The following is a 54,365-nucleotide window of genomic DNA, read 5'->3' as shown; positions in this document are numbered from 1 at the left end:
ACTTTGCATCGAGGTCGGCACAGGCCTGTGCCGACCTCAATGCAAAGTGCCGACTTTGCGGCGCAAACTGCCGACGCCGCGCCGTCAGCGGTAGTTCGTGAACTGCAGCGCGAAGTCCAGGTCCGAGCCCTTGAGCAGGCCCATGACCTCCTGGAGCTGGTCGCGCGACTTGCTGGTCACCCGCACCTCGTCGCCCGTGATCTGGGTCTTGACGCCCTTGGGGCCCTCCTCGCGGATGATCTTGGTGACCTTCTTGGCGGACTCCCCCGCCAGGCCCTCCTTGAGGGTCGCCGCGAGGCGGTACTCCTTGCCGGACGGCTTCGGCTCGCGCTCGCCCACGTCGATCGACTTGAGCGAGATGCCGCGCTTGACCAGCTTGGTCTCGAAGACGTCGAGGGCCGCGAGCACGCGCTCCGACGAGTTGGCGACGAGGACGATGCTCTCGCCGCTCCAGGTGATCGAGGCGCCGACATTCTTGAAGTCGTACCGCTGCGAGATCTCCTTGGCGGCCTGGTTCAGCGCGTTGTCGACCTCCTGGCGGTCGACCTTGCTGACGATGTCGAACGACGAGTCGGCCATGTGTGGTGCTCCTTCTGCGTAACAACCCGGGCGCCCCTGCACGCCCGGTCGGAATCTGCTCACCGTATCCGCACCCGCCGACCGCGACGAACGCTTTGCGCGGGTGAGGTGCGGACGTTCGCGCGGACGGCGGGCGGGTGGTCTCAGAGCATCCCGGGCGGGGTGCCCCAGTCCGGGCCGGACGTCGGGCCGCCCGGGTTGTAGCCGGCGTCGGGGCCGCCCGCCATGGCCTCGAGGCGGCGGATGCGGTCCGGCATCGGCGGGTGCGTGGCGAACAGGCGGCCGATGCCGGCGCCGCGGAACGGGTTGGCGATCATCAGGTGCGACACGTTGGTCAGGTCCCGGTCCTGCGGCAGCGGGGCGCGCTGCGTGCCCTGCTCCAGCTTGCGCAGCGCCGACGCGAGCGCCAGCGGGTCGCCCGTCAGGCGGGCGCCGTCCTCGTCGGCGTCGTACTCACGGGTGCGGGAGATCGCCATCTGGATGAGCATGGCCGCGATCGGGGCGAGGAGCGCCATGGCGAGCGCCGCGAGCGGGTTGCCGCCCTCCCGGCGGTCGCCGCCGCCGAAGAAGAGCAGGAACTGCGCCAGGGCCGTGATGACGCCGGCGAGCGCGGAGGCCACCGACGACGTCAGGATGTCGCGGTTGTAGACGTGCATCAGCTCGTGGCCCAGCACGCCCCGCAGCTCGCGCTCGTTCAGGAGCTCCAGGATGCCCTCCGTGCAGCACACCGCGGCGTTCTGCGGGTTGCGGCCGGTGGCGAACGCGTTGGGCGCCTTGGTCGGCGAGATGTAGAGCCGCGGCATCGGCTGGCGCGCCGCCGTCGAGAGCTCGCGCACGATCCGGTGCATCTCCGGCGCCTGCAGCTCCGTCACCGGGTACGCGTGCATCGCGCGGATCGCGAGCTTGTCGGAGTTCCAGTATCCGTAGGCCGTGGTCACCAGCCCGATGAGCACGAAGATCCACAGAAAGCTCGACCTGGCCCCGAAGAGCGCCCAGAGCCCGAGGATCACGGCCCACATGCCACCGAACAGCGCGGCGGTCTTCAGCCCGTTGTAGTGCCTGTGCATCGCACTCCTTTCCTCCCACCCGAACGCGCCAGCCCGGCCCCGGGTTCCCCGGCGGGTCGGCGCCCCACGTGCAACTGTGCCCGGAAGACCTGAGTCTTCCGGGCACGGTTGCTGGACGTCTGCGGTGAGCAGCCTACGAGCGACGGCTGATGGTGACCATCTCGTCGCGCGGGACGACCTTGATCCGCTCGCGGCCGACGGCCTCGCCGAGCGCCCGCTCGTGAGCGTCCAGGAGCTCCCAGCCGGACCACTCGATGTAGTCGACGCCCTTGCCGGCGAGGAACTCGGTGACGGCCTCCGTGGTGCCCTGCGGGGCGGTGCGCCCGCCCGTCAGGTCGCCGGGCGCCTCGCCGTCGGCCACACCGGTGACGTCCTCGACGAGGTGCCGGATGGTCTCCGACGCGTCGGACTTGGTGTGGCCGATGAGGCCCACCGGGCCGCGCTTGATCCAGCCGGTGGCGTACACGCCCGGGACCTGGTTGCCGTCGATGTCGACGACGCGGCCCTCGCGGTTGGTGATGACGCCCTTGACGTCGTCGTACGGGATCTCCGGCAGCGAGGAGCCGAAGTAGCCGACGGCGCGGTAGACGGCCTGCACGGGCCAGTCGACGAACTCGCCGGTGCCCTTGGCGGTGCCGTCGCCCTGCAGGGCGGTGCGCTCGGTGCGGAACCCGACGACCTTGCCGTCCTCGCCGAGCACCTCGGCCGGGGCGTGCAGGAAGTGCAGGTGCAGGCGGCGCGACGCCGTGTTCTGCGCGGGGTCCTTGAGCGTCCAGTCCACCAGGGTCTTGACGACCTGCTTGGTCTGGTTGGACGAGTTGATCGCCGCCTCGGAGCCCTCGTCGAAGTCGAAGTCCTCCGGGTACACGACGATGTCGACGTCGGGCACGTGGCCCAGCTCGCGCAGCTCCAGCGGCGAGAACTTGACCTGCGCCGGGCCGCGGCGCGCGAACACGTGCACGTCGGTGACCGGGGAGGTCTTCAGGATCTCGTGCACGTTGGCCGGGATCTCGGTGGGCAGCAGGTCGTCCGCGTGCTTGGCGAGGATGCGGGCCACGTCGAGCGCGACGTTGCCGGCGCCGATCACGGCCACCTGCTCCGCCTCCAGCGGCCAGGTGCGCGGCACGTCGGGGTGACCGTCGTACCAGGACACGAAGTCCGCGGCGCCGTAGGAGCCGTCGAGGTCGATGCCCGGGACGTCCAGCTCGGCGTCCTTGATGGACCCGGTGGAGAAGATCACCGCGTCGTAGAACTGGCGCAGGTCCTCGAGCTTCAGGTCCACGCCGTAGTCCACGTTGGCGAGCAGGCGGATGTCCCCGCGGCTCAGCACCCTGTGGAGCGCGACGATGATCTGCTTGATGCGCGGGTGGTCCGGCGCCACGCCGTACCGCACCAGGCCGAACGGCGCCGGGAGGCGCTCGAACAGGTCGATGCTGACGTCGAGGGCGGACTTGGACAGGATGTCGCTCGCGTAGATGCCGGCGGGGCCGGCGCCGACGACGGCGACGCGCAAGGGTCGGGTGGTGCTCACGAAAGGGGCGCCTTCCGGTCGAGGACAAGGGAAGCGAAGGCCGCTTCCGAGTCTACCGACCGGGTAAGGCGCCCCTCACCCCCGGTTCAGGGGGTGGACGTGGGGTTCCTGTGAGAATCCTCGCGTTCCGGGCTCAACGGCCCTGTTCGCGCTCCCGCTGGACCTTGGCGGCACGACGGCGGAGGCTGGCGCGCTCGGCCGCGTTGTCCAGCGCGCCGTATCCCGCGAAGCCCAGCGCCAGCAGGCCCAGCAGGCCCGCGATCACCGCGACGGTGATGAGATCGAACGACTTGGCGAAGACGACCACGCCGAAGAGCCCGAGGCCGATCCAGAGGCTCCACCTGATGATGGTGCGATCGTCGCTCACGAGGCCCGCTCCAGCGCCGCCACCAGCCGGGGCACCTGCGTGGCGGCGTCGGCGGGCCGGCCGCTGATCTGCACCAGCGGCAGCACCTGCTGCGAGAGCCCGGCCACGGGCCGGCCCAGGTCCACCAGGGCGGACTCCAGGGCGCCCACCAGCCGGTCGGGCTGCCGCCAGGTGCCGAACCACCACACGAGCCGGTCACTACGCTCGGGGTCCTCCGCCCGGAACGTCCCGGCGGCGTCGACGTAGCTCCGCTGCGCGACAGGCCCCAGCGCGGCCACGAAGGCCACCCCGTTCCAGGCCCACACCGCGGTACGGCCGGTGATCAGGAGCGTGCGGCCGGGGAGCATGTCGGCGAGCTTGAAGCCCGGACGCACCGCGGTGATGGAGTCGACCTCGAACCGGTCGAACGGCACCACCCTGGGCTTCAGGAACGGCGCGAACGAGCCGATGAGCAGCCCACGGTCGAGCACGACCACCTTCTCCGACCCCATGTACCCGAGGATGATCCAGCCGATCACCGCCCAGGCCGGGATCAGCACGACCGCACCGACGATGCCGCCGGTACCGAGGGAGATGATCACCGTGAAGAGCACGGCGACCCCGACGGCGACCCACCACGCGGTGGGCGACGGCGGGTTGGCCTCGACATGGCGGATGCCGCCGAGCTCGGGGAGCTCGGCGGCGATCCTGCGGGCCTTGCGGGGGACGCGGTCCCCGGTGACCGAAGTCATTCCCGCAGCGCTCATGCGGCGAGCAGCTTCGCGGGGAGACCGCGGACGACGCCCGCGCCCACCTCGGTGAGCACCAGGTGGTCGTCCACGCCGTCCCGCAGGTCGCCCTGCACCGTGAACACACCGCGCGGGCCCGAGTAGACGGTCACGTTCCGGAGCGTCTCGACGCCGGCCTTGGCGACCGCCACCACGGTGACGGTCAGCGCCTCGGCGAGCTCGGGGAGGTTCGGCGCGGCGGCCTCGAACTCCGGCACGGTGTACGTGCGCGGCTTGCCGGCCATGATCGCGGCCGAGGTGGGGTCGAGGTACTGCTCCAGCCGCTCGCCGAGGAAGGCCTCGGGGTACACCGAGTAGGTGTGGTGGCCACTGGTGGCGACCTCCTCCTCCAGGATCCCGTAACCCTCGTGCACGTAGCAGAACACCCAGTGCCGGCCGAGGGTCGTCACGCGCTCCGCGGAGATGATCGCCTGGGCGGTCCGGCGCAGCACCAGCGTGCCGGTGAGCTCGGGGATCGCGTCGATCCCGACCTCCTGGCCCTCACCGCGGCTGGCGGGCACCACGTAGCCCTGGCCGAGGAGCGCACGGAGCGCCACCCTGCCGACGAGCTCCTTGTCGACGTCGCCCTGCGCGTCGAGCCACGGGAGCGGCGTGGGCTGGACGGCCTGGACGCCGTCGAGCACCATGACCTGCTCGTCGGTCAGGTTCACGATCCCGACCGGCTTCCCTTCCTCGGCACGCCCGAGCACGGCGATGGCCGCCTCGTAGTCCGCCTTGGTGAAGTTCATCGTCTGCTCGCTCAACTGAACAGCCCTCCTACGAAGTCGCCGGCGGCCGAGAGGCCGTCGCCGACCGCGTCGCCTACGTCGGATACGACATCCCCTGCCGCGTCTGCAATGTTACCGACGGCATCACCCGCCGCGTTCCAGCCGGCGCTGATCCCGCCGCCCACCCAGTCCGCAGCTCCGGTGACGGCGCCCGAGATCGAGTCCCAGTTGTCGTACACCAGGTTGCCCAGGGCCCAGGCACCCGCGACCACGCCGGCGCCGACGGCGATGCCGACGCCCACGGGGCCGAGCATCGCCGCGCCACCGAGGGCGATCGCGATACCGCCCGCGCCACCGACGACCGACAGGCCACCCATGACCCGGTCGACGCCGCCCCGGACGCCGTCGTACTGGGTGTTGAACATCTGGTTGAGACCGCCGACGACGCCGAACACGCCACCGGCGGTGCCCGCCACGCGCGCGATGGTGCCGGCGGAGCTCGCCAGGCCGACCATGTTGCTCATCTTGCCGATGAGCCCGAAGTCCTCGGCGAGGCCGAGACTGGCCGCCGTGCGCCCGACGAGACCACCCGCGCCACGGTAGACGTCCGCCGTCGCGTCGGCGATCTTCGCCGCGTCCCCGAGGCGGGTCGCCGACACCAGACTCGTCAGCGCGGATCCCGTCTTGATCGCCTTCCAGGCGGCCAGCCCGAACCCGACACCCTTGGCCCCGAGCATCCCGGCCAGGCCGAGACCGTCCCAGTTGAAGCCGCTGTCGCTCGCCCCGGCGACGTCGGTGCCACCGGTGCCACCGCCGATGCCGGAGTAGTCGCTCGACGTCTGCTCCTGCGCGTCGGCGTTGGACCGCACCTTGCCGGCCACCTCGCCCAGCGCGGCCGCCGTCTCCCGGAGCCGCACCAGATGGCTGCCGCTCCACTCCTGTCGGAAGCCCTCGGCGTCCGGCCCGCTCCAGCCGCTGTCCTGCGGGACTGCCGACTCCACGGTGGTGACGATGGTCTCGAGCCGGTCGCTACCTTCGTCAAACTTGTCCGCAAGCAAACGCAGCGCCTCGATATCGGCGCCGACCATTCCCCCGCTCACTTGGTTCTCCTCACGTCCCGCCGGTGACGGCGTCGGGCCTCGCCTGGGTACAACCGAGAATTCTTTTGTCCTTACGACTCAAGGGGTGCGGGCCGTAGTCGGTCCCGCACCCCTTGGTACCGGCCCCTTGTCGGGGCCAGGCCTCTGGAAGAGGCTCGAGCTCGATCAGTACGCGCTCGAGGTCTCGTCCTGCATCTGAGCGTTGTTGTCGGCCGTCGTGCCGTACTGCTCGAGCGCCGCGGCGATCTCGTTGAGCTTGGCGGCGTGGGTACCGTCCCACTCCTCCTGGAACTGGACGGCGTCCTGACCGTTCCACTGGGTCTGGCCCATCTGGCTCGTGATCGTGGTCACGACCTGACGCACGCCCTCGGCCTGCGTACGGAGCGTGTTGGCGAGGCTCCGGACTGCCTCGACATCAAGACCGAAAACGTTGCCACCCTCTGCGACCATGTCAAGCTCCTTTGTCTGTGGCTGCCCCCTCGGACAACCTCCGTTTCTGCGACGTCACGAACTATTCCATGGCCCGTGACGTCGTGGAATGGGGAGGACTCCCCATGCCCCGTCACCCTGGGAGGGCGACGTGGATCTTGGTTGCGCGGCCCGCCGTGACGAGGAACCCGCGCCCCGGCGGGAAGTCCTTGCGGCGGATGCGGCCGAGCGGGGTGTTCATGAGCGTCTCGCCGTCCGAGTCCCCCGGGGTCAGGAGGAGGCCGTTACGGCCGGACTTGAACGGGCCGGCGAGCGTGAACGCCTTGCTCCACGTGGACGACTCCGACTCACCGATGACGAGCTGGTCCTTGCGGGACGCGAGCTTGACGAAGGCCTCCATCGGCTTCTCCGCGGGCGTGCCCGTGAGCTCGGTGTAGTTCTCGATCATCACGGTGAGGGTACCGGGGGCCAGCCGATCGCTCTCGAGGGCCGCGGTGAGGTCCTTGAGGGTCTCGACGATCTCCTCGGGGCTGGGCGCCGACATGTCCCACAGGTCCATGACGGACAGGCTCGACCGCCGCGACGACAGGTAGACGAGGCGCCCGCTGCCGGCCCGGCGCAGGGCCGTCGCCAGCGTCACGAACGCCGTCGTGCGACCCGAGCCGGGCGGGCCCGCCAGCATGAGCGGGCCACGCATCGGCAGGCCGATCGGGGCGATGTCCAGGTCTCGAAGACCGATCGTGGCCAGCTCCGCCGAGCGCTGGGGCAGCTGCTCCAGCGTGAACGACTCGGGCAGCCGCTCGACGCCGGGCGCCTGGGGCACCCCGCCGACCGAGCGCATGGTCTGCTCCAGGCGTGCGAGCTCGCGCGACTGCACGGCACCGTTGGAGTCGCCGCCGAGCACGGCGATCTGCGCCTCCTGGCCGTGCATGATGGCGCGGCCCGGCGCGGACGCCGGGGTCAGGACGTCCTTGGCCACGTTCAGCATCACGTAGTCGTCCTCCTTCGCCATGCGGTGCACGATCCGCTTCTGCACCGTGGAGGCCAGCGACGGCGGCACGGAGACGGCGCGGTCGCCGCTCATGACGAGGTGGATGCCGACGGGGCGGCCGTCGGTCGCGAGCTGCGTGAACGTACCGAAGATCGAGAAGCCGCGGGCCGTGATGTTCTCGTAGGCGTCGCGGAACGCGCCGATGCCGTCGACGAGCACGATGATGCGCGGCTCGTCGGGCTTGTTCGCCAGGCGGCGGTACTCCTCGATGGTCGAGGCGCGCACGGCGGCGTAGCGGTCGGCCCGCTGGTCCAGCGTGTCGCGCAGGCGGCGCAGGAGACGACCAACGCGCTCCTCGTCGTCGCCCGCGATGATCGCGCCGACGTGCGGCAGGTTCTCCAGCATCGACAGACCGCCGGAGCCGCAGTCGATGCCGTAGACCTGCACGGGGCCGCCGCGGTGCGTCAGGCCCGCGGAGACCGCGATGGTGCGCATCGTGGTGCTCTTGCCGGTGCCACCGGTGCCGTAGATGGCGAGGTTGCCGTCGCTGTCCGGCTCGTAGTGCACGGTCGGCTGGGCCTGGGCCGGCGGGTTGTCCAGCACGCCGAGCACGAGCTGGGAGTCGGTGCGCCGGTTGGGCAGCAGCGCCAGGTCGTACGTGGGCGCCAGCTCCGGCAGCCACGGCTTGCGGGGCGTCGGGACGCCCGCGTCGTTCGCCGCACGACGGATCGTGCTGACCACGCGCGCGATGTCGTTGGGGCCGGGGTCGCGGTCCTCGATCACCTCGGGCGCGGGGAGCTCCCAGCGGCGGCCGGTGCCGAAGTCCATCTCCTCGATGTCCAGCGACGACCGCTCGGGCTCGTCCGTGGTCCAGCCACCGGCGTAGCCGGTCTGGAACGTGGTGAGCCGGCCGGGGCCGGTCTTCGCGGCGCCACGGCCCGGGATCGACGGCGAGAAGTGCGCCGCCATCTCGTCCCCGAGCACGTCCTTGGAGTCGTGCTCGTCGGCCATGCGCAGCGCGATGCGCAGGTTCGTGTTGGCCCGCAGGTTGTCCTTGATGACACCGGCGGGGCGCTGCGTCGCCAGGATCAGGTGCAGGCCGAGCGAGCGGCCACGCTGGGCGACGTCGACGACGCCGTCCACGAACTCCGGGACCTCGCCGACCAGGGCCGCGAACTCGTCGACGACGATGATCAGGCTCGGCGGCGCCTCGGGGTCGCCCGTGCGCTCCAGGGACGCCAGGTCCTTGGCCTTCTTCCGGTTCAGCAGGTGCTCGCGGTAGTGCAGCTCCGCGCGCAGCGAGGACAGCGCGCGCCGCACGAGGTGCGGCGACAGGTCCGTCACCAGGCCGACGGTGTGCGGCAGGTTGACGCAGTCGGCGAACGCGGCGCCACCCTTGTAGTCCACGAACAGGAACGTCACGCGGTCGGGGCTGTGCGCCGCCGCCATGCCGAGCACCCAGGACTGCAGGAACTCCGACTTACCGGCACCGGTGGTACCGCCCACGAGGGCGTGCGGGCCCTGGGTGCGCAGGTCCAGGTGGAACGGCTCCACGCCGTCGTGCCCGACGAGCGCGCGCAGGTTGGTCGGGGTCTTGCGCCGGACCGGCGGCGAGCCGTCGCGCGGGGTGAGGGACAGGTTCTCCCGCCACCGCTCGATCACGCCGCCCGAGTCCTTGCCGAGCTCGGTGCCGGCCAGCGACAGGTACGAGACCGCCCGCGGCAGGTCCGACTCGTCGTCGGTGGGCGCGCCGATGTCGACCACCGGCGACAGGATGCGAGCCACCTCGCGGGCGGTGCCGAGGTCGGCGACGTCGCAGCGCACCGGGTAGGCGAGCTGGCCGTAGTGCACCTCGCCCGTCATGGCGCCGTTGTCGCTGGAGTTCGGGTCCAGCAGCACGAACGTGCGGCAGGCCGCGGGGAGCTGCTCGACCGTGGGCGCGATCCAGACCACGTGGACGCCGGCTGCGGCGCCGTGCTCGATCAGGCGGACGAGCCGGGCCCGCTCTACCGGGGCGTCGTCCTCGACGAGGACGACGACGGACGGCAGCACGGGCGTGGGCGGCGGGTCCGTGCGGGCTTTCTCGGCGTCGAGCTCGCCCACGAGGGCCGCGTTGCCGTCGAGGCTGACGCCCCGGGCCTCGACGAGCTCCTCGAGCCGGGTCAGCAGGGAGAGGCCGGACGCCGGGTCGTCGGCCAGGTGGTCCGACGCGCCGAGCGGGCTGTGCGGCGAGCCCGTGTGGGGCAGCCACTCGAGCCACTCCCAGTCGGCCCGCGAGCGCGCGGAGGTGAGCGCGGTGACGACGAGCTCGGCCGGCGAGTGGAGCGCGACGAGCTGCAGCAGCACGGAGCGGCCCACGGGCTCGACCACGCCGCTCGGCCCGGCGATGCCGACGTTGCCGCCGTGCCGGAACCCGGCACCCATGGGCACGTCGTGGATGGTGAGGCACTGCTCCTGCAGGTCCAGCACCCGCTGCCAGTGCTCGGGGATCGCGTCGTTCTCGCGCGGCTCGTCGAACAGGGTGCGGGCGGGGCCCGAGCCGAGCCCGAACCGCACCGAGAGGAAGCCGCGGTGCTCGGGGCGGTGGGTCCACATGAGCCCGCCGAGCCGGCGCACGGCGTCGAGGGACTCCACGAGGGAGGGCAGCTCCGCGAGCCGGACGGCCCGCTCGACGGCGTGCGTGCGGTCGATGCGCTCCGACGTCGCGACGACGGCCTGCTCGAACTGCTCGGACGCCTCCCGGAACTGCCTCTTGCCGAAGATCTTCCGGTCCATCCACATCCCGAACATCATCACCGGGCTCATGAACATGAAGATCAGCGAGATCGGGTTGCGGGTGACCGAGTACATGACGGCGCCCATCGCCATCGGCGCGAGCATCATCAGCCACGGCAGGCGCTGCGGCTGCGGGGGCTTGGGCGGCTTGGGCGCCTTGATCTTGATCTCGCCGAACCGGGTGACCACGCGCGGCGACCGGTTGAACTCGACGACCGGGCTGGTCGGCGCGATGTTCGTCGACCGGTGCAGCGCCACCACCGAGAGCGTGGTCTCGCCGAGGGTCACGGTGTCGGACGACGTCAGCACGGCGCGCGTCATCCGCTTGCCGCCCATGACCAGGCCGTTGGCCGAGGCGAGGTCGTGCAGCTCGATGGACTCGCCCACGACCACGCGGGCGTGCCGCTTGGAGACCTGGCCGTCCTGGAGGCGGATGTCCATGCCCCGGTCGCGGCCGATGTAGGACGTGCCGACCGGCAGCGGGAAGTCGCGCCCGGCGTCGGGCCCGTCGAGGACGCGCAGCTGCGCGACGGCGGTGCCGCGGTCCTGCCCCGGGTTCACGAACTGGTCGGAGACCCGGACGATCGATACCACGGACCCGGAGCGCAGCCCCGCCTGGACCAGGTCGCTGGTGGGGGTCAGCACGCGGCCGCTGGTGAAGCTCGTCGACCCGTCACCGACGACCTGCAGGGACAGGTTCTCGGGCGCCGGGGCGCCGTTGCGGGTGGGGTCGCCCGAGAAGAGGGCCTCGGCCACGTCGCGCACCGTCGCGGTGGCGTCGGCGGTGACCGCGACGTTCACGCCGGACTCGTCGGGTCTGTTCAGCGTCAGCTTGATGCGCACGTCAGGCGTCGTCCTTCAGGTCGAGAAGTGGAAGGTCTGCGGGAGTCACCAGGCGGGAGGCGACCGCGTACTCGACGAGCCGGGCACGCCGGTTCGTGGCGAGCACCCCGGGGCCGCCGCGCAGTCCCTTGACGCCGATGCGGTCGAGCTTCTCGCAGACGTTGTCGAGCTTGCGGTTGAACCGGGTGGTGGCCCAGCCCAGCCGGCGAGCCGCGTCCGCGCTGGACGGGATCTCGCTCAGGCCGGTGCCCTCGCGGCGCAGCATGGGCTCGGCGAGCACCACGATGAGCTGCTTCTGGCTGGTGGTGAAGCTGATGGCGCCGATGGTGGTGGCGCCGGTGTCGGGGTCCTCGGAGCGGACCTCGTGGTACGGGGCGTCCGTGAGCTGGGCGGTCAGCTCGTAGGTGGTGGGGCCGGCCGTGAAGACGATCGAGGTGGTCGGGAAGACGATGGGCAGGCGGTGGCCGGGCGGGAGCCACGACTGCACCCCGCCGCCCGCGTCGCAGACCGTCGCGGAGATCAGGGAGCCCACGTTGGAGAGCCACCAGATCCCGTCCTCCTGCGTCAGGCGCAGGAAGCGACGGTGCAGGTAGGGGTTGTCGTCGATCGCGAGGTCGCCCTCGCGGCCCACGTCGAACCCGTCCGCTGCCTGCGCAGGATCGAACCACTCGCCACAGAACTCCAGCGCGAGATCGCCCACGTCGTCCTCTCCCCCTGTCCCTGTCCGCCGGCCGGCCGGCCGGAGTCCGTCAGTCGAGCTCGACGCACGCCTGCGTCACCTGCGCCGAAGGCTTGCCGGAACGCACGACGACTACCTCGAGACACGTCCGCTCACCCTGGAGCCGGGCCACGGTCACGGTGGTGCCGACGGCGGGCTCGTAGCGGCTCTGCTCGGTGGCCGACAGCACACGGTACCCGTACTCGTCGCCCTCCTCACTGGATTTCGGCGGCTCCCAGGTGAAGACGGCGTTCTTGCCCTCCGCCTTGCCCACCAGCTCACGGACCGGGGGCACGTACCCGACGCCGGGCGCGGGCGGCGGGTCGCCGGCGACCGTCGTGGTCTGCTCCGCCTCGGGCTCCCCGGCGCCGGGCTTCAGCGCGATCCAGCCCACGACGAGCACGGCCACCAGCACGACCGCGCCGGCGATCAGCGCCACGGTGCTCCACGGGGACGACTTCTCGGGCTCGGCCGCCAGCGGCTCCTCGGCGGGGGCCTCGGGCCCGCGCGTCCGGTGCACCGTCTCCTCGACGGCCGGGGCGTTCCACCCGACCGCGGCCACCGGCAGGTCGACGGCGGGCACGGTCGTCGACCGGCCCGTCGCGGTGCCACCCTGGGGCGCCCAGCCGGACGTGCCCTGGGTGGCGGGCGCGAAGCTGCCCGACGACGTCCCGGCGCCGCCGGTGGACGACGGCCCGGGGGCAGGTCGCTGCCCCGGGTCGATCGCCGTGACGTTCTTCAGCCGCGTGCCGTCGTCGTCCTCTTCCTCCTCCGCGACCGCACCGGTCTCGTCGAGGAGGTCGATGGGGGTCATGTCGCGCGCCAGGCCCACCTGGACCTGCTGCAGCGCGCGGGCGAACGCAAGGACCGACGGGTAGCGCGAGGAGGGGTGCTTGGCCATCGCGATGCGGAGCACCTGCTCCAGCGACGGCGGCACGTCGTTGCGCCCGATGGGCGGCAGCGGCGCCTGCTCGATCCGCGCGACCAGGTCGGCCGACGTGTTGGAGCCGCCCGGCACCTCGAACGGGGTGCGCCCGGCCAGCAGCGTGTAGCAGGTGGCGGCCAGGGCCCAGACGTCCGTCGTCTTGCCCGCCACGGGCGGGTCGCCGAACGACTCCGGCGGGGACCACGGGATGGACATGCCCTCCGCGGCGGAGGCCTGGTCGACCGTCGACGAGATGCCGAAGTCGGTGAGCGCCGGGTGCCCGAACTGCGTCACCAGGATGTTGGCGGGCTTGAGGTCGCGGTGCAGGATGCCGAGCCGGTGGGCGGTCTCGACCGCGCCGGCGATCTGGATCGTGGTCCGCAGCGCCTCGGCCAGCGAGAAGCGCTCCGACCGGTACCGCGCACCCAGGTTGGGGCGCGAGCAGTACTCCATGGCCAGGTACGGGCGGCCGTCGTCGGCGACGCTCGCCTCGTACATGGTCACGATCGAGGGGTGGTTGCCCAGGACCGCCATCAGGTCGGCCTCGGAGTCGAACGCCACCCGCTGGGCGTCGCTCGCGTGCTCCTTGAGCAGCACCTTGACGGCGACCAGCCGCTTGGGTCGCTGCTGCTCGTAGAGGAACACGTCCGAGAAGCCGCCGGAACCGATCAGCTTCTTGTACTCGAACCCGGCGATCTGGGGCGGCGCGGAAGGCGCACGCTTGCTGCTCACAACACTCCTTCTTCGATGGTGGAGGGGTACTCGTCCGTCGAGGCCCTCACCAGATGCCCTCGAAGGTCAGGGTCGCCCCGTCGCCCAGGTCCACGACGTCGCCCTCGACCACGATCACCTTCTCGTTCGGGTGCAGCCGCCGGGGCTGCTGCCCCGGGCGCAGGAGGGTGGTCCCGTTGGTGGTCGCGAGGTCCGCGACCAGCACGTGCCACTCCTCGAGGGTGATCTCGACGTGCGACCGCGAGATGTCCTGGTCCGGGCTGGCCACGGTGACCAGGCGCGGCGTGCGGTCCGCAGACGCGTTGTTGGTGCGCGGACGGCGGCCCACGACGACCGGGCGGTCCAGCTCGACGACCTGCGGGCCCCCGATGCCGGGCTGCACGCCGCCGGTGACGAGCATCTGCCCGAGCGACGGGCGCGGCACCTGCTCGGCGTCGCCGCCGAGCTCGGCGCCGCAGGTGCGGCAGCGGTCGTGCGTGGGCGGGTTGGGGTGCCCCTCGGGGCACAGCAGGCCCAGGATCTGCGGCCCGCCCGGCAGGATGCCCGCCGAGAACTTGGGCACGACGGCGCCCGCGGCCTTGCGGAGCGCGGCGATGTCGGACGACATCATGGTCTGGCCGTCGTGGTCGTCCAGGGGCACGTCGGCCGGGGAGTCCCCCACCGAGGCGGCCCGCTGCGCGGCGCCCGGGGTCACGCCCGGGGGCGGCTCCGCCGGGCTCAGCGTGCTCGGCGGGGTCCAGCCGCCCGGGATCCCGGAGATCAGTGAGTCCCCGGCCTGTTCCGGCTGCAGCGGCGGCTCCGGCACGGGCGGGGGCGACGGCACCGGCGGCGGGGCGGGCGCCTGCTCCGCGGCCGCCGCCTCCTCCTCCGCCTCGTCGTCGTCCTCGCCCTGCCGCACCGCGGCGTCCTCGACCCGGCGCATCACGGTGTCGCCGAAGAGGTGGCCGTAGTCGTCGTCGGCGCCGAACTGCGTGGCCTCGTCGACCTCGGTGCGCGGCTGCTCGGGGGCGCTCACGGTGCCCAGGCCGAGCAGCGGGGCGGGCTCGGGGGCGGCGTCGGGCTCCGGCTTCGCGTCCGGCCCGGGCCGGTCGCCCGGCCCCGCCTTCGCGTCGGGCTCGCCGCCGAGCAGGGGCACGTCGAGCGCGCCGGGCACGATGGTCTCGCTGGACGGCTGGCCACCGAACCCGAAGATCGGCACGCCGCGCACGGGCGCGGGGGCCGGCTCGGCCTTCGCCGCCGGGACCGCGACCGGGGACGCCGGAAGCTCGGGCGCCGCGGCGACCTCGACCAGCGTGCGCCGCAGGGCGCTCGCCCGGACCACCGCGGCCTGCACCGGGTACTCCTCGTCGGCGGGCGCCTCGTCGGTGGTGACGGCGAACGACGTCGGGCCGTCGACGACGCGCTCCGACCACGTGACGACGCCGGCACCGGTCACCTCGACCGGGCCGCCGGCGCCCTCGGCGCTCACCACGACCTTGACGCCGGTACCGCGGACGGCGACGTGCGCCGCCGTCGCCGGCTCGCCCCCGGAGAGCGAGACCACGGCGAACGGCGGCGTCTCCGCCAGGCCGCCGGCGGCCAGCACACCGAGGGTCGCGGCGACCCCGCCGTCCGGCCGGTCGAGCGCCGTCCAGAGCGCGTCGACGACGCCGGCGGGCGCGGGCCCGGGCAGCACGACCACCGTGTTGTTGCGGACCACCACCCGCGCGGAACCCTCGCTGTAGTGCACCGTCATGTCAGACCCCCTGGCTTCTTGCTTCGTGCTCTTCTCGCGGCAGGGTGTCCTCGTCCATCTCGGCCCCCGCCCGTGGCGCTGTCGACGAGCCTAAGGTCTCGTGGTCCACGCCGGTCACGTCGACCACGACCACCGTGATGTTGTCCCGGCCACCGGCCTGGATCGCGGCGTTGACCAGGTACCCGGCGGCTCGCTCCGGGTCCGGCTGCTCCAGCAGGATCGTCGTGATCTGCTCGTCGGTCAGCTCGCCCGTGAGTCCGTCGGAGCAGACCAGCACGCGGTCGTGCAGCGTGACCGGGATGTACCGGAAGTCGGCGCGGACGTCGTCCTGGGCGCCGAGGGCCCGCGTGATGACGTTCCGCCGCGGGTGGCTGCGGGCCTGTTCCATCGTGATGGTGCCCGCGTCCACGAGCTCCTGCACCTCGGAGTGGTCCACGCTCACCTGCGTCAGCACGCCGTTGGACAGGATGTAGGTACGCGAGTCGCCGACGTTCACGAACAGCCAGTACGGCACGTCCTCGCGCTCGTCGACCAGCACACCAGTCAGGGTGGTGCCGGGCGCGTTGCCCGAGTCCGTCTCGATGGCGCGGACCCGCTGCTGGGCGATCTCGAGGAACGCCTCCACCAGGGCCGGCTCGACCTTGTCGATGTCGGCGAGACCGCTGATCGCGGCCAGCGCCTCCGCGCTGGCCACCTCGCCCGCCTCGTGGCCGCCCATGCCGTCGGCCACGAAGAACACCCGGCCGGTGGCCAGGTATCCGTCCTCGTTGAGGGACCGACGACGACCCTGGTGCGAGGCCGCACCCCAGATCGTCGTCAGCCCCTGCTCCTGCTGGGTCATGCCCTGGACTCGTCGGCGTGCACGACCAGACGGCGGTCCCCGACGTGGATGGTCGAACCGACCGGCACCCGGACGCGCGCGCCCGGCTCCGCGACCTGCGGCGAGCGGCCCGGCGCCGAGACGACCGTGCCGTTCGTGGACCCACGGTCCGTCAGCCACAGCCCCGCCGAGTCCACACCGAGCTCGGCATGGTTCTTGGACACCGAGCGGGTCGGGTCGTCCACGCGCACGAGGATGTACCCCGTGCCCCCGGACGCCTGCGGGTTGCGGCCCACCAGCGCGGGACCGTCGATGACGCGGCGCTCGCCCGACTCGAGCTCGATCGCCACCGTCACGGTGGCGGCGGGCTCGAGGATCGGCGCCTGCATCCGCGTGGCGTCCGAGAACTCGTCGGACTGCGGCGGCAGGGTCGGCTGAGCCGGCTGGGCCGGCGTCGGCTGGACGGGCGCGGGTTGGACCGGGGCCGGCTGGGCCGGGGCCTGCTGCGCGGGCGCGCCAGGCTCCTGGCCCGCGGGCCAGGTCTTGGTCGGCCAGGCCGAGCCGGGCTGCTGGGCCGGCTGCTGCGCCGGCTGCTGAATCGGCTGGACCGGCTGCTGCTGCGCGGGCTGCTGGTACGGCTGCTGCTGATAGGGCTGCTGCTGAGCCGGCTGGGCCGGCGGCTGCTGCTGGACCGGCTGCGCGGGCGGCGCGCTGGGCGCGCTGCCCGGGATGCCGGTGATCAGGCTGTCGCCGCCCGCGGCCGGGGCGCCCTGGGCGGGTGCCTGCGGGAACGCCCACGGGTCGGGCGCCGCGACGGGCGGCTGCGCCGGGGCCTGCTGGCCCGCGGGAGACAGCGGCGGGAGCTGCGGCGAGCCGTACTGCCCCTGGGCGGGGGCGGCCGGCGCGGTGGGCCGCACCGCGGGCTTGCCCGGCGCCCGGGGGCCGGACGCCACCGGGGTGAGCCCGGTGCCCGGGACCTGCGGGGCGCGGATGTCGATGACGACGGACCGGGCCGCCTTGTCCTGCCAGCCCTGCACCTTGCCGCCCTTGTCCCAGAGCGGGCTGAGCAGCACCACGATCTGGCCGACGACGAACACCACGGAGCCCGCGGCGAGCACGAGCACGCGCAGCAGCTCGCGCACGAACCCGATGGGCCCGCGGTCCTCGGCCGACACCGTGCGCAGCCCCATCGCCGAGTTGCCGATGGTGCGGCCGGTCCGGGACTCCCAGATCCACATGGAGAGCTGGAACAGGAACGCGACGAGGCCGCCGAGGAGGTAGACCCGCATCACCTGGGCGGCGATCTCGGCCGCCTGCTCCTGCGACACCACCACGAGGCCCGACGGGATGTCGATCAGCGCGATGCCGATGGCCGCCACGATGCCCATGAGCACACCGGCGATCGCGCCGTCGATGAGCCAGGCCACGAACCGCTTGCCGACGCCCGCGTAGGGCGCCACCAGCGGCGGCGGCACGGACCCCGCCCTGGGGATCTGCGTCGCCGTGTACACCTCCACCTCGGTGGTGATCGGTGGCCGGCTCTCCACCAGCGGCACCGAGCCCGAGCCGTTCCGGGCCGCGGCGGCCGCGGCCGCCGCCTGTACCTGTCCCTGCGGCACCTGGGCCGGCTCCGCGACCGGCCGCCCCGTGCGCGGGAACTCCCGTCCGCACGCGGCGCAGAACGGCGCACCCGCTCGCTGGGTCGACCCGCAACCAGCGCAGACCACGTCCGTCATCAGCTCTCCTTCTTCCGCCGGGACCCGAGTCCCCCGAGTGCCGCGAGGACTCCGCGACCACCGCCCACACGCGCCCAGACGGACCGCAGCGACAACGCCGCGCGCACCCTCCGTCGCGTACTCAGGTTGGAGCGTAGCCCGCCCACCAGCTCGTCCACCTCGGCCCAGAAGGTATCGACGTCGGCCTGGGTCGGCTCACCGCGTCCGAAGACCGACGCGTCCGCCCGGTGGGCGAGCGTGAGGGTCGAGGGGACCTGGTGCGCACCGGCGATGACGCCGGCGCCCTCGCGCCGGGTCGCGCCCGGCGGGACGGTCGTGCCGAGGTCGGTGACGACGTCGACCACCTCGTGCCAGCCACCGCTGATCCGGTCGGCAGGCTGCTCCGCTGTGCGGCGGGCCGTACGACGCCGGGCCTTGTAGGCCAGGATCGCGATGATCGGGCCCGCGATGACGAGCAGCGGGATGCCGACCGCGAGCAGGATCAGACCGAGCAGGCCCCAGTCGAAGGGGTCGTTCTCGGCATCGTCCTTCTTGTCGTCCTCCACGCTGCCGGCCTTCGCCTTGTCCGGCTCCTCCGGCGGCTCCGGGTCCTGGAGCACGGGCGGCTTGGGCACCTGCTCGCTCTTGGGCTCGGGCTGGATCTGCGGCTTCTCGTCCGGGACGGCGTCGATCGGCACCCAGCCGTACTCCTTGTAGGGCACCTCGATCCAGGCGTGCACGTCCTCGCCGACCACCGTCCAGGGCTCACCCTCCTGGTAGTCGCTGTCCTTGTCGGGGTAGAAGCCCATGACCACGCGGGCCGGGATGCCGGCCTGCCGCGCCATGAGGGCGAGCGCGACGGCGAACTGCTCGTCGTCACCCACCATCTTCTCCTCCTCGACGAGCGTGTCGATCCGCTCCGCCGAGTGGCCCGGACGCGACGGCACCTCGCCGTCGAGCCCGCTGGACAGCACGCCCGAGGCCTGCAGGGCGTCACGGATGTAGAACAGCTTGGTCGCGGGGTCGGTCTCCTCGCCCGTGAACTGCGTCGCCTTGGCGGGCAGGCCCGCCGGCATCGCGGTCGGCTCGGTCTCCGGCAGGTCCGCGTCGCTGATCTCGGCCTTCTTGAGGACGTCCTCGTCCGGCGTCTCGGGCATCAGCACGTTCAGGCGGTACGTGTCGCCCTTCCGGAGGCCCGCGGTGGTGAGCGCGGTGAGCGTGTCCCGGTTGTAGTAGGTGCCGTCCGTCTGTGCCTCGGCGTTCGCGCCGGTCCACTCGATGCCGGTGAGCTTGCCGATCTCCGGGACCCAGACGCCGCTGTACCCCGAGACGGTGATGTCGATCGGCGTCGGCGTGACCTTGGAGCCCGTCGCGATCTCCTCGCCGACGCGCGTGTACACGCCGGTGTCGCCGCCGTCGCCGGCCGCGTCGTAGACGACGCCGTCGTAGCGGTCGAGGGTCGCGAGCCGCACGCGGCCGCCCTCGGGCAGGTTGCTCACCGTGAACAGCTCGTCCTCGCGGGCGTCCTTGGCGTAGTGCCGGAACGCGACCAGGGGGCTGGTGAACTGGTGGATGTCGAAGGGCGGGACGACCGTCTCGCGGAGCACCGTGCGGGGCTGCTGCGGCATGATGATCGGCGCCGTGAAGCCGGCGGCCAGCGCGGCGACGCCCAGGATCGTGGCGCCCGTGCGGACCCGGTGCCAGCGCAGGCGGCGCGTGGCCTCCCGGCTGGCCTCCGTGGAGATCGAGTGCGTACCGACGCGCGCCTCCATGACGCGCACCGCGCCCCACAGGAGCGCGGCGATGGCGATCACGAGGCCCTGGACGATCGGCATGGCGGCGTCGACCGTGCCGAGCAGGATCACGCCGACAAGGGCGACGATGATCGGCACCACGGCCCAGACGGCGTGCTTGGCGCGCCAGGCGATGGTGCCCGCGATCAGCGACACGATCAGCATGAGCAGGAACGGGACCACCCCGAGGTCGGGGAACGACCGCATGGGGGGCGTGGTGGTGATGAACTGCTTCCAGCCCTGCACGGAGCCGAGCAGCAGCTCGCGCACCGTGTCCAGGGTGGGCACGACGCCGGCGATGGTCGTGTGCGGCAGGGCCAGCGCGCCGCCGAACAGGACGTAGGCCACCACGGCGAGCGCGGTCACGACGACGGCCGGGAAGCGGCGCCAGGCGCCCACCCAGGCCACGGCGAGGCCGACGACGGCGCCGCCGACCGTGGGCAGCAGGTAGCCGAGCGAGCCCCAGACCGGGCCGAAGCCGACGGCGACGGCCCCGAGCATCACGACGAGCGCCGCGACGTCGACCAGGGCGAACCTGGTCAGGGCACGCGGCTGCTCGGCCTCCTTGCGGCGGGTGGTGCCCCGGCCGGTGCCGGTCCGGTACCCGGTGCCGGTGCCGTAGGGCGGCTGGTTGCCCTGCGCGGCCCCTCCCCTCGGGAGGTTGCCGCGGGTGTTCTCGTCACTCATGCGTCGCTCATCTTCTTCAGCGCAAGGGGCAGGTCGCCGAGGCGGCCCAGGGTGAGCACGCCCAGCTCCGCGATGGAGTGCCGGCCGAGGGAGGCCCCCGGCACGCACTGGATGGCCATGACCTGCACGCCGGCGGGCACGCGGGCCGAGGCCGCACGCAGCTCGGTGGGCGTGACCATGCTGCCGACGATGAACGCGATCACCGAGAAGTCGGCGGCGGCCATGCTGGCGGCGCGGGCGAGGTCGACCAGCTTGGACTTGCGGGACTCGAGCTCGATCCGCGACAGGTCGTCCATGAGGCGCGTGCGGTGGTCACCGTGCAGCGTCGCCTCGTTGACGAGCACCGTCACGCCGCGGTCCTCCTTGATGGCCTGCAGGCCCAGGGAGCCGCACACGCTCACGGCGAGCTCGAACTCCTCCTCGTTCGCGTAGTCCTCGGCGCGCGTGGACAGCAGCACCGCGAGGTGCGAACGCCGGGTCTCCTCGAACTGGCGCACCATGACCTGGCCGGTGCGCGCCGTCGTCTTCCAGTGGATGTGCCGGCGGTCGTCGCCCGGCACGTAGTCGCGCAGCGCGTGGAAGTTCACGTCGGCGTTGGTGATGTCGTTGGTGACGCGACCCTCGAGGTCCTTGAGGAACCCCGTCGAGGAGCCCGTGAGGTTCTTGACGCGCGGGTGCACGAAGACCTCCTGCTCTCCTGTCCACGTCATCTCGCGGCGCAGCAGGCCCAGCGGGTCTGCGCGCACGGACTTGACCGGGCCGACCGTGATGACGCTGCGGCGCCGGGTCGGGATCGTGAAGATCTCCTCGTGCGTGCCGCCGCCCTTGAGCCGGGGCACGGGGAACGCCGCCGTGCCGGTGCCGACGGGGAGCTCCATCACCGACGGCAGCAGCGGCCGGTTCGACGCGTTGCGCACGTCGAGGCGCCCGACGGCGCGGTCGCCGACGGTCACGCGCGCCTGGGCCAGGTCGAGCACGACGTCGTACTTGAACCGCCCGAGCACGAACACGATGGCGCACAGCAGCGTCACCGTGAGCACGATCGCGGCCACCAGCAGCTCGAGCCAGCCGAGCGTCAGCGCGGCGATCCAGGCACCGGCAGCCACCAGGGTCACCGCGATGCCGAACGTGCTGAACGTGCGGCGGACCGGCGCGAGCGTGCGACCGACCGCCCCCGCCCGCGTCCGGGCGCCGGCGGCGAGGGTCACCCAGCCGCGCCGGCCGCGCTGCGCCTGCGCGCGGCCCGCCGCGACGACGCCGGCGAGGCCGGTCGGCTTCTCCTGACGTTTCCCGTACCCGGTACCGGACGCCATGCCCGAGGTCGTCATGCCGAGGCCCGCTCCTGCGGCGCGGCGACGTCGGCCATGATCCGGGCCAGCACGACGTCGGGGCGGGCGCCCGCGAACTCGGCCTCCGGGTCCAGCACGAAGCGGTGGGCCCAGACCGGCTGGGCCAGCTCCTTGATGTCGTCGGGCAGCACGTAGTTGCGGCCGTGGGCGGCGGCCCACACCTTGGCGCAGCGCACCAGGGCCAGGGCGCCACGGACCGAGACGCCGACGCGCACCTCGTGCGCGTTGCGGGTCTCCTCGGCGAGGCGGGACACGTACTCCAGCACCGCGGTGTCGGTGTGCACGGTCGAGGCGAGGTCGGCCATCTCGGTGACGGCCTTTGTGGTGATGATGGGCTGCAGCGACTTGCTGCGGTCCTTGACCGCGGCGCCCGACAGGATCTCCACCGTCGAGGCGTGGTCCGGGTAGCCCACCGACGTCTTCATCAGGAAGCGGTCGAGCTGGGCCTCGGGCAGGCGGTAGGTACCGGCCTGCTCGATCGGGTTCTGGGTCGCGAGCACCATGAAGGGGCGGCCGGTCTCGTGGGCGACGCCGTCGACGGTGACCCGGCCCTCCTCCATGACCTCCAGGAGCGCGGACTGCGTCTTCGGCGAGGCACGGTTGATCTCGTCGGCCAGCACGATCGAGGCGAAGATCGGGCCCGGGTGGAAGTCGAACTTGCCGGTCTTCTGGTCGTAGATCGTCACGCCGGTGACGTCCGACGGGAGCAGGTCCGGCGTGAACTGGATGCGGTTGTGCGAGCCCTGGACCGACGCCGCGATGGAGCGCGCGAGCATGGTCTTGCCCGTGCCCGGGGCGTCCTCCAGCAGCAGGTGGCCCTCGGCGAGCATGCACGTGAGCGCCATGCGCACCACCGGCGCCTTGCCCAGGACCGCCTGGCCGACGTTGCCGACGAGCCGGTCGAAGGTCTGGGCGAACCAGGCCGCCTGCTCGGGGGTCATCGTGGTCATCTCGTGTATCCCTACTGCTCGTTACTGCTCGTTCGTCGGGTGAAATCTGTGTCGATCATGGCGTGCCCGGCCGCCGCGTGCGCGGCGGCCGGGCAGGGAAGGTTCTACCAGTTCGTGGCCTCGTAGCGGGTGCCGTCGATCATCACGGCGACCGCGGCTCCCGGGTGGCCGAAGAAGCAGTTCAGCTGAACCTGCCCGTTGGCCGGGATGTTGTAGGACCGCCGGTTGCTCGTCTCCCACGTGCGGCCGTGGGTGACGATGTCGTGCCAGCCGCTGACCTCGGGGGTGTCGCCGGCCCAGCAGGCCACCTGGTGGCTGCCCGCCGGGAAGTCCTGCGTGTTGATCTTGAAGTAGGCGCAGGACGAGTGGGAGCACTCGTTGTTGTTGATCGAGCTGCCGTGCGTCACCCACGCCCGCGGGTTCGGCCGGGCGTCCGACGTGCCGGTGGCGCAGGCGCTGTTGGTCTGGCCCTCGGAGTCGGTCACCGTGACACAGGCCTCCTTGGAGTCGCTGTACCCGGCCGACGCCGTCTGCGAACCGCTCTTGGCCGTGCTGGTGATCGCCCCGGTGACGCGCACCGTGGTGGACCGGCCGTTCTGCGCGGTGGCGTCCCAGGTGAAGGTGACCTTCTGGTCCCCACCGTTCGCGGAGATGGACGGCTTCGGCACCGGGCCGAAGGGGATCACCGCGTTTGACGCCGCCGACCAGTCGCCGCAGACGTACTGGTTGCAGGCGCGCACCTGGAACGTGTACGACGTCCCGTTGTTCAGGCCCTTGTACGTGTAGCTCGTGGCGTTGCCGGCGCTCTCGGGCCGCGTGCCGTTGCCCTGGACCTCGTACCGGTGCGCCGGACCGCGGAAGTCGGAGGCGGCGATCGCGTTCCAGCTCACGTTCGCCTGGCCGTTACCGGGGTTGCTCGCGCGCACGCCCGCCGGGACGGTCGGGATGCCGTACGCCGGCTCCGCGGCGGACTGCCCGCTGACCGGGGACTTGCCCGCCTTGTTCTCGGCCTGGACCGTGAACGTGTAGGAGGACTCGGGGTTCAGGTCCTGGACGGGCTGCGACGTGCCGGACGTCGTCAGCGTCTTGACCTTGTTCCCGTCCTGGTAGACGTCGAGGTAGTAGGTCTTCACGGCGTCACCGTTGTTGGCCGGGGCCGTCCACGCGACGTCGATCTGGCCGCCCCAGGCAGTGTTCGTCCGCTTCGCGGTCGGTGCGGCCGGCTGGGCCGGGGGCGCGGCCGGGGTCTCCGGCGCCGACGGCTCGGACCACTCCGACGGGTCCGGGGCCTTGTTCTTGGCCTGTACCCGCACGGTGTAGGCCGTGCCGTTCTCCAGCCCCTCCCACGTGGTGCTGGTGCCCTGGACGCAGGTCTTCTGGCTCACGCCCTGGGCCGGCGGGCTGATCTCCAGGTTCACGCACTCGATCGGGGACCGGTCCGTGTACGCCTTGTTCTTCCAGGACACCTTGAGGCTCTGGTCGCCGAACTCGAGGGTCGGCGGCGCGGGCTGGTCCGGCTTCTCGTCCGGACGGGCCTCACGGGAGGCCGGCGACGGGTCGGACTCGCCCACCTCGTTCGTCGCGGTGACCGTGAACGTGTACTTCACGTTGTTCTTGAGCCCGTCGAACGTGCAGGTGGTCGTACCGCACGCATGCTCCTGACCGTTCTGCGTCCGCAGGGTGTAGCCGGTGATGTCCGCGCCGTTGTTGTTCGGCTGGTCCCAGCTCAGCACCACGGTCCCGGACCGCACGTCCTCGACCCGCGGCGCGCGGGGCGGCTCCGGCCTGCCCAGCACCGTCAGCTTGGCGATGCCGTCGACCTCGCGGTCGGGGTCGCCCGTCGCGTCCTGCACGCGGTAGCGCACCGTCATGACGCCGGTGAAGTCGCCGGCGGGGGTCACCACGAGCTGGTTGCCGCTGTACTCGGCGGTGCCCTGGCCGGTCTCGACCGTCGGCACGCCGGACAGCGTCAGCTCCTTGTTCGGGAACGGGTTGGTGTCGTTCTCGAGCACGGGGACGGTCGTCGACTCACCCTGGTGGGCGTCGAGCACGACGTCCTGCGTGGTCTGCACGAGCGGCCGGGTCGAGGCCACGACCTTGACGGTCAGCACGGCGTCGACCGCGGGGTTCTTGCCGTCCGAGACCGACATCGCCAGCTCCTGCGCGGTGCCCTTCGAGACGGACGGGTCGACCTCGGCCGAGACCGTGTCGCCGGAGACCGACGGGGAGATGCCCTCCACGCCCTTGACCTCGAAGGTCAGCGGGTCCTTGTCCGGGTCCTTCACGTACCGCGAGAGGTCGACCGAGCTCTCCTCGCCGGCCGCGACCTCCAGCACCGGCCGCCCGGTGATCTTGGGCGGCATGTTCTTGGACGGCGTCACGTCGATCTGCAGCGTCAGCACCGCCGTCAGGCCCTCGGGGTCGTCCGGCCCGTCGCCGTCGGTCACCTCGAAGCTGACCGACGCCCCGCCGGCGTAGTCCTCGGCCGAGGTGTAGACGAGCGTGTCCTCGTCCTCGACGACCGCCTTGCCATCCAGGGCCTTGACCGTCTTCTCCTCGGTGATCCGCGGCTTGGTGCCCTCGCGCACCACCACGTAGTCCTCGAGGTCGATGGTCAGCGGCTCGCCGGAGGTGGCCTTGAGCGGCTCCAGGCCCGGCTTGATGTGCGGCCGCGCCTGGTCGCCCGGCACGCGCACGAACGCCTTGGCCTCCAGGCCGTCCATGTCGGTCACGGTGTAGGTGATCACCTGGGCGCTCTCGGTGAGCGCCACCTCGAGCATGCCCTCGTCGGTGATGCGCACGCCCTCGAGCTCGGGGTCGATGCTCAGCTCGAGGTCAGCGGCCACGCCGTCGGGGTCGATGTCGTTGGCCTTGACGTCGACGGTCACGGACGAGGCGCCCTTGACGTCGTCCGCCGTGACCACGTCGTCGTGGGCGATCGGCCGCAGCAGCGGCGCGTTCTTGTCCACGTTCACCGTGATGGCGCCGCTGGCCTTGGCCTTGAAGGTGTCCTGGATGCCGTAGTAGAAGGAGTAGGACCCCTCCTCGTCCGGCGCCGTGACCACCACGTCGTCCTTGACGACCTTGGGGTCCATGTCCTCGGTGCCCTCGAACGCGCTCTCGACCAGGCCGATCTCGTCGCCGTCGGGGTCGGTGTCGTTCTCCAGCGCGCGGACCGCGACCGTGCGGCCCGGCCGCACCGTCGTCTCGTCGTCCGCGGCCTGCGGCGGCTGGTTGGTGGCCGGCTTGGGCGTGATGCCCACGCGCACCAGGCCCTCGCCCACCGCGCCACGGGTGTCCGTGACCTGGTAGGTGAAGGTGTCCAGGCCGGTGCCGTCCTCGGCCGCCGTGTAGTCGACGAACCCGTCCACGATCGCGGCGGTGCCCTGCGTCGGGGCGCCGGAGATGGCGCTCAGCGTCACGTAGTCGCCGTCGGGGTCGGTCCCGTCCAGGTTCAGCGGGATCCGGGTGGTGCCGCCGGCGAGCACGCGGGCCGTGATGTCCGGCAGCTGCGGCGCGGCGTTCTCGGGGTCGTCCTTGACGATGATGGTGATCTGGGCCGAGTCCTTCTGCCCGTTGGAGTCCATCACCTCGTAGACCGCGTGGTACGTGCCCGCCTCCTGGCCGGCGCGGAACCGCACCGTGTCCTCGGAGACGAAGGCCTCGCCGGCCTCGGCCGGCGGCGACTCCTGCAGCTCGTCCGTGAGGGTCAGCTCCAGGCCGTCCGGGTGCGTGTCGTTCTTCAGCACCGGGATCGTCACGACGTCGCCCACGTGCACGGTCGCCTCGTCCGGGCCCGCCTCCGGCGGGCGCAGCTGGGCCGGCGCCGGGATCGGCACCACGCGCACCTGGCCCGTGGTGGTCCCCGACCCGTTGGCCACGGTGTAGGTGAGGGTCACGGGCCCGTCCAGGCGCTTGACCTCGGAGACCTTCAGGATCTGGTGGTTCAGCACCGCGACCTTCACCGGCGCGTCGTCCGGGACCTCGACGCCCTGCACCACGAGCACGCCGCCCGCGGGGTCGGTGTCGTTCGCCAGCACGTCCACGAGCGCCGAGCCGCCGGTCGGCAGCAGCACCTGGTCGGAGACCGCGATGGGCGGCCCGGCCTCCTCCGGCGGCTCGACGACGTCCACGCGCACGAGGCCCATGGTCGGCTCGGGACCGTCGGTGATCTGGTAGGTCACGTCGTACGAACCCTCGGAGTCGCCCACGACGCGGAAGGTGCCCGCACCGTAGTTCGGCGTGATCTCCAGGCCCGCCTTCTCGCCGACCGCCGTCAGGCGCAGCTTGTCGCCGTTGGGGTCGAAGTCGTTCTGCATCGGCCGCACGGTGGCGGGCTCGCCGGCCAGCACGGTCACGTGGTCCTGCACGGCGACCGGCGGCACGTTGGTCGCGATGACGTCGACGAGCAGCCGGCCCTGGAACGGCAGCCCCAGCGCGTCGGAGACCGTGATGTCGACGATCTTGCGGCCCGTCGTGGTGCCGCCGTCGCGGAACTCGATGGTGCCGTCCGGCCGGAACCGCACCTCGTCCAGCGGGTCGGCCGTGCTCGCGTTCGACAGGAACATGTCGTCGCCGTCGGGGTCCGTGAAGTACGGCAGCACCTTGATGCTGCCCATGCTGTCCTGCCCCACGCGCAGCACGGGCTCACCCGACTGGGCGGGCGGGTTGTTCTCCTCCAGCGGTACCACCCGGACGTCCACGGACGCCTGGTCGACGCCGCCGCGGCCGTCGTTGACCTCGTAGGTGAACGTGGTGGTGCCGGTCGCGTCCGCGGGCACGTCGGCCTGCAGGGCCGCGCCGTCGAGCACCCGGTTGATCTTGACGTCGCCCTCGGGCTCGCCCTTGACCTCGGCGACCATCACGTCGCCGTCCTTGTCCACGTCGTTGCCCAGCACGTTCAGCACGGTCGTGCGGCCGGGCCGCACGCCGAAGTTGTCGTCCTTGGCGACGGGCGGCCGGTTGGCCTTGTCCCGCTGGGCCACGAACTGGTCGACCTGCTCGGGCGTGGTCTGCTCCGACTCGGTCTTCTCGCCCTCGGCGTCCTCGGGCATCTTGAGGTCCCAGTCGTCGACCTTCTCGAACTTGTCGGCGGCCATCCACAGGGCGCCGTTCGCGACGTCGTTCAGGACGATGATGTTGCGGTTCACGCGGTAGGCGAGGCGCGTGCTGGCGTCGATGCCCTCGAGCCGCTCGTCGACGTCGTTGTCGGAGCCCTCGCAGTCGCGGATGACCTGGCCCGAGTTCCACGCGCCGTACACGCAGCCGCTGAGCTGGACCGGGGCGGACGGCGTGCCCTCCGCCGAGCGGGTGGTCGCGTCGCCGCCGCCCAGCGGCTGGGAGACCAGGCCGCTGGGGGTGGCCAGCACCACGTTGTCGGCCTTCTCGGACGGCTGCTGGAGCATGCCCTGCGACGCGTCCTTGATCTCGACCGCGTCGCCGCCCGGCAGCACCAGGTTGTTGGTCGACTGGTTCAGCACCACCGGCTTGTCGCCCACGGCCGTGACCTGGATCTTGGCGTCGGCGCTCATGGGCAGCGACGACTCTTCGGCGTCCTCGGCGGTGCCCTGCGTGCCGGTCGGGATCGTGTACAGCTTGCCGTCGGCCGGGACCGCGAGGAACACGGTGCCGTCCTTGCCGACCGCGAGCGTCCCGCCCTTGCCCACCTTGAGCGTCGGCTTGAGCTTCTTCTCGTCGAACGCGACCGCGCCGTCGAACGGGAGCACCCAGGCCTTGCCGGACTCCTCGTCGTACACGGCGGTGGTGGCGCCGCCCGCGCCGACCTGCGCGCCCGCGGGGAACTTCATGGTGCCGCGCAGCGTGAGCTGCGCGGGCTCGATGGGGCTCGCGGACGAGTCGCCCACGCTGTCCAGGAGCACGCGCTGCGCGTCCTGCTCCACGTCGAAGTTCGCCGAGTTGGCGAGCAGGGTGCCGTCGAGGGCCTTGGCCTCGTAGTTGAACCGGCCGACCTTGCCGGACGCCGTCTGGGTCACCCAGACGCCCGAGTCGTTGAGCTGGACGTCCGCCGTCGCCTCGCCGTCGTACAGGAGCGCGAAGCCCAGGAGGCCCGCGCCGAAGAGGGTCACCACACCGACCGATGCTGCCGATCTGCGGTTCTCGTACACGCGCGAGACAAAGCTCATGCGTCCTCCTCTTCAACAGTCACGCCACCGAAAATTTGCCCGCCCGGACGGCACACACAGGCGCAACGGGAGCACACTACCGGGGCGAAGGGTGAATCGTCGTGGAATTTCAGTGGGCAGGACTACCCATGCCGACCGTCCAGATTGTAGGAGTCTGTCTGGTAAGCGGCCGGTGTGTCGCAACCGTGTCGGAGCAAATTTCCTGTGGTCACCAGAGCAGGTGGTTCGACTCCCCCAGCTGCTGAGTCTCGATCCAGGTGTACTCACCCGTGTAGCCGTGCATGCAGTCGGTCTGCCCGGACCAGTTGCCGTTGCCGTCCGTGCGGAGCGGCACGCCCCAGGCCTGACCCCACCACTGGCCCTGCTCCCACCGCGGGAAGTAGACCTGGCCGGCCGAGTCGTGCTCGGTGGACAGGCACCGCATGGTGAACGCCGTGTTGGGCTCCCAGCCGGTGATGCTCATGTTGATCCACCGGCACGCCGCACCCTGTCGGCAGCCCGACGACGTCGAGCCGTCGGCGCCCTTGGAGATGGTGAACGAGCGGTTGGCCGGGTTGGAGTTGGTCCGCCCGCTGCCCGACGCCGTCGTGCCGCACCCGGCCGCGTTGCAGGCCTGCGCCTCCAGGCTGTAGCTCGTGTTGTAGGCCGGCCCGACGTCGACGTTGCCGCCGGACGCGGACATGCTCTGCCAGCCGCCGCCGTTGACGCGGTACCGGATCGAGTCCACGGCCCGGCCGCCGTTGCTGCCCGGGGGCGACACGGTGAACCGGCCCTCGGAGGACGAGCGCAGCGTCCAGCTCACGCCCGGGGCGCCCGGCGTCGTGTACGGGGTCACGGCGCCGGAGCTCGCCGTCCAGGCCGAGCAGGTGTACTGGTTGCAGGCGCGCACCTGGAACCGGTACGCCGTGCCGTTCGCGAGGCCCTTGAAGGTGTACGACGTCGCGGTCCCGGCGTTCCCCGGCGTGCCCCCGCCGTTCGCCAGCACCTCGTACCGGTGCGCCGGCCCACGGAAGTCGTCCGACGAGATGCCGCTCCAGCGCACGTCGGCCTGGCCGCTCGTGGTGGAGCCGAGGGACGCCGTCGGCGTGCCCGGGACCTGGGGCTTCCCGTACGGCACCTGCGCCGCCGACTGGTCGCTGGCCGGCGAGTTCCCGGCCTTGTTCTCGGCCGTGACCGCGAAGGTGTAGGACGCCTCGGCCGACAGGCCCGAGACCACGCGGGAGGTGCCGGTCACCGTCTGCGTCTCGACCTTGGACCCGTTCCGGTACACGTCCAGGTGGTACTCCTCGACCGGGGCGCCGTTGTTGGCGGGCTCGGTCCAGGACACCGTGATCTGCCCGCCGAGCGCGTTGTCCACGCGCTGGGCGGTCGGCGCCGCGGGCTTGGCCGGCGGCGCGGCCGGGGTCTCGGGGGCGGAGGCGTCGCTCCAGTCCGAGGGGTCCGGCGCGGCGTTCACGGCCTGCACCGTCACCGTGTAGGCGGTGCCGTTGGCCAGCCCGTCCCAGACGATCGAGCTGCCGGTCACGCAGGACTTCTGGATCGCGCCGTCGGCCGGGGCCGGGCTGATCTCCAGGTTCACGCACTCGATCGGCGAGCGGTCGGTGTAGGTCCGGTTCTTCCAGGAGACCGTCAGCGCGGAGTCGCCGAACTTCAGCGACGGCGGCTCCGGCTTGTCGGGCTTCTCGTCCGGCCGGGCGTCCTCGGACGGGCCGGACGGCTCCGACTCGCCCACCTCGTTGGTGGCCGTGACGGTGAAGTTGTAGACCACGTCGTTCTTGAGCCCGGTGACCGTGCAGGTCGTGGACCTGCACTCGGTGACGTCGCCCTTGCCCGACCGGGCGGTGTACCCGGTGATCTCGGCCCCGTTGTCCGCCGGCGGGTCCCACGTCAGCACCACCGTCTCGGACCGCACCTCCTCGACCTGCGGGGCGCGCGGCGCCTCGGGCCGGCCCAGCACCGTCAGGCGCACCGTGCCCTCGACCTCGCGGCTGACGTCGGCCGTCGCGTCGGCCACGCGGTAGCGCACCACCATGGCGCCCACGAAGTCGTCCGACGGCGTCACGACCACCGTGGACCCCGTCGTCTCCACGTAGCCCTGGCCGGTCTCGACCACGGCGCCGACCACCTTCAGCGGCTCCTCGGGGAACGGGTTGGCGTCGTTGGCCAGCACGTCGACCGTGGCGGCCGCGCCCTGGTGCGCGTCGCGCACCTCGTCCGGGTTGGCCCGCGCGAGCGGGCGCGTCGAGGCCACCACCGTGACGGCGAGCTCGCCGGCGACGGGCGGGTGGCCGCCGTCGGACACCGTGAACGGGACGGTGAACCGGGTGCCCTTCGGGACGGAGGGCTGCGCCTGCGCGGCGACCGTCGCGCCCTGGGTGCCGAAGGTGATGCCCTCGGCCCCGCCGGTGACCTCGACGGTCAGCGGGTCGCCCTCGGGGTCGACGGCGACACGCGACAGGTCGAGCGCCGACTCCTCGCCGGCGGCGACCTCGAGCAGCGGCGTGCCCTTGATCTCGGGCGGTTGGTTGCGGCTCGCCCGGACGTCGATCGGGAGCGTCAGCACCGCGGTGCGGCCCTCGGGGTCGTCGGGGCCGTCGCCGTCGGTCACCTCGAAGGTGACCGAGGCCCGTCCGACGTAGTCCTCGTCCGAGGTGAACGTGAGCGTGGTCGGGCCCGTGACGTCGCGCGTGCCCTCGACGGCGGTCACCTTCTCCTCGACCGTGAACCGGGGCTCGTGGCCGTCGGCCACCACGACGTGGTCGGCGATGTCGATCTCGAGCGTCTCGCCCGCGAAGGTGCGCAGCGCCTCGACCGGCTGCTTCAGGTGCGGCAGCGAGCCGTCGCGCGGCACCCGCAGGAACGCCTTGGCCGTCAGGTCGTCCATGTCGGTCACGGTGTAGGTGAGCACCTGCGGGTCCTCGGTGAGCGCCACGGTGACCTCGCCGCCCTCGCCGAGGGTGACACCGGCGGGCTGCTCGCCGTCCTCGCCCAGCACGGCGACCGTCAGGTCGGTCGCGACGCCGTCGGGGTCGGAGTCGTTGCGCAGCACGTCCACGGTCACGGTGTCGGACGTGACGTCCGCGGGCGGCACCACGTCGTCGCGCGCGATCGGGCGCAGCAGCGGCGCGTCCTTGGCGGTCTGCACGGTGATCGCGCCGGTGGCGCGGGCCGCGAAGGTGTCCTCGATGCCGTAGTAGAACGTCTGCGTGCCCTCGTCGCGCGGCGTGGTGACCACCACCAGGTCCTCGACGACCCGGGGGTCCAGGCCCTCGGCGCCCTCGAACGACTTCGGCACCAGGCCCACCTGGTCGCCGTCCGGGTCGGAGTCGTTGGCCAGGGCGTCCACCGCGACGTCGCGGCCGGGGCGCACGAGCGTCTCGTCGTCGCCCGCGGTGGGCGGCTGGTTGACTCCCGGCGGCTGGGCGACGCCGACGGCGACCGTGCCCTCGGCCGTCGCGCCGCGCGTGTCCGTCACGGAGTACCGGAACTCGTCGGCCCCGGCCGCGCCCTGGGACGCCTCGTACTCGAGGAACCCGTCGACCACGCGGGCCGTGCCCTGCGCGGGCGGCGCGGAGAGCCCGTCGAGCGTGACGTAGTCGCCGTCCGGGTCGCTGCCGTCCAGGGGCAGCGGGATGCGGGTGACCGAGCCCGCGAGCACGCGGGCCGTGGTGTCCGGCGGCTGCGGCGCCGCGTTCTCCAGGGTGTCCGTGATGTTGATCGTGACCTGCGCGGAGTCCTTCTGGCCGTTGCTGTCGCGCACCTCGTAGACCAGGTGCGCCGTGCCGGCCTCGGACCCGGCCCGGAAGCGCACGGTGTCCTCGGAGACGAACGCCTCGCCGGTCTCCGGCTCCTCGACGAGCTCCGGCGTGAGCTTCAGCTCCAGCCCGTCCGGGTGGGAGTCGTTCTTCAGCACCGGCACGGTGACGATGTCGCCCGTGTGCACCGTCGTCTCGTCCGGCGTCGCCTCGGGCGGGCGCAGCTTGGTGGGCGCGGCGATGGGCACCACCCGCACCTGCCCGACGGCGGTCTCCGTGCCGTTCGAGGCCGTGTACCGCAGGGTCACGGGCCGGTCCAGGCGCTCGGTCTCCGCGACCCGCAGCACGTGGTGGTCCAGCACGACGGCGGTGACCTCCGACGGCGCCTCCACCGACGAGGCGACCAGCACGCCGCCGCCCGGGTCGGTGTCATTGGCCAGCACGTCCACCAGCGCGGAACCGCCGGCGGGGAGCAGCACGGTGTCGGCCACGACCACGGGCGGGCCCGCGGCGTCCGGCGGCGGCAGCACGTCGACGCGCACCAGGCCCATGGTCGAGCCCGGCCCGTCGCTGACCTGGTAGGTGATGTCGTAGCTGCCGGGCTCCTGGCTCACGAACCGGAAGGTGCCCGCGGCGTAGTTCTCGGTGATCGTGGCCGGCGCCTGTTCCGAGACGCTGACCAGGCGCAGCCGGTCGCCGTTGGGGTCGGAGTCGTTGCGCAGCGGCCGCACGGTGACGGGGTCGCCCGCCAGCACGGTGACGTGGTCGGCCACCGCGACGGGCGGCTCCTGGGTGGCGATCACGTCGACGAGCAGCCGGCCCTCGCCCACCTGGTCCAGGCCGTCCGAGACCGTGAGCTCCACGATCTTGCGGCCGGTCGCGGTGCCGCCGTCGCGGAACTCGACCGTGCCGTCCGGGCGGAACCGCACCTCGTCCATGGGGTCCGCGGTGGCCGCGCTGGAGAGGACCAGGTCGTCGCCGTCGGGGTCACGCCAGAACGGCAGCACCTTGATGGACGCGTCGCCGCCCTGCGCCACGCGCAGCACGGGCTCGCCGGTCGAGACCGGCGCCTCGTTCTCGCTCAGCTGCACCACGCGCACCTTCACGTCGGCGTCGGCGGTGCCGCCGCGGCCGTCGTCCACCGTGTAGGTGAAGGTCGTGGTGCCGGTCGCGGTCTCGGGCACGTTCGCCTGCAGCGCCGCGCCGTCGAGCACGCGGTCCACGGAGACGTCGGACGCGCCCGCCCCGGCCACCCGGCCCTCGGGGTCGGCGATCGACGCGGTCAGCACGTCGCCGTCGGGGTCGAGGTCGTTGCCCAGCACGTTCAGCACGGTGGTGCGCCCCGGCCGGACGCCGATCGAGTCGTCCTTCGGCTCCGGCGGACGGTTCGGCTTGTCCCGCTGGGCCACGAACTGGTCGACCATCTCGGGCGTGGTGGTCTCGGACTCGGTCTTCTCGCCCTCGGCGTCCTCGGGCATCTTCAGGTCCCAGTCGTCGACCTTCTCGAAGTCCTCCGCGGCCATCCACAGCGTGCCCGCCGCCACGTCGTTCAGCACGATCACCTGGCGGTTGACCCGGTACGCGAGCTCGCCGTCGGCGCCCTCCAGCGTCTCGTCGACGTCGCGGTCGGTGCCGGGGCAGTCCCGGACCACCCGGCCGGTGCCCGACCAGGCGCCGAAGGTGCAGCCGCCGAGCTGCACGGGCGCCGCCGGGGTGCCCTGGCCCACGCGCGTGGTGGAGCTCCCGCCCCGCAGCGGCTGGGTGACCAGGCCCTTCGGCGTGGCCACGACCACGGCGTCCGCCTTGCCCGAGGGCTGCTGCAGCCGCGCCTCGGCCCCGCCGGCCACGTCCACGACGTCGCCGCCGGGCAGCACGAGCGTGGCCGCGGTGCGGTCCAGGACCACCGGCCGGTCGCCGACGGCGGTCACCTCCAGCTCGGCGCCCCTGCCGACCGGGAGCTCCGAGTCCGTCACCTCGTCGACGGCGCCCGAGCCGTTGGTCGTGACGGTCGCGAGGCGGCCCTTCGCGGGCGCCGCGCCGAAGACCGTGCCGTCGCTCGCGACGGCGACCCGGGCGCCCGCCCCGAGCTCCGCCGTCGGCTCCAGGTCGTCGGCGCTGAACTGGACCGCGGCCTCGAACGGGAGCACCCACAGGCGGCCGTCCTCCGGGTCCAGCACCGCGGCGGTGTGCCCGCCGGAGGCGATGACGGCGCCCGCGGGCGCGCTCATGGTGCCGCCGAGGGTGAGCTGCGCCGGGTCGACCGGGCTCGCGGTGGCGGTACCCGGGTCGGTCATCAGCACCCGGTACTCGGCCTGCTGCACGTCGAACGTCGACGAGCCGGACAGCAGCGTGCCGTCCAGCGCCTGTGCCTCGTTGTTGAACCGGCCGAGGAGTCCTGCAGACGTCTTGGTGACCCACACGCCGGAGTCGTCCAGGTCGACCCTGGCCGTGGACTCGCCCTGCTGCAGCAGCATGAGCAGGACCAGGGCCCCGCCGAAGACGGCGACGACGCCCCCGGAGACCGCCGAGCGCGTCGACACCTTCAATGCGGGCACAGGTTTTCCTCAAGGCTCGATCAGCGGCGGTGGCGGCAGCCTAGCCGTTGCCTCCGACAACCGGAACGTTAGAGGGTCTTCCCGAATGGGTGAATTCGTTAGTCTGGGGCGAAGTACCAGGTCAGAGGCTTGATCACAACTTCGTCACCGTCGGCGGAACCTGTCCCAGCTCAGACCGCGCGGTCCGCCAGGGCCTGCGCGAACTGCGCCAGGGACTCCTTGACCGGCCCGTCCGGCAGCGGCGCGAGCTCCGCGGCCGCCTCGCGCGCCCAGCGCACCGCCAGCTCCCGGGTGTCCGTGAGCACGGAGTGCGCCCGCAGCCGCTCGACGGCGGCCGTCAGCGCCTCGTCCGACGACAGGTCGCCGTCGAGCGCCGCGAGCAGGTCCTTGTCCTCGTCGGTGGCGGACCCCGACGCGACGTGCCGGCGCAGCAGCAGCACCGGCATGGTCGGCACGTGCTCGCGCAGGTCGGTGCCCGGCGTCTTGCCCGAGGTCTCGCCCTCGGAGGCGACGTCGAGCACGTCGTCGGCGAGCTGGAAGGCGACGCCGACCTTCTCGCCGAACGCGCCCACGGCCTCGATCTGGTCCTTCGGCGCACCGGAGAGCATGGCGCCCAGCCGGGCCGACGCCGACAGCAGCGACGCCGTCTTGTCGCTCAGCACCTGCAGGTAGTGGGCCACGGCGTCCTCGCCGTCGTCCGGGCCCATGGTCTCGTGCAGCTGCCCCAGGCACATCCGCTCGAACGTCCGGGACTGCAGGATCACAGCCTCGGGCCCGAGCTCGGCCACCCGGGCCGAGGCCCGGGCGAACAGCATGTCGCCCACCAGGATCGCCACCGAGTTGCCCCACACCATGTGGACCGCCGGGGCACCCCGGCGCATCGGCGCCGAGTCCATGACGTCGTCGTGGTACAGCGAGGCGACCTGCGTCAGCTCGACCACCACGGCGGCGTCGACGACGCCGGGGGCCGCACCGTCGCCCAGCTCACCCGTCAGCAGGGTGAGCAGGGGCCGGAACCGCTTGCCGCCCGCGTCGACGAGGTGCCGGGAGGCGCCGTCGGCCAGCTTGTCAGCGCTGGTGACGGCCTCCGACAGCGCCTCGTCGACCACCGTCAGCCGGTCCGCGAGACGGGAAGCCAGCTCCGGGTCCGTGATCGGCAGGCCGAGCGCGGTCGGGTCGGGCAGGTCAGTCGGAGCGGCCGGGGGTGCGGACGCCGACGTACCCGTCGTCGTCTGGGGCGGCAGCGGTACGGAGGTCACGGCACGAACTTACTTGCCTCTGCCACCAGATTAAGAACCAGAGACGGGAAAACTCCGAGAATCACCGTCGCGATCGCGCAGACGGCGATCGCCACGGCGGCCGGACCACGCGACCGGACCACGGTCACGACGACGCGCTGCGCGGCCGTGACCTGCACCTTGGTCGCGGTGGCGACGCCGCCGGCCGCGGCCTCGCCGGTCGGGCCTTCGCCTTCGCCGGTCGAGCCTTCGCCCCCGCCGGTCGAGCTCGTCGAGACCCCGGTCTCGACAGGCTCGACCTGCGAGGCCGGCTCGACGGTTCCCGGCTGGAACACCATGACGACCAGCAGCCGCAGGTAGAACGCCACGGCCACCACCGACGCGAGCACACCGAGCACCGCGAGCCACCACAGGCCGCCCGACGTCGCCCCGGCGAACGCGCCGAACTTGGCGATGAACCCGGCGGTGAGCGGGATGCCCGCCATGGACAGCAGGAACAGGGCGAACGCCGCGGTGAGCCACGGGGCCTTGCGCCCCAGGCCGGCCCACTGCGCGATCTCCGTCGCCTCGCCGAGCACCACGCCGTCGTCGGCCACGGGGCCGTTGTCCTCCGGCGCCCCGGGCGTGACCCGGCGCTCCCGGACCAGCGTGACCACGGCGAACGCGCCGATCGTCGCGATGCCGTAGGCGAGCAGGTAGAAGAGCGTCGAGGACTGGACCTGCGGGCCGAAGCCCGCGATGCCCACCAGCAGGAAGCCGGCGTGCGCGATCGACGAGTACGCCAGGAGGCGCTTCACGTCGGTCTGCACGGACCCGATCACGGTGCCGACCGCCATGGTCAGGACGGCCACCACGACGATGACCACCTGGAGCTGCCGCATGATCTCCGGGTCGACCGCCTGGACGCCGATCGAGATCCGGTACAGCACCTCGACCAGGGCCGCCACGGCCGCCGCCTTGGTGCACGCGGCCATGAACCCGGTGATGGGCGTGGGCGCGCCGGTGTAGACGTCCGGCGTCCACGCGTGGAACGGCACCGCGCCCACCTTGAACAGCAGGCCGACCGTCACCAGCAGCACGCCGGCCACGAGCAGCGCGCTCATGCCCTCCAGGGGCAGGGCGCCCTGCTGCACCTGCTGCGCGATCTCCAGGAGCCGCACCGTGCCCGCGAACCCGTAGATCAGGGCGACGCCGAAGATGAACAGCGCCGAGGCGAAGGCGCCCAGCAGGAAGTACTTGGCCGCGGCCTCCTGCGACAGGAGCCGGCGCCGGCGCGCCGTGGCGCACAGCACGTACAGCGGGAGCGACAGCACCTCCAGCGCGATGAACATGACGATCAGGTCGTCGGTGGAGGCGAAGAGCATCATGCCGCCCGCCGCGAACAGCAGCAGCGGGTAGATCTCGGTCTGCTCCAGGCCCGACCTGCGGGCCAGGTCCTCGTACGAGGTGCCGGGCACCGCCGACGCCGTCGGCGCGAACGCGTCCTGACCGGTGGCGGTGCGGTCGGCCACCACGAGCACGCCCAGGAAGGCGAGCAGGGCGATGATGCCCTGCGCGCCGAGCGCGAACGGCGTCAGCGTCACGCTGCCGCCGACCACCTGGACGGGCTGCGCCACGATCTGCGGCCAGAGGTACACCACGAACGCGAGGCCGCCGGCGAGCGCGGCCAGGGTGAGCACGATCTGGGTCACGCGGCGGGCCCTGGCCGGGACGAACGCCTCGAGGAGCACGCCGACCACGCCCGCGCCCAGCACCACGATCAGCGGTGCGAGGGCGAGCCAGTCGATCTCGGGTGCCACGAACTCGTTCACTTGTCGCTCCCCATCTGCGCGGCGGCGTCCGCCGGTTCGTCGACCGCGATGGTCGTCGCCGACTGCTGCGCCGGCGCGTCCACGTAGGTCAGGGCGAGGCCCGGCACGAGGCCGAGCACCAGGAGTCCGACCACCAGCGGGGCCGCGACGATGCGCTCGCGCGCCTTGAGGTCGGGCAGCGCCTCCAGCCCCTCGGCCGGCGCCCCGGTGAAGATCTTCTGGTAGGTCAGCAGCACGTAGATCGCGGCGAGCACGACACCCGGGATCGCCGCGACGGTCCAGGCGGCCGAGCCGGCGGGCGACCCGCCGAACGCGCCGATCAGCACCATGATCTCGCTGACGAACGTGGCCAGGCCGGGCAGCGACAGCGTCGCCAGGCCCGCCACGAGGAAGGTCCCGGCGAGCACCGGCGTGACCGACCGCAGGCCGCGGTAGTCCGTGATCCGCTGCGACCGCTCCGGGTGGCGGGCCACGAGGAACCCGGCCACCAGGAACAGCGCGCCGGTGGCCAGCCCGTGGTTGAGCATCATGAAGCTCGACCCGGCGGTGCCCAGCGGCGTGAAGGTGAAGATGCCCAGGATGATGAAGCCGAAGTGGCTCACCGACGTCCAGCCGACCAGGCGCAGCAGGTCGGTCTGCATGATGGCCATGATCGCGCCGTACAGCACCGAGATGACGGCGAGCGCGATCACGAACGGCGCGGCCCAGCGGGACGCCTCCGGGAACAGCGGCAGGCACAGGGTCAGCATCCCGAAGGTGCCCACCTTGTCCAGCACGCAGATCAGCAGGGTGGACGTGCCGGGGGTGGCGTTGCCCGCGACGTCGGGCAGCCAGCTGTGCACCGGGACCATCGGGGCCTTGATCGCGAAGGCGACGAAGAACCCGACGAACATGAGGCGCTCGGCGATGGTGCCGAGGTTCACGCCCACCAGCTCGTCCACGAGGAACGCCTTGCTCGGGTCCACGCCCGCGCCGACCGCCAGGAAGTACAGGGCGATCACCGCGGCGAGCATGATGAGCCCGCCGCCCAGGCTGAACATCAGGAACTTCACGGCCGCCTGACGCCGGCCGGCGCCCTGCCCGAACCCGCCGATGAGGAAGTAGGCGGGGATCAGCATGGCCTCGAACAGCACGTAGAACAGGAAGACGTCGCGGGCGGCGAACACGGCCACCATGAACGCCTGGAGCAGCAGCACGAGGCCCACGAACCGGCGCAGGCGCACCTCGTCGCGCCCCTGCTCGTTCCAGGCGGCCAGCAGCACCAGCGGCACCAGCACCACGGCCAGCGCCACGAGCAGCAGGCCGACGCCGTCGACGGCCACCGCGTAGGACGTGCCGATCTGCGGGATCCAGGCGTGGGTCTCGGCGAGCTGGTGCTCGGCGGCGGCGCTCGTGTCGAAGGCGAGGAACGCCCCGACCAGCAGGACCACCTCGACCAGCGAGAACGCGAGCGCCGCCGGCCGGGCGAAGCCCGTGCGCGCGTTCGCGGAGCCGGTCCGGGAGCGACCGAGCGCGCCCAGTCCCACCACCGCCGCGCCGACCAGCGGCCACGCGATGAGGGCGGTCAGCCAGGGAAACATCTCTCCTCCGATCACTGGGCACCACCGAGTCCGACCACGAGCCACACGACGACGGCGATGACGAGCACGCCGCCCGCCATGCCGGCCGCGTACGAGCGGACGTACCCGGTCTGCGCCTTGCGGAACACCCCGCCGAACCACGCGACCGCCTGCGGCAGCACGCTCCACCCGCGGTCGACGACGTCCCGGTCGCCGACCTGCACCACGCGGGCCAGCCCGTAGCCGGTCTTCATCACGAGGGTCTCGTTGACGGCGTCCTGGTAGAGGTCCTTGCGGGCGGCCCGGGTGAGGACGCTGCCGCGCGGCGCCTCCTCGGGGACCAGGTTGACGGCGTACATCCGGAACGCGAGCAGCGCGCCGAGCACGACGACGACGAGCGTGGCGGTGATGATCACCGGCACCGGCAGCACGGGCTCGTGGTGCTCGGCGTGGCCGACCACCGGCTCGAGCCACGTGGTGAACGTGCCGCCGATGCCGAGCACCAGGCCCAGCGCGGCGGAGCCGACGCCGAGGAAGACCAGCGGCCACCACATCAGGGGCGAGCCCTCGTGCGGGTGCTGGTTCTCGGTCCAGCGCGGACGGCGTCCGCCGAACGTCATGAAGAACAGGCGCGTCATGTAGAACGCGGTGATCGCCGCGCCCAGCACGGCGACCGTGCCGAACACCCAGGCCCGCCACGGCTGGCCCTCGACCGGGATGAACGCGGCCTCGATGATGCCGTCCTTGCTCCAGAAGCCGGAGAACGGCGGGATCCCGAGGATCGCGAGCCAGCCCAGGCCCATCGTGATCCAGGTGATGGGCAGGAACCGCGACAGCCCGCCGAAGCGCCGCATGTCGGTCTGGTCGCCCATCGCGTGCATCACCGAGCCGGCGCCGAGGAACAGGCCCGCCTTGAAGAAGCCGTGCGTGAGCAGGTGGAAGATCGCGAACGCGTACCCGGCCGGGCCGAGGCCCGCGGCGAGCATCATGTAGCCGATCTGGGACATCGTGGAGGCGGCCAGCGCCTTCTTGATGTCGTCCTTGGCACAGCCGACGATCGCTCCGAACAGCAGGGTCACCGCGCCGACCAGCACCACGACGAGCTGCGCCGTCGGGGCCGCCTCCAGGATCACGCCGGAGCGCACCATGAGGTAGACGCCGGCGGTGACCATCGTGGCCGCGTGGATGAGGGCGGAGACCGGCGTCGGGCCGGCCATCGCGTCGCCGAGCCAGGCCTGGAGCGGGAACTGCGCCGACTTGCCGCAGGCTGCCAGGAGCAGGCAGAGGCCGATCGCCGTGGCGGTGGCCTGCGACATCGTGCCGACGGAGTCCTCGGACAGGGCCGTGCCGAAGTCGAGGGCGCCCGCGTGGGCGAACAGCAGCGCCATGGCGGCGATGAGCCCCATGTCGCCGATGCGGTTCATGACGAACGCCTTCTTGGCCGCCACGGCGTTCTCCCGCGCGGAGGGGCGTCCCGTGTCCCAGAACCCGATGAGCAGGTAGGACGCGAGGCCCACACCCTCCCAGCCCACGAAGAGCAGGAGGTAGGAGTTGGCCAGGACCAGCGTCAGCATCGCCGCGACGAACAGGTTCAGGTACGCGAAGAACCGGCGCCGGTCGGGGTCGTGGTCCATGTAGGCCACGGAGTAGACGTGGATGAGCGTGCCCACGAAGGTCACGAGCATCACGAAGGTCATGGACAGGGGGTCCAGCCGGATGCCGAGGTCCACGTCCAGGCCGCCCGCGGACAGCCAGGTCCACAGGTGGTGGTCCACGGAGCGGCCCTCGGCCGGCGTGCCGATCATGCGGAACATCAGGATGAAGGCGACGACCCCGGAGGCGGCCGAGGCCGCCACCCCGAGCCAGTGGCCCCAGCGGTCGGTGGCCCTGCCACCCAGCAGCAGGATCGCTGCGCCGATCAGCGGGAAGCCGATCAGCCAGGGGGCGAGCCCGATCACTTCGTTCACTGTCTCCCCCTCAGCCCTTGAGCAGGTTGACGTCGTCGACCGAGGCCGAGCGGCGGGTACGGAAGATCGTCACGATGATGGCGAGGCCGACGACGACCTCGGCGGCGGCGACGACCATGACGAAGAAGGCGAGCACCTGGCCGGTCAGGTCGCCGTGCATCCTGGCGAAGGTGACGAAGGCGAGGTTCGTGGCGTTGAGCATGAGCTCGACGCCCATGAACACGACGATCGCGTTGCGGCGCAGCAGCACGGTCGTGGCGCCGATCGCGAAGAGCACGGCGGCCAGGACCACGTAGTTGGTGATGTCCATCAGGCCTCTCCCTCCGGCGTGCCGGACGGGCCGTGCCCGCCGGCGGAGACCTGGGTCTCGACGAGCTCGGTGCCCGGGGCGTGCGGCGCTGCCTTCTCCTGGCCGCGGATGCGCAGCACCCGCGACACCGACTGCGGCACCTGCTCGCCGTCCGGCCCGAGCGCGGGCGTGTCCATCGCGTTGGACGTGGCGTAGACGCCCGGCGACGGCAGCGGGGTGAGCACCACGCCGTCGGGCAGGGCGCGGATCCGCGCGTCGGCGACGGCGCGCTGGTCCTGCTTGGGCGTGAGCCGGCGGCGGTGGGTGAGCACGAGCGCGCCCACGGCCGCCGTCACGAGCAGCACGCCCACGGCCTCCATGGCCACCACGTAGTCGGCGAACAGCACGCGGGCCAGGCCCTGCGGGTTCGCGACGCCGCCCGGGTCTCCCCCGTTCAGCCCGGCCGCGGGCGGGAACGCCGCGCGCCCCACGACGCCGCCCAGCACGATCGCGAGGCCGAGGCCGATGAGCAGGCCGATCCAGCGCTGCCCCCGGATGGTCTCGGTGAGCGAGTCCGACGCGTCGACGCCCACGAGCATCAGCACGAACAGGAACAGCATCATCACCGCGCCCGTGTACACGACCACCTGCACGACGCCGAGGAACGGCGCCTCCTGCGCGATGTACAGGATGGCCATGCTGACCATGACGAACACGAGGCACATCGCTGCGTGCACGGCCCGCTTGACGAACAGCAGGCCCAGCGCGGCGAGCACCATGAGCGGCGCGATCACCCAGAACAGGACGGTCTCGCCGCCGGAGATCTCCAGCCCGGCGGGGGTCATGCCGTCACCCCCGGGCGGCCGGAGCCGGCCGCGTCGCTCGCCAGCACGCGCACGGAGCCCACGGCGGCGGCGCCCGCGGACCGTTCGGCGGCCCCCGGACCCTCGTCGGGCCGCAGCTCGTGCTGCCGGGGCGTCGGCGCGGGCGCGCGGCCCGAGGCGACGGCGTCGGCGGCGTCGAGCGTCTCGTCGTCCGGCCGGTGCTCCCGGACCCAGTCGACCTGGGCCGTCGTCGGGCCCAGCACGTCACCGCTGTAGTAGTTGGTGTCCGTGCTGCCCTCGACCATGGGGTGGGGCGCGGCGAGCATGCCCTCGGAGAGCGGGGCCAGCAGGTCCTGCTTCTCGTAGATCATGCCGGCGCGCGTCTTGCCGGCCAGCTCGAAGTCGTTGGTCATGGTCAGCGCGCGCGTGGGGCAGGCCTCGATGCACAGCCCGCAGAAGATGCAGCGCAGGTAGTTGATCTGGTAGACGCCGCCGTACCGCTCGCCGGGGCTCATGTGCGCGCCCTGCGAGTCGTCCGCGTTGACCTGGAGGCCCGCGTTCTCGGGCAGGTCCGCGTTGGACGCGCCCTCCACGTAGATCGCGTCCGCCGGGCACGCCCAGGCGCACAGCTCGCAGCCGATGCACTTCTCCAGCCCGTCGGCGTACCGGTTGAGCTGGTGGCGGCCGTGGAACCGGCGCTGGGTGGGCACCTTCTTGCGGGGGTACTGCTCCGTGACCGTGGGCCTGAACATCGACGACAGCGTCACGCCGAAGCCCGCGACGGGAGCGAACAGCTCCGCGATGGGTCCCGGCTGGGGCCGCAGGGGCTGGTACTCGCCCGACTCTCGCTCACTCACCGTGGACCTCCTTTCCGAACCGCTTGGACGGGGGCAGCTTCTCGCCGGGCAGCGGCGGCACCGGGAACCCGCCGGCGAACGCGTCGACGGGCTCCTTGTCCTCGCCGGCGCCCGGTGGCGCCGCCTTCTTGTCCGGCCAGAACCACATGACCGCGATGAAGACGACGGCGACCCCGATGATCACCGGGACGAACTGCTGGAAGGACATGCCCTGGACACGCTGCAGCCACTGCACGACGGCGAGCACGACGACCCAGGCCAGCGCGACCGGGATGAGCACCTTCCAGCCGAAGACCATGAACTGGTCGTAGCGCAGGCGCAGCAGCGTGCCGCGCACCCACACGAAGAAGAACATGACGGCCCAGAGCTTCACGAGGAACCAGATGATGGGCAGCCAGCCCTCGTTGAGCGCGCCGCCCAGGAACCCGTCGGGCACCGGAGCCCGCCAGCCGCCCAGGAAGAGGGTCACGCAGACGGCCGAGACGTTGAGCATGTTGATGTACTCCGCCAGGAAGAACCAGGCGAACTTCATCGACGAGTACTCGGTCATGTAGCCGGAGACCAGCTCGCCCTCGGCCTCGGGGAGGTCGAACGGCAGGCGGTTGGTCTCGCCGACCATCGAGATCACGTAGATCACGAAGGCCGGCGCGAGCGGGATGAACCACCAGATCTGCGTCTGGCTGGACACGATCTGGGAGGTCGACATCGACCCCGCCATGATGAACACGCTCACCAGCGACAGGCCCATCGCGAGCTCGTAGCTGATCACCTGCGCCGTGGACCGGACCGAGCCGAGCAGCGGGTACGTGGAGCCCGACGCCCAGCCGCCCAGCACGATGCCGTAGACGCCGAGCGACGCGGCGGCCAGCACGTAGAGCACCGCCACCGGGAAGTCGGTGAGCTGCGCCGGCGTGGTCCAGTCGGTCCACGGGAAGGGCAGGCTCGGCCCGAACGGGATCACGGCGAACACGAGCAGCGAGCAGAACACCGAGATCATCGGCGCCAGCAGGTACACGAACCGGTCGGCCCGCGTAACCGTCATGTCCTCCTTGAGCAGGAGCTTCATGGCGTCCGCGAGCGACTGGAGCAGGCCGGCCGGCCCGTGCCAGTTGGGGCCGGGGCGCACCTGCATACGCGCCACGACCTTGCGCTCGAACCAGATCGCGAACAGCACGCTGGTCAGCAGGAAGACCACGATCAGCACGGCCTTCACGATCGAGGCCCAGATGGTCTCCTGCGAGAAGTCCGCGGCCACGCCGGGCGCGGCCTCGGCCAGCAGCACCGGGTTCATCGGGCGTCTCCTTCCGCGGTGACGGTGACGAGGTCTCCGGCGGTCGCCCCGAGCGTGTCGTGCACGCGGGAGCCGGCGGACGCGAGCGGCAGCCAGACCACGCCGTCGACCATCCCGTCGGTGACCGCGGCGGGCACCCGGACGGAGCCGCGCGCCGTGCTGACGGTGACCGGGGCGCCGTCGGCGACCCCGAAGCCGGCCGCGGTGGCGGCCGACATCCGGGCGACGGCCTGCTTGGCCGTGCCGGCGAGGAACTGCTCGCCCTCCTGGCCGGAGGCCGCGTCGAGCAGGAGCCGCCAGGTGGCGAGCACCGCCTGACCCGCGCCCACGGTGGGCGGTGCGGCGAGCACGTCGCTCTCGATGGTCACCGCCTCGCCCTCCCACGCGCCCTGGGTCAGGGCGATCGCGAGGTGTGCCTCGGCGGGCGACGCCGCCTGCAGGTCCACCCCGAGCTGCTGGGCCAGGACGTGCAGCACGCGGTGGTCGGGCAGCGCGCTCGACTCGAGCGCGGCCGCGAAGGACCGCACGCGGCCCTCCCAGTTCCAGTACGAGCCGGCCCGCTCCACGGGCGGGGCGACCGGGAGCACGACGTCGGCCCGCTCGGTCACCTCCGAGGCGCGCACCTCGACGCTCACGACGAACCCGCCCCGGGCACGTGCCGCGTCCAGCGCCGCGCGCGCGGCCGCCGGGTCGGGCAGGTCCGCGAGCTCGACGCCGCCCACGACCGCTCCGCTCAGGGCGCCCGAGGCGAGTGCCCCGAGGATCCCCACGGTGTCGCGGCCGGGCGTGGCCGGCAGCTCGGCGCCCCAGGCCCGGGCCACCTCGGCCCGCGCCGTGGCGTCGGCGACCGGGCGGCCGCCGGGCAGCAGGCCCGGCAGAAGGCCGGCCTCGACGCCGCCGCGCTCGCCCGCACGCCGCGGGACCCACGCGAGCCGCGCGCCCGTGGCCTCGGCGAGCCCGAGGGCCGCGGTGTAGGCGCCCGGCGAGCCCGCGAGGCGCTCGCCCACGAGGATCACGGCGCCCGGCCGGGACAGGGCGCTCGTGTCGATGTCGGACGTCGGCGCGTCGGCCGGGAGCAGGCCGCCGCCGAGGGTGGTGGTCAGGCTGGTCAGCCACTCGGCCTCCGTGCCGGGGGCCGCCGGGAGCAGCGTGCCGTCCAGGCGGGTCAGGCCGCGGGTGGCGTAGGGGGCGATCGAGAAGACCTTGGTGCCGGCCTTGCCCCGCGCGCCCTTGCGCAGCCGCAGGAACGTGATGCCGGCCTCCTCCTCGGCCTCCAGGCCGACGAGCAGCACCGCGGGCGCCTGCTCCAGGTCGCCGAACGTGACGCCCACGCCGGAGCCGGCCACGACACGGCCCAGGAACGCGGCCTCCTCGGCGGAGTGCACGCGCACCCGCTGGTCCACGTCGTTGGTGCCGAGCACCGTCCGCGCGAACCGCGACCAGGCGAACGCGTCCTCGACGGTCAGGCGGCCGCCGGGCAGCACGCCCACGCCGCCGTCGTCGCGGGCCGCGGCCAGGCCGGCCGCCGCGATCTCCAGGGCCTCGACCCAGGACGCGGGGCGCAGCTCGCCGTTCTCGCGCACCAGCGGGGTGGTGATGCGGTCCGGCGCCGTCTGCCACGTGAAGGCGAAGCGGTCCTTGTCGGTGATCCACTCCTCGTTGACCACCGGGTCCTCGCCGGAGAGCCGGCGCAGCACCTGGCCGCGGCGGTGGTCGATGCGGATCGCCGAGCCGCACGAGTCGTGCTCGGCGATGCTCTCGCTGCTGACCAGGTCGAACGGGCGCGACCGGAACCGGTAGCCCGCGCCCGTCAGGGCGCCCACCGGGCAGATCTGCACGGTGTTGCCCGAGTAGTAGGACGAGAACGGCCGCCCGGACGTGTCCGTGGTGGCCTCCCCGACCGGGCGGTCCACGGGCCCGGTGGACGACTCCGCGCCGGCGAACCCGAGCACGTCCTCGTCGAACCGGCCGATCTGCTGGTGCGCGCCGCGGTCCTGCAGCGCGATGAACGCGTCGCCCGCGATCTCCTCGCTGAACCGGGTGCAGCGCTGGCACAGCACGCAGCGCTCGCGGTCCAGCAGGATCTGCGTGGACAGCGCGATCGGCTTGGGGAAGGTGCGCTTGACGTCGGTGAACCGCGTCTCGGGCCGACCGTTGCTCATCGCCTGGTTCTGCAGGGGGCACTCGCCGCCCTTGTCGCAGACCGGGCAGTCCAGCGGGTGGTTCATGAGCAGCAGCTCCATGACCCCCTGCTGCGCCTTGTCGGCCACGGCGGAGGTGTGCTGCGTCTTGACCACCATGCCGGGCGCGACCGTCATGGTGCACGAGGCCTGCGGCTTCGGCATGGGCCGCACGTTGCCCTCGCGGTCCGGCATCGCGACCTCGACGAGGCACTGCCGGCACGCGCCGGCGGGCGCCAGGAGCGGGTGGTCGCAGAACCGCGGGATCTGGATGCCGGCCTGCTCGGCGGCGCGGATGATCAGCGTGCCCTTGGGCACGCTCACCTCGGTGCCGTCGATCGTGAAGGTGACCAGCTCGACCGGGGCGGCCTCGGCCTGGGGGTTGTTCGTGGTGACGGTCATCGGTGACCTCCCGCGCCGGCGCCCGCTGCTCCGACCAGTGCAGCGCCCGGTGACGTAGTTTTCGGGGTGTACGGGAACAGCGCCGACGCACTCGGGTCGAACGGGCAGCCGTGCCCGTCGATGTGCGCCTGGTACTCGTCCCGGAAGTGCTCGATGCTCGACGTGACCGGAGAGACCGCGCCGTCGCCCAGGGCGCAGAACGCCTTGCCCAGGATGTTGTCGCACAGGTCGACCAGCAGCTCGAGGTCGCCGTCCTGGCCCTCGCCGGACTCGATGCGGCGCAGCACCTGCTTGAGCCAGTAGGTGCCCTCACGGCACGGCGTGCACTTGCCGCAGGACTCGTGCGCGTAGAAGTCGGTCCACCGGGACACGGCCCGGACCACGCACACCGTCTCGTCGAAGATCTGCAGCGCGCGCGTGCCGAGCATCGAGCCCGCCGCGCCCACCGACTCGTAGTCGAGCGGGGTGTCGAGATGGTCCTGCGTGAAGATCGGCGTCGACGAACCGCCCGGGGTCCAGAACTTCAGCTCGTGCCCCGCGCGGATGCCACCGGAGAGGTCGAGCAGCTCGCGCAGCGTGATGCCGAGCGGCGCCTCGTACTGGCCGGGCCGCGTGACGTGCCCCGACAGGGAGAACAGGCCGTGGCCCTTGGACTTCTCGGTGCCCATCGAGGAGAACCACTCGGCGCCCTCGGCGACGATCGCGGGGACCGAGGCGATGGACTCCACGTTGTTCACCACCGTGGGCCGGGCGTACAGGCCGGCAACCGCGGGGAACGGCGGCTTGAGCCGGGGCTGGCCACGCAGGCCCTCCAGCGAGTCGAGCAGCGCCGTCTCCTCGCCGCAGATGTAGGCGCCGGCGCCGGCGTGCACCGTGACGTCGAGGTCGAAGCCCGAGCCCTGGATGTTCTTGCCCAGGTAGCCCGCCTTGTACGCCTCCTCGACGGCGTTCAGCAGCCGCCGGTAGACGTGCAGCACCTCGCCGCGCACGTAGATGAACGCGTGGTCGCAGCCGATCGCGAAGCTCGTGATCGCCACGCCCTCGATCAGGTGCTGCGGGCTGGCGAGCATCAGCGGGATGTCCTTGCAGGTGCCCGGCTCGGACTCGTCGGCGTTGACGACCAGGTACCGCGGGCCGCCGTCGGGCGGGGGCAGGAAGCCCCACTTCATGCCCGTGGGGAAGCCCGCGCCGCCGCGGCCGCGCAGGCCCGAGTCCTTGACGGCCTGGACCAGGGCGGCCGGCTCCATCGTCAGGGCCTTCTTCAGGCCGGCGTAGCCGCCGTTGCGCTCGTACGTGGCCAGCCGCCAGGAGCGGTCCTTGTCCCACGTGTCGGTGAGTACCGGTGTGAGGTTCACTTCGCGTCCTCCCCGGGCTTCTTGTCCTTGCCGGTCTCGGTGTCGGACGACGTCGCCGGCTTGCGCTCGGCCGACGAGCCGGGCGTGCCGACGGGCGGGCTGGCCTGGCCGACGGCACCGCCGTCGGGGGCGCCCCCGGTCTCGACAGGCTCGACCCGCGACGGGGCCTCCGGCGCCGTCCAGCCGCGCTCGCGGGCGATCTTGAGCCCGGCCAGCGTGGGCTCGCCCGCGCCCGTGCCCTCGTCGGCACGACCGTCGGGGAACCCGGCCAGGACCCGGCTCATCTGCTTGAACGAGCAGACGGACGCGGCGCCGCGGGTCGGCACGACGTCCTCGCCCAGGCGGAGCTGGTCCGCGAGCGCCGTCGCCGTCTCGGGGGTCTGGTTGTCGAAGAACTCCCAGTTGACCATCACGACGGGCGCGTAGTCGCAGGCGGCGTTGCACTCGATGCGTTCGAGGGTGATGGCGCCGTCGTCGGTGGTCTCGTCGTGGCCCACGCCGAGGTGGTCGCTGAGCTCGTCGAAGATCGCGTCGCCGCCCATGACCGCGCACAGGGTGTTGGTGCACACGCCCACGGTGTAGGTGCCGTTGGGGTGGCGCTTGTACTGGGTGTAGAAGGTGGCGACGGCGGAGACCTCGGCGGCCGTGATGCCGAGCATCTCGGCGCAGAACAGGATGCCGTCGCGGCTGACGTACCCGTCGACCGACTGCACGAGGTGCAGCATGGGCAGCAGCCCGGACCGGGGGTCCGGGTAGCGCGCCATGATCGCCGTGGCGTCGGCGGTCAGGGACGCCACGGTGTCGGCGTCGTAGCCGGTCTTCGTGGCCGCCTGCGGATCTGCGGTCATCGGTCCACACCTCCCAGCACGGGGTCCAGGGACGCGACGGCGACGACGACGTCGGCCACCTGGCCGCCCTCGCACATCACCGACGTGGCCTGGAGGTTGTTGAACGAGGGGTCGCGGAAGTGCGCGCGGTAGGGGCGGGTGCCGCCGTCGGAGACGACGTGCACGCCGAGCTCGCCGCGCGGGTGCTCCACGGTCTGCCAGGCCTGGCCGACGGGGACGCGGAAGCCCTCGGTGACCAGCTTGAAGTGGTGGATCAGGGCCTCCATGGAGGTGCCCATGATCTTCTTGATGTGCTCCAGCGAGTTGCCCTGCCCGTCGCCGCCGACGGCGAGCTGGGCGGGCCACGCGATCTTCTTGTCGGCGACCATGACGGGCTCGCCCTCGGTGCGGTCGAGCCGCTCCAGGGCCTGCTCGACGATCTTGAGGGACTGGTAGCACTCCTCGATGCGGAGCACCACGCGGTCGTAGCAGTCGGCGCCCTTGGCGGTGGGCACGTCGAAGTCGTAGGTCTCGTAGCCGCAGTACGGGTTGTCCTTGCGGACGTCGTACGGCAGGCCGGTGGAGCGCAGCACGGGCCCGGTGATGGCGAGCGCCATGCAGCCGGAGAGGTTCAGCACGCCGACGTTGGTCAGGCGGGCCTTGAAGATGGGGTTGGCGAGCATGAGGTCGCCGAGCTGCTTGAGGTAGTGGCGCACGCTCTTCAGCGCGGCGCGGGCCTGGGTGGTGAAGCCCTCCGGCGTGTCCACGGCCACGCCGCCGGGGCGGATGTAGGCGTGGTTCATGCGCAGGCCGGTGACGGCCTCGAAGAGCCGCAGGATCTCCTCGCGGGCGGTGAACCCGATGGTCATGACGGTGGTGGCGCCCATCTCGTTGCCGCCGGTGCCGACGCAGACCAGGTGGGAGGCGATGCGGTTGAGCTCCATCATCAGGACGCGGATCACGTTGGCGCGCTCGGGCACGTCGTCGGTGATGCCCAGCAGCTTCTCCACGGCGAGGCAGTAGGCGGCCTCCTGGAACAGGGGCGCCACGTAGTCCATGCGGGTGCAGAACGTGGTGCCCTGCGTCCAGGTGCGGAACTCCATGTTCTTCTCGATGCCCGTGTGCAGGTAGCCGATGCCGGCGCGGGCCTCGGTGACGGTCTCGCCGTCGATCTCCAGCATCAGGCGCAGCACGCCGTGCGTGGACGGGTGCTGGGGACCCATGTTGACGACGATCCGCTCCTCGCCGATCGCCTCGCGCGCGATGTCGTCCCAGTCGCCGTCGCCGTAGGCCTCGAAGGCCCGCACGGTGGACGACATGTCCTCGTTCCCGGCGGCCCGGGTGGCGTGGGGTGCAGTGGTGGGAGCGCTCATCAGTAGCTCCTCCTCGTGTCCGGCGGGGGCACCGTGGCGCCCTTGTACTCGACAGGGATGCCGCCGAGCGGGTAGTCCTTGCGCTGCGGGTGGCCCACCCAGTCGTCCGGCATCTCGATGCGGGTCAGGGCGGGGTGGCCGTCGAAGACGATCCCGAAGAAGTCGAAGGTCTCGCGCTCGTGCCAGTCGTTGGCCGGGTACACGGACGTGGTGGACGGGACGTGCGGGTCCGCGTCGGGCGCCGCGACCTCGAGCCGCAGCCGGCGCGAGTGCGTGACCGACGTCAGGTGGTAGACGGCGTGCAACTCCTTGCCCGCGTCGTGCGGGTAGTGGACGCCGCTGACGCCGAGGGACAGCTCGAACCGCAGGTCCTGGTCGTCGCGCAGGGCCTGGCAGACGGCCACGAGGTGCTCGCGGGCGACGTGCAGGGTGAGCTCCACCTGGCGCGCGTCCGGGGTGTCCGCGCCGTGCAGGTCCACGACCACCTTCTCGACCGCCTGGTCGTAGGTGGGCCCGCCGACGCGGGCGCCGTCGGTCAGCACCTCGGCGAGGACGTCGACCACCTGGTCGAACCAGCTCCCGTACGGGCGGGGCGACGCCGCGGGCATCGTGATCGGCGTGACCAGCCCGCCGTAGCCCGACGTGTCGCCCGAGCCCTGGGCGCCGAACATGCCCTTCTTGACCTCGACCACCTCGAAGGTGGCCGCCCCCTCCGGGGGCGTCAGGGCGGAGCCCTGGTCGCCGCCCGGCGTGACGTCGCTCATCGCAGCAGGCCCTTCATCTCGAAGGTCGGCGTGGCCTCCATCGCGGCAGCCTCGGCGGCGCGCGCGGCCTCGATCCGGTTCACGCCGAGCGGCGCGTTCTGGATGTGGTCGTGCAGCCCGAGGATCGCGTTGATCAGCATCTCCGGGCGCGGCGGGCAGCCCGGCAGGTAGATGTCGACCGGGACCACGTGGTCCACGCCCTGCACGATCGCGTAGTTGTTGAACATCCCGCCCGACGACGCGCACACGCCCATGGAGAGCACCCACTTGGGCTCGCTCATCTGGTCGTACACCTGGCGCACCACCGGGGCCATCTTCTGGCTCACCCGGCCCGCGACGATCATCAGGTCCGCCTGGCGCGGCGAGGCGCGGAACACCTCCATGCCGAACCGCGACAGGTCGAACCGCGACGCGCCCGCAGCCATCATCTCGATGGCGCAACAGGCCAGGCCGAACGTCACCGGCCACACCGAGGCCTTGCGCAGGTACCCCGCGAGATCCTCGATCGTCGTCAGCAGGAACCCTGACGGCGCTTCCTCGACACCCATGTCCCCTCCTAGCTGCCGGGCCCCAGCCCGGCGTCGCTGCCCGGCGCCGTCGGGCGCCGTGCGTGAAGTCGCTGTCAGACCCAGTCGAAGCCGCCGCGGCGCCACTCGTAGACGAACGGGACGGTGATCAGCGCCAGGAACGCCAGCATCGCCACCAGCCCGAACGTCGCGAGCGTCGTGAAGTCCACGGCCCACGGGTAGAGAAAGACGACCTCGATGTCGAAGACGATGAATGTCATCGCCACCAGGTAGTACCTGATCGGCAGGCGCCCGCCGCCCACCGCGTGCGGCGTCGGCTCGATGCCGCACTCGTACGAGTCGAGCTTGGCGCGGTTGTACCGCTTGGGGCCGATGATCGCGCTCGCGGCGACTCCGCCGAGCGCCAGGACCGCCCCGATCGCCATGAGGATCAGGATGGGTACGTAGGGATTCATGCTGTGCCCTTCGTGGACGACGTGCCCTTCATGGACGTGATGCTCATGCGCTCGGGACCACCCTGGTCAGGCCCGCGATGACGCGGTCGACCCAGTCGCCGCCGTGCGGCTCGTAGCAGTCGGACAGCAGCTTGAGCGTGAACTGCATGACGACCTTGCGCGGCAGCCCGTAGCGGACGCAGACGCGCATGATCTCGGGGTGCTCGATGAGCCGCACGAACCAGCGGCCCAGGGTGTAGTAGCCGCCCAGGTCGGCCCGCATGCGGTCCGCGTAGGTGGCGAGCGTGGCCTCGCGGGCCTCGTCGGTGGTGCGGTGCCGGGCCTGGCTGATCGCCTCGGCGGCGACCCGGCCGGCCTGCAGGCCGTACGCGATGCCCTCGCCGTTGAACGGGCTCACCATGCCGGCGGAGTCGCCGGCCAGCAGCACGCCGTCCGCATACAGCGGGCCGCGGTTGTAGCCCATGGGCAGGGCCGCGCCACGGATCGGGCCACGCTCGGGCTCGTGGACCAGGTCCCAGCCCGCCGGCGCGCTCTTCTCCAGCCACGTCTCCATCAGCCGCCGGTAGTCGATGCCGGCCGCCGACTGCCGCGCCGGGGTCGACGACACGCTGCCGAGGCCCACGTTCACGGTGCCGTCACCGAGCGGGAAGATCCAGCCGTAGCCCGGCAGCAGGTTGCTCCTGCCCGGCTCGCCGTCCCACAGCTCGAGGTGCGACTCCATGAACGGGTCGTCGTGGCGCGGCGTGCGGTAGTAGGCGCGCACCGCGGTGCCCATGGGGCGGTCGTCGCGGCGCTCGCGGCCCACGGACAGCGCGAACCGCGAGCTGACGCCGTCGGCGGCCACCACGACGGGGGCACGCAGCTCCTTGACCGGACCCTCGGCGCGGCCGCGGGCGTCCAGCGGCTGGGCGGTGACGCCGACGACGCGGCCGTCGTCGTCCCGCAACGGGCCGGTGACCTTGGTGCGCTGCAGGAGCTTGGCGCCGCTCGCCTGGGCGTGCTGCGCCAGGGTGTGGTCCAGGCCCATCCGGGTCCGGGCCATGCCGTAGCCCGGGTAGGTGGTCAGGGCGGGCCAGTCCAGCTCGTACGAGCGGCCGCCGCCGTGGACGCGCAGGCCGCGGTTGCGGATCCAGCCGTCCTCCTGGCGGGTCGGTACGCCCATGCGGACCAGCTCCGCCACGGCGCGCGGCGTGAGGCCGTCGCCGCAGATCTTGTCGCGGGGAAACTCGCCCTTTTCCAGCAGCAGCACGTCGAGCCCCGCGGCCGCGCACCAGTGCGCGGTGGACGAGCCGGCCGGACCGGCGCCCACCACGATGACATCCGCGTCGTCGCGTATCGCTCTTCGCACGTTCACCCCCGTTGGGAACCCGCTGCCTGGTCGTTGCTGACCTGCTGTGCGGGGTTCGGCAAGGGCTTCATGACAAGCCCTTGTGAACCCTGTCACAACACCGACACCCTAGCCACACTTAGGGGGGATTGTGTAGGAAGGTTCCCCTTACTTGAGGGTAGGCCGGAAGGCCCCCTGCCAGGGATGTCAGGGCGCACGACCGACGAGGTCGTGACTTTGCCTCGAGTTCGGTCCAGCGCTGGAC

The 54,365-nt window shown here is 72.2% G+C and carries 35 protein-coding genes; all 35 read right to left on the bottom strand.

Annotated elements, in window-relative coordinates; all coding sequences use genetic code 11:
- Positions 1–84: 84 nt before the first annotated feature.
- Positions 85–579 carry a YajQ family cyclic di-GMP-binding protein gene (locus tag ACFU5G_RS08000; protein ID WP_036964559.1) on the bottom strand — a complete coding sequence of 165 codons (495 nt, stop codon included), beginning with the start codon at positions 577–579 and terminating at the stop codon, positions 85–87.
- Positions 580–722: 143 nt separating this feature from the next.
- Positions 723–1,646, bottom strand: coding sequence for a zinc metalloprotease HtpX (gene htpX / locus ACFU5G_RS07995; RefSeq protein WP_377242516.1), 924 nt, complete (start codon positions 1,644–1,646; stop codon positions 723–725).
- A gap of 133 nt (positions 1,647–1,779) precedes the next feature.
- On the bottom strand, positions 1,780–3,177 hold the full coding sequence (locus ACFU5G_RS07990) for an FAD-dependent oxidoreductase (RefSeq protein ID WP_377242514.1): 1,398 nt from the start codon (positions 3,175–3,177) through the stop codon (positions 1,780–1,782).
- 133 nt (positions 3,178–3,310) lie between these two features.
- Entirely contained in the window at positions 3,311–3,544 is a 234-nt protein-coding gene (locus ACFU5G_RS07985; protein ID WP_377242513.1) for a hypothetical protein, read from the bottom strand.
- Positions 3,541–4,290 carry a hypothetical protein gene (locus ACFU5G_RS07980; protein ID WP_377242511.1) on the bottom strand — a complete coding sequence of 250 codons (750 nt, stop codon included), beginning with the start codon at positions 4,288–4,290 and terminating at the stop codon, positions 3,541–3,543. Before ACFU5G_RS07980 ends, ACFU5G_RS07985 begins: the two co-directional genes overlap by 4 nt.
- The gene (locus tag ACFU5G_RS07975) at positions 4,287–5,075 is read right to left on the bottom strand and encodes a hypothetical protein (protein WP_377242509.1); all 789 of its coding nucleotides are present in this window, start codon (positions 5,073–5,075) and stop codon (positions 4,287–4,289) included. The genes ACFU5G_RS07980 and ACFU5G_RS07975 overlap by 4 nt, the downstream gene beginning before the upstream one ends.
- Positions 5,072–6,139, bottom strand: coding sequence for a WXG100 family type VII secretion target (locus ACFU5G_RS07970; protein ID WP_377242507.1), 1,068 nt, complete (start codon positions 6,137–6,139; stop codon positions 5,072–5,074). Before ACFU5G_RS07970 ends, ACFU5G_RS07975 begins: the two co-directional genes overlap by 4 nt.
- A gap of 165 nt (positions 6,140–6,304) precedes the next feature.
- The gene (locus ACFU5G_RS07965) at positions 6,305–6,589 is read right to left on the bottom strand and encodes a hypothetical protein (RefSeq protein ID WP_377242505.1); all 285 of its coding nucleotides are present in this window, start codon (positions 6,587–6,589) and stop codon (positions 6,305–6,307) included.
- 112 nt (positions 6,590–6,701) lie between these two features.
- Positions 6,702–11,177 carry an FtsK/SpoIIIE domain-containing protein gene (locus tag ACFU5G_RS07960; protein ID WP_377242503.1) on the bottom strand — a complete coding sequence of 1,492 codons (4,476 nt, stop codon included), beginning with the start codon at positions 11,175–11,177 and terminating at the stop codon, positions 6,702–6,704.
- 1 nt (position 11,178) lies between these two features.
- Complete coding sequence (locus tag ACFU5G_RS07955; RefSeq protein ID WP_020016060.1) at positions 11,179–11,877, bottom strand: hypothetical protein; 699 nt, start codon at positions 11,875–11,877, stop codon at positions 11,179–11,181.
- Between the two features lie 49 nt (positions 11,878–11,926).
- Positions 11,927–13,552 carry a serine/threonine-protein kinase gene (locus tag ACFU5G_RS07950; protein ID WP_377242501.1) on the bottom strand — a complete coding sequence of 542 codons (1,626 nt, stop codon included), beginning with the start codon at positions 13,550–13,552 and terminating at the stop codon, positions 11,927–11,929.
- 46 nt (positions 13,553–13,598) lie between these two features.
- A complete protein-coding gene (locus ACFU5G_RS07945) occupies positions 13,599–15,287 on the bottom strand; it encodes an FHA domain-containing protein (RefSeq protein ID WP_377242499.1) in 1,689 nt (562 codons plus the stop codon).
- Between the two features lies 1 nt (position 15,288).
- Positions 15,289–16,128: a PP2C family protein-serine/threonine phosphatase gene (locus tag ACFU5G_RS07940; RefSeq protein ID WP_377242496.1), complete on the bottom strand. Its 840-nt coding sequence runs from the start codon at positions 16,126–16,128 to the stop codon at positions 15,289–15,291.
- On the bottom strand, positions 16,125–17,843 hold the full coding sequence (locus ACFU5G_RS07935; protein ID WP_377242494.1) for an RDD family protein: 1,719 nt from the start codon (positions 17,841–17,843) through the stop codon (positions 16,125–16,127). Before ACFU5G_RS07935 ends, ACFU5G_RS07940 begins: the two co-directional genes overlap by 4 nt.
- Positions 17,843–20,302, bottom strand: coding sequence for a transglutaminaseTgpA domain-containing protein (locus ACFU5G_RS07930; protein WP_377242492.1), 2,460 nt, complete (start codon positions 20,300–20,302; stop codon positions 17,843–17,845). The genes ACFU5G_RS07935 and ACFU5G_RS07930 overlap by 1 nt, the downstream gene beginning before the upstream one ends.
- Entirely contained in the window at positions 20,299–21,630 is a 1,332-nt protein-coding gene (locus ACFU5G_RS07925; RefSeq protein WP_377242490.1) for a DUF58 domain-containing protein, read from the bottom strand. The genes ACFU5G_RS07930 and ACFU5G_RS07925 overlap by 4 nt, the downstream gene beginning before the upstream one ends.
- Positions 21,627–22,601 (bottom strand): AAA family ATPase, encoded by a 975-nt coding sequence (locus ACFU5G_RS07920; RefSeq protein WP_377242488.1) that lies wholly within the window; start codon positions 22,599–22,601, stop codon positions 21,627–21,629. Before ACFU5G_RS07920 ends, ACFU5G_RS07925 begins: the two co-directional genes overlap by 4 nt.
- A 104-nt stretch (positions 22,602–22,705) precedes the next feature.
- A complete protein-coding gene (locus ACFU5G_RS07915; protein ID WP_377242486.1) occupies positions 22,706–28,744 on the bottom strand; it encodes an Ig-like domain-containing protein in 6,039 nt (2,012 codons plus the stop codon).
- Between the two features lie 208 nt (positions 28,745–28,952).
- A complete protein-coding gene (locus ACFU5G_RS07910; RefSeq protein ID WP_377242484.1) occupies positions 28,953–35,054 on the bottom strand; it encodes an Ig-like domain-containing protein in 6,102 nt (2,033 codons plus the stop codon).
- Between the two features lie 170 nt (positions 35,055–35,224).
- Positions 35,225–36,313: a polyprenyl synthetase family protein gene (locus ACFU5G_RS07905; protein WP_377242482.1), complete on the bottom strand. Its 1,089-nt coding sequence runs from the start codon at positions 36,311–36,313 to the stop codon at positions 35,225–35,227.
- The gene (nuoN, locus tag ACFU5G_RS07900; protein ID WP_377242480.1) at positions 36,310–38,103 is read right to left on the bottom strand and encodes an NADH-quinone oxidoreductase subunit NuoN; all 1,794 of its coding nucleotides are present in this window, start codon (positions 38,101–38,103) and stop codon (positions 36,310–36,312) included. The genes ACFU5G_RS07905 and nuoN overlap by 4 nt, the downstream gene beginning before the upstream one ends.
- The gene (locus ACFU5G_RS07895) at positions 38,100–39,683 is read right to left on the bottom strand and encodes an NADH-quinone oxidoreductase subunit M (RefSeq protein WP_377242478.1); all 1,584 of its coding nucleotides are present in this window, start codon (positions 39,681–39,683) and stop codon (positions 38,100–38,102) included. Before ACFU5G_RS07895 ends, nuoN begins: the two co-directional genes overlap by 4 nt.
- An 11-nt stretch (positions 39,684–39,694) precedes the next feature.
- Positions 39,695–41,620: an NADH-quinone oxidoreductase subunit L gene (nuoL, locus tag ACFU5G_RS07890; RefSeq protein WP_377242518.1), complete on the bottom strand. Its 1,926-nt coding sequence runs from the start codon at positions 41,618–41,620 to the stop codon at positions 39,695–39,697.
- 19 nt (positions 41,621–41,639) lie between these two features.
- The gene (gene nuoK, locus ACFU5G_RS07885) at positions 41,640–41,939 is read right to left on the bottom strand and encodes an NADH-quinone oxidoreductase subunit NuoK (protein ID WP_020016046.1); all 300 of its coding nucleotides are present in this window, start codon (positions 41,937–41,939) and stop codon (positions 41,640–41,642) included.
- Positions 41,939–42,763 (bottom strand): NADH-quinone oxidoreductase subunit J, encoded by an 825-nt coding sequence (locus ACFU5G_RS07880; RefSeq protein WP_377242476.1) that lies wholly within the window; start codon positions 42,761–42,763, stop codon positions 41,939–41,941. Before ACFU5G_RS07880 ends, nuoK begins: the two co-directional genes overlap by 1 nt.
- Positions 42,760–43,599 carry an NADH-quinone oxidoreductase subunit NuoI gene (gene nuoI / locus ACFU5G_RS07875; RefSeq protein WP_377242474.1) on the bottom strand — a complete coding sequence of 280 codons (840 nt, stop codon included), beginning with the start codon at positions 43,597–43,599 and terminating at the stop codon, positions 42,760–42,762. The genes ACFU5G_RS07880 and nuoI overlap by 4 nt, the downstream gene beginning before the upstream one ends.
- Positions 43,592–44,890: an NADH-quinone oxidoreductase subunit NuoH gene (gene nuoH / locus ACFU5G_RS07870; RefSeq protein ID WP_377242472.1), complete on the bottom strand. Its 1,299-nt coding sequence runs from the start codon at positions 44,888–44,890 to the stop codon at positions 43,592–43,594. Before nuoH ends, nuoI begins: the two co-directional genes overlap by 8 nt.
- On the bottom strand, positions 44,887–47,472 hold the full coding sequence (locus ACFU5G_RS07865; protein WP_377242470.1) for an NADH-quinone oxidoreductase subunit G: 2,586 nt from the start codon (positions 47,470–47,472) through the stop codon (positions 44,887–44,889). The genes nuoH and ACFU5G_RS07865 overlap by 4 nt, the downstream gene beginning before the upstream one ends.
- Entirely contained in the window at positions 47,469–48,827 is a 1,359-nt protein-coding gene (gene nuoF, locus ACFU5G_RS07860) for an NADH-quinone oxidoreductase subunit NuoF (RefSeq protein WP_377242468.1), read from the bottom strand. Before nuoF ends, ACFU5G_RS07865 begins: the two co-directional genes overlap by 4 nt.
- On the bottom strand, positions 48,824–49,675 hold the full coding sequence (gene nuoE / locus ACFU5G_RS07855; protein WP_377242466.1) for an NADH-quinone oxidoreductase subunit NuoE: 852 nt from the start codon (positions 49,673–49,675) through the stop codon (positions 48,824–48,826). Before nuoE ends, nuoF begins: the two co-directional genes overlap by 4 nt.
- On the bottom strand, positions 49,672–51,027 hold the full coding sequence (locus ACFU5G_RS07850) for an NADH-quinone oxidoreductase subunit D (protein WP_377242464.1): 1,356 nt from the start codon (positions 51,025–51,027) through the stop codon (positions 49,672–49,674). The genes nuoE and ACFU5G_RS07850 overlap by 4 nt, the downstream gene beginning before the upstream one ends.
- On the bottom strand, positions 51,027–51,791 hold the full coding sequence (locus tag ACFU5G_RS07845) for an NADH-quinone oxidoreductase subunit C (RefSeq protein WP_377242461.1): 765 nt from the start codon (positions 51,789–51,791) through the stop codon (positions 51,027–51,029). Before ACFU5G_RS07845 ends, ACFU5G_RS07850 begins: the two co-directional genes overlap by 1 nt.
- Positions 51,788–52,339 carry an NADH-quinone oxidoreductase subunit B family protein gene (locus tag ACFU5G_RS07840; protein ID WP_036971201.1) on the bottom strand — a complete coding sequence of 184 codons (552 nt, stop codon included), beginning with the start codon at positions 52,337–52,339 and terminating at the stop codon, positions 51,788–51,790. Before ACFU5G_RS07840 ends, ACFU5G_RS07845 begins: the two co-directional genes overlap by 4 nt.
- A gap of 74 nt (positions 52,340–52,413) precedes the next feature.
- Positions 52,414–52,773: an NADH-quinone oxidoreductase subunit A gene (locus ACFU5G_RS07835; protein ID WP_377242459.1), complete on the bottom strand. Its 360-nt coding sequence runs from the start codon at positions 52,771–52,773 to the stop codon at positions 52,414–52,416.
- Positions 52,774–52,816: 43 nt separating this feature from the next.
- Complete coding sequence (locus ACFU5G_RS07830) at positions 52,817–54,121, bottom strand: geranylgeranyl reductase family protein (protein WP_377242457.1); 1,305 nt, start codon at positions 54,119–54,121, stop codon at positions 52,817–52,819.
- Positions 54,122–54,365 lie beyond the last annotated feature (244 nt).

This window comes from Promicromonospora sp. NPDC057488 (genome assembly GCF_042802395.1).
In the GTDB taxonomy this organism is placed as follows: Bacteria; Actinomycetota; Actinomycetes; order Actinomycetales; family Cellulomonadaceae; genus Promicromonospora.
The sequence above is the reverse complement of the archived record's forward strand: the minus strand, read 5'-3'. Positions and strand labels throughout refer to the sequence as shown.

Bases quoted from the DNA above. Each gene is read 5' to 3' on its own strand.
- ACFU5G_RS07930 (WP_377242492.1), bottom strand. From the start codon at position 20,302: ATGAGTGACGAGAACACCCGCGGCAACCTCCCGAGGGGAGGGGCCGCG.
- ACFU5G_RS07925 (WP_377242490.1), bottom strand. From the start codon at position 21,630: ATGACGACCTCGGGCATGGCGTCCGGTACCGGGTACGGGAAACGTCAG.
- htpX (WP_377242516.1), bottom strand. From the start codon at position 1,646: ATGCACAGGCACTACAACGGGCTGAAGACCGCCGCGCTGTTCGGTGGC.
- ACFU5G_RS07920 (WP_377242488.1), bottom strand. From the start codon at position 22,601: ATGACCACGATGACCCCCGAGCAGGCGGCCTGGTTCGCCCAGACCTTC.
- ACFU5G_RS07935 (WP_377242494.1), bottom strand. From the start codon at position 17,843: ATGACGGACGTGGTCTGCGCTGGTTGCGGGTCGACCCAGCGAGCGGGT.
- ACFU5G_RS07865 (WP_377242470.1), bottom strand. From the start codon at position 47,472: ATGACCGTCACCACGAACAACCCCCAGGCCGAGGCCGCCCCGGTCGAG.
- ACFU5G_RS07880 (WP_377242476.1), bottom strand. From the start codon at position 42,763: ATGACCCCCGCCGGGCTGGAGATCTCCGGCGGCGAGACCGTCCTGTTC.
- ACFU5G_RS07915 (WP_377242486.1), bottom strand. From the start codon at position 28,744: ATGAGCTTTGTCTCGCGCGTGTACGAGAACCGCAGATCGGCAGCATCG.
- ACFU5G_RS07840 (WP_036971201.1), bottom strand. From the start codon at position 52,339: ATGGGTGTCGAGGAAGCGCCGTCAGGGTTCCTGCTGACGACGATCGAG.
- ACFU5G_RS07980 (WP_377242511.1), bottom strand. From the start codon at position 4,290: ATGAGCGCTGCGGGAATGACTTCGGTCACCGGGGACCGCGTCCCCCGC.
- ACFU5G_RS07965 (WP_377242505.1), bottom strand. From the start codon at position 6,589: ATGGTCGCAGAGGGTGGCAACGTTTTCGGTCTTGATGTCGAGGCAGTC.
- ACFU5G_RS07845 (WP_377242461.1), bottom strand. From the start codon at position 51,791: ATGAGCGACGTCACGCCGGGCGGCGACCAGGGCTCCGCCCTGACGCCC.
- nuoE (WP_377242466.1), bottom strand. From the start codon at position 49,675: ATGACCGCAGATCCGCAGGCGGCCACGAAGACCGGCTACGACGCCGAC.
- nuoK (WP_020016046.1), bottom strand. From the start codon at position 41,939: ATGGACATCACCAACTACGTGGTCCTGGCCGCCGTGCTCTTCGCGATC.
- ACFU5G_RS07895 (WP_377242478.1), bottom strand. From the start codon at position 39,683: ATGTTTCCCTGGCTGACCGCCCTCATCGCGTGGCCGCTGGTCGGCGCG.
- ACFU5G_RS07850 (WP_377242464.1), bottom strand. From the start codon at position 51,027: ATGAGCGCTCCCACCACTGCACCCCACGCCACCCGGGCCGCCGGGAAC.
- ACFU5G_RS07945 (WP_377242499.1), bottom strand. From the start codon at position 15,287: ATGACGGTGCACTACAGCGAGGGTTCCGCGCGGGTGGTGGTCCGCAAC.
- ACFU5G_RS08000 (WP_036964559.1), bottom strand. From the start codon at position 579: ATGGCCGACTCGTCGTTCGACATCGTCAGCAAGGTCGACCGCCAGGAG.
- ACFU5G_RS07835 (WP_377242459.1), bottom strand. From the start codon at position 52,773: ATGAATCCCTACGTACCCATCCTGATCCTCATGGCGATCGGGGCGGTC.
- nuoH (WP_377242472.1), bottom strand. From the start codon at position 44,890: ATGAACCCGGTGCTGCTGGCCGAGGCCGCGCCCGGCGTGGCCGCGGAC.
- ACFU5G_RS07940 (WP_377242496.1), bottom strand. From the start codon at position 16,128: ATGACCCAGCAGGAGCAGGGGCTGACGACGATCTGGGGTGCGGCCTCG.